This window comes from Salinibaculum salinum, assembly GCF_037645885.1.
In the GTDB taxonomy this organism is placed as follows: domain Archaea; phylum Halobacteriota; class Halobacteria; order Halobacteriales; family Haloarculaceae; genus Salinibaculum; species Salinibaculum salinum.
The window spans coordinates 1-56,048 of record NZ_JBBENW010000023.1; the positions used below are offsets into that span (position 1 = coordinate 1).

At 58.4% G+C, this 56,048-nt stretch carries 57 protein-coding genes and 2 pseudogenes (1 of these 59 running past the window's edge); 31 read left to right on the forward strand and 28 right to left on the reverse strand.

Annotated features, from left to right (window positions below):
- The first annotated feature begins 239 nt into the window (after positions 1-239).
- Complete coding sequence (locus tag WDJ60_RS16425) at positions 240-560, forward strand: DUF5783 family protein (RefSeq protein ID WP_340101782.1); 321 nt, start codon at positions 240-242, stop codon at positions 558-560.
- A gap of 168 nt (positions 561-728) precedes the next feature.
- Here WDJ60_RS16425 and WDJ60_RS18925 read toward each other — a convergent pair whose 3' ends face one another.
- From WDJ60_RS18925 to sufB, 5 genes are all read right to left on the reverse strand, one after another.
- A complete protein-coding gene (locus WDJ60_RS18925) occupies positions 729-1,148 on the reverse strand; it encodes a DUF7988 family protein (protein WP_465269247.1) in 420 nt (139 codons plus the stop codon).
- Between the two features lie 132 nt (positions 1,149-1,280).
- Complete coding sequence (locus WDJ60_RS16430) at positions 1,281-1,838, reverse strand: TATA-box-binding protein (protein WP_340101783.1); 558 nt, start codon at positions 1,836-1,838, stop codon at positions 1,281-1,283.
- 17 nt (positions 1,839-1,855) lie between these two features.
- Positions 1,856-2,719, reverse strand: coding sequence for a 2-oxoacid:ferredoxin oxidoreductase subunit beta (locus WDJ60_RS16435; RefSeq protein WP_340101784.1), 864 nt, complete (start codon positions 2,717-2,719; stop codon positions 1,856-1,858).
- A 506-nt stretch (positions 2,720-3,225) separates the two neighbouring features.
- Positions 3,226-3,564 (reverse strand): 4Fe-4S dicluster domain-containing protein, encoded by a 339-nt coding sequence (locus WDJ60_RS16440; RefSeq protein WP_340101785.1) that lies wholly within the window; start codon positions 3,562-3,564, stop codon positions 3,226-3,228.
- A 49-nt stretch (positions 3,565-3,613) separates the two neighbouring features.
- On the reverse strand, positions 3,614-5,044 hold the full coding sequence (gene sufB, locus WDJ60_RS16445) for a Fe-S cluster assembly protein SufB (protein ID WP_340101786.1): 1,431 nt from the start codon (positions 5,042-5,044) through the stop codon (positions 3,614-3,616).
- 328 nt (positions 5,045-5,372) lie between these two features.
- Here sufB and WDJ60_RS16450 point away from each other — a divergent pair, with 328 nt between their 5' ends.
- Both WDJ60_RS16450 and WDJ60_RS18930 read left to right on the forward strand, forming a co-directional pair.
- Positions 5,373-6,365: a transcription initiation factor IIB gene (locus tag WDJ60_RS16450; protein ID WP_340101787.1), complete on the forward strand. Its 993-nt coding sequence runs from the start codon at positions 5,373-5,375 to the stop codon at positions 6,363-6,365.
- Positions 6,362-6,544, forward strand: a complete 183-nt coding sequence (locus WDJ60_RS18930) for a DUF8106 domain-containing protein (protein WP_465269248.1) — start codon at positions 6,362-6,364, stop codon at positions 6,542-6,544. The genes WDJ60_RS16450 and WDJ60_RS18930 overlap by 4 nt, the downstream gene beginning before the upstream one ends.
- A 21-nt stretch (positions 6,545-6,565) precedes the next feature.
- Here WDJ60_RS18930 and WDJ60_RS16455 read toward each other — a convergent pair whose 3' ends face one another.
- Complete coding sequence (locus tag WDJ60_RS16455; RefSeq protein ID WP_340101788.1) at positions 6,566-6,994, reverse strand: Lrp/AsnC family transcriptional regulator; 429 nt, start codon at positions 6,992-6,994, stop codon at positions 6,566-6,568.
- 48 nt (positions 6,995-7,042) lie between these two features.
- The gene (locus tag WDJ60_RS16460) at positions 7,043-7,405 is read right to left on the reverse strand and encodes a HesB/IscA family protein (protein WP_340101789.1); all 363 of its coding nucleotides are present in this window, start codon (positions 7,403-7,405) and stop codon (positions 7,043-7,045) included.
- A gap of 352 nt (positions 7,406-7,757) precedes the next feature.
- Here WDJ60_RS16460 and WDJ60_RS16465 point away from each other — a divergent pair, with 352 nt between their 5' ends.
- The 3 genes from WDJ60_RS16465 to gcvPB all read left to right on the forward strand — a co-directional run bounded on the left by WDJ60_RS16465 (position 7,758) and on the right by gcvPB (position 12,468).
- On the forward strand, positions 7,758-9,419 hold the full coding sequence (locus WDJ60_RS16465; protein ID WP_417750472.1) for a transposase: 1,662 nt from the start codon (positions 7,758-7,760) through the stop codon (positions 9,417-9,419).
- Positions 9,420-9,715: 296 nt separating this feature from the next.
- Positions 9,716-11,050 (forward strand): aminomethyl-transferring glycine dehydrogenase subunit GcvPA, encoded by a 1,335-nt coding sequence (gene gcvPA, locus WDJ60_RS16470; RefSeq protein WP_340101791.1) that lies wholly within the window; start codon positions 9,716-9,718, stop codon positions 11,048-11,050.
- A complete protein-coding gene (gene gcvPB, locus WDJ60_RS16475; RefSeq protein ID WP_340101792.1) occupies positions 11,047-12,468 on the forward strand; it encodes an aminomethyl-transferring glycine dehydrogenase subunit GcvPB in 1,422 nt (473 codons plus the stop codon). The genes gcvPA and gcvPB overlap by 4 nt, the downstream gene beginning before the upstream one ends.
- Before the next feature lie 15 nt (positions 12,469-12,483).
- Here the strand turns inward: gcvPB and WDJ60_RS16480 are convergent, their stop codons facing one another.
- The gene (locus tag WDJ60_RS16480; RefSeq protein WP_340101793.1) at positions 12,484-12,861 is read right to left on the reverse strand and encodes a response regulator; all 378 of its coding nucleotides are present in this window, start codon (positions 12,859-12,861) and stop codon (positions 12,484-12,486) included.
- A gap of 6 nt (positions 12,862-12,867) precedes the next feature.
- Positions 12,868-13,035 (reverse strand): DUF7838 family putative zinc beta-ribbon protein, encoded by a 168-nt coding sequence (locus WDJ60_RS16485; protein ID WP_340101794.1) that lies wholly within the window; start codon positions 13,033-13,035, stop codon positions 12,868-12,870.
- A gap of 93 nt (positions 13,036-13,128) precedes the next feature.
- Here WDJ60_RS16485 and WDJ60_RS16490 point away from each other — a divergent pair, with 93 nt between their 5' ends.
- From WDJ60_RS16490 to WDJ60_RS16500, 3 genes are all read left to right on the forward strand, one after another.
- The gene (locus WDJ60_RS16490; protein ID WP_340101795.1) at positions 13,129-13,299 is read left to right on the forward strand and encodes a hypothetical protein; all 171 of its coding nucleotides are present in this window, start codon (positions 13,129-13,131) and stop codon (positions 13,297-13,299) included.
- A 78-nt stretch (positions 13,300-13,377) separates the two neighbouring features.
- Positions 13,378-14,559 (forward strand): bifunctional sugar-1-phosphate nucleotidylyltransferase/acetyltransferase, encoded by a 1,182-nt coding sequence (glmU, locus tag WDJ60_RS16495; RefSeq protein ID WP_340101796.1) that lies wholly within the window; start codon positions 13,378-13,380, stop codon positions 14,557-14,559.
- A gap of 103 nt (positions 14,560-14,662) precedes the next feature.
- Positions 14,663-14,851: a DUF7576 family protein gene (locus WDJ60_RS16500; RefSeq protein ID WP_340101797.1), complete on the forward strand. Its 189-nt coding sequence runs from the start codon at positions 14,663-14,665 to the stop codon at positions 14,849-14,851.
- Between the two features lie 83 nt (positions 14,852-14,934).
- Here the strand turns inward: WDJ60_RS16500 and WDJ60_RS16505 are convergent, their stop codons facing one another.
- Positions 14,935-16,263 (reverse strand): aryl-sulfate sulfotransferase, encoded by a 1,329-nt coding sequence (locus WDJ60_RS16505; protein WP_340101798.1) that lies wholly within the window; start codon positions 16,261-16,263, stop codon positions 14,935-14,937.
- A gap of 86 nt (positions 16,264-16,349) precedes the next feature.
- On the opposite strand from WDJ60_RS16505, the gene WDJ60_RS16510 reads away from it, so the two are divergent.
- On the forward strand, positions 16,350-16,610 hold the full coding sequence (locus WDJ60_RS16510; protein ID WP_340101799.1) for a DUF7996 family protein: 261 nt from the start codon (positions 16,350-16,352) through the stop codon (positions 16,608-16,610).
- Between the two features lies 1 nt (position 16,611).
- Here the strand turns inward: WDJ60_RS16510 and WDJ60_RS16515 are convergent, their stop codons facing one another.
- Both WDJ60_RS16515 and WDJ60_RS16520 read right to left on the reverse strand, forming a co-directional pair.
- Positions 16,612-17,385: a DUF7260 family protein gene (locus WDJ60_RS16515; protein WP_340101800.1), complete on the reverse strand. Its 774-nt coding sequence runs from the start codon at positions 17,383-17,385 to the stop codon at positions 16,612-16,614.
- Positions 17,382-17,687 carry a DUF7552 domain-containing protein gene (locus tag WDJ60_RS16520; RefSeq protein ID WP_340101801.1) on the reverse strand — a complete coding sequence of 102 codons (306 nt, stop codon included), beginning with the start codon at positions 17,685-17,687 and terminating at the stop codon, positions 17,382-17,384. The genes WDJ60_RS16515 and WDJ60_RS16520 overlap by 4 nt, the downstream gene beginning before the upstream one ends.
- Positions 17,688-17,799: 112 nt before the next feature.
- On the opposite strand from WDJ60_RS16520, the gene WDJ60_RS16525 reads away from it, so the two are divergent.
- Positions 17,800-18,030, forward strand: a complete 231-nt coding sequence (locus WDJ60_RS16525) for a DUF2249 domain-containing protein (protein WP_340101802.1) — start codon at positions 17,800-17,802, stop codon at positions 18,028-18,030.
- 14 nt (positions 18,031-18,044) lie between these two features.
- Here WDJ60_RS16525 and WDJ60_RS16530 read toward each other — a convergent pair whose 3' ends face one another.
- The 5 genes from WDJ60_RS16530 to WDJ60_RS16550 all read right to left on the reverse strand — a co-directional run bounded on the left by WDJ60_RS16530 (position 18,045) and on the right by WDJ60_RS16550 (position 22,557).
- Positions 18,045-18,791: a hypothetical protein gene (locus WDJ60_RS16530; RefSeq protein WP_340101803.1), complete on the reverse strand. Its 747-nt coding sequence runs from the start codon at positions 18,789-18,791 to the stop codon at positions 18,045-18,047.
- Between the two features lie 43 nt (positions 18,792-18,834).
- Positions 18,835-19,779 (reverse strand): GIDE domain-containing protein, encoded by a 945-nt coding sequence (locus tag WDJ60_RS16535; protein ID WP_340101804.1) that lies wholly within the window; start codon positions 19,777-19,779, stop codon positions 18,835-18,837.
- Between the two features lie 2 nt (positions 19,780-19,781).
- Positions 19,782-20,360: a LemA family protein gene (locus tag WDJ60_RS16540; RefSeq protein ID WP_340101805.1), complete on the reverse strand. Its 579-nt coding sequence runs from the start codon at positions 20,358-20,360 to the stop codon at positions 19,782-19,784.
- Positions 20,361-20,449: 89 nt separating this feature from the next.
- Complete coding sequence (locus tag WDJ60_RS16545) at positions 20,450-20,827, reverse strand: hypothetical protein (RefSeq protein ID WP_340101806.1); 378 nt, start codon at positions 20,825-20,827, stop codon at positions 20,450-20,452.
- A 95-nt stretch (positions 20,828-20,922) separates the two neighbouring features.
- The gene (locus WDJ60_RS16550) at positions 20,923-22,557 is read right to left on the reverse strand and encodes a potassium channel family protein (RefSeq protein WP_340101807.1); all 1,635 of its coding nucleotides are present in this window, start codon (positions 22,555-22,557) and stop codon (positions 20,923-20,925) included.
- A gap of 184 nt (positions 22,558-22,741) precedes the next feature.
- Here WDJ60_RS16550 and WDJ60_RS16555 point away from each other — a divergent pair, with 184 nt between their 5' ends.
- Both WDJ60_RS16555 and WDJ60_RS16560 read left to right on the forward strand, forming a co-directional pair.
- Positions 22,742-23,497 (forward strand): citryl-CoA lyase, encoded by a 756-nt coding sequence (locus tag WDJ60_RS16555; RefSeq protein WP_340101808.1) that lies wholly within the window; start codon positions 22,742-22,744, stop codon positions 23,495-23,497.
- Positions 23,498-23,970: 473 nt separating this feature from the next.
- Positions 23,971-25,044: an ATP-binding protein gene (locus WDJ60_RS16560; RefSeq protein WP_340101809.1), complete on the forward strand. Its 1,074-nt coding sequence runs from the start codon at positions 23,971-23,973 to the stop codon at positions 25,042-25,044.
- Positions 25,045-25,350: 306 nt separating this feature from the next.
- Here WDJ60_RS16560 and WDJ60_RS16565 read toward each other — a convergent pair whose 3' ends face one another.
- Positions 25,351-27,048, reverse strand: a complete 1,698-nt coding sequence (locus tag WDJ60_RS16565; protein WP_340101810.1) for an acyl-CoA mutase large subunit family protein — start codon at positions 27,046-27,048, stop codon at positions 25,351-25,353.
- A 72-nt stretch (positions 27,049-27,120) separates the two neighbouring features.
- The gene (locus WDJ60_RS16570) at positions 27,121-28,263 is read right to left on the reverse strand and encodes an acyl-CoA dehydrogenase (RefSeq protein WP_340101811.1); all 1,143 of its coding nucleotides are present in this window, start codon (positions 28,261-28,263) and stop codon (positions 27,121-27,123) included.
- 321 nt (positions 28,264-28,584) lie between these two features.
- Between WDJ60_RS16570 and WDJ60_RS16575 the strand changes: the two genes are divergently transcribed.
- Entirely contained in the window at positions 28,585-28,935 is a 351-nt protein-coding gene (locus tag WDJ60_RS16575; protein ID WP_340101812.1) for a DUF8109 family protein, read from the forward strand.
- A 205-nt stretch (positions 28,936-29,140) separates the two neighbouring features.
- Positions 29,141-29,902, forward strand: a complete 762-nt coding sequence (locus WDJ60_RS16580; RefSeq protein ID WP_340101813.1) for a DUF7537 family lipoprotein — start codon at positions 29,141-29,143, stop codon at positions 29,900-29,902.
- 138 nt (positions 29,903-30,040) lie between these two features.
- Here the strand turns inward: WDJ60_RS16580 and WDJ60_RS16585 are convergent, their stop codons facing one another.
- Positions 30,041-30,955 (reverse strand): DMT family transporter, encoded by a 915-nt coding sequence (locus WDJ60_RS16585; RefSeq protein ID WP_340101814.1) that lies wholly within the window; start codon positions 30,953-30,955, stop codon positions 30,041-30,043.
- Positions 30,956-31,553: 598 nt separating this feature from the next.
- A complete protein-coding gene (locus WDJ60_RS16590) occupies positions 31,554-32,345 on the reverse strand; it encodes an IclR family transcriptional regulator (protein WP_340101815.1) in 792 nt (263 codons plus the stop codon).
- Positions 32,346-32,895: 550 nt separating this feature from the next.
- Here WDJ60_RS16590 and WDJ60_RS16595 point away from each other — a divergent pair.
- From WDJ60_RS16595 to WDJ60_RS16605, 3 genes are all read left to right on the forward strand, one after another.
- Entirely contained in the window at positions 32,896-34,203 is a 1,308-nt protein-coding gene (locus WDJ60_RS16595) for an SAF domain-containing protein (RefSeq protein WP_340101816.1), read from the forward strand.
- Positions 34,204-34,482: 279 nt separating this feature from the next.
- Positions 34,483-35,925 (forward strand): aldehyde dehydrogenase, encoded by a 1,443-nt coding sequence (gene aldA, locus WDJ60_RS16600; protein WP_340101817.1) that lies wholly within the window; start codon positions 34,483-34,485, stop codon positions 35,923-35,925.
- Positions 35,926-36,055: 130 nt separating this feature from the next.
- Complete coding sequence (locus tag WDJ60_RS16605) at positions 36,056-37,180, forward strand: mandelate racemase/muconate lactonizing enzyme family protein (protein WP_340101818.1); 1,125 nt, start codon at positions 36,056-36,058, stop codon at positions 37,178-37,180.
- 5 nt (positions 37,181-37,185) lie between these two features.
- Here the strand turns inward: WDJ60_RS16605 and WDJ60_RS16610 are convergent, their stop codons facing one another.
- On the reverse strand, positions 37,186-38,238 hold the full coding sequence (locus WDJ60_RS16610) for a zinc-dependent alcohol dehydrogenase family protein (RefSeq protein WP_340101819.1): 1,053 nt from the start codon (positions 38,236-38,238) through the stop codon (positions 37,186-37,188).
- Positions 38,239-38,488: 250 nt separating this feature from the next.
- On the opposite strand from WDJ60_RS16610, the gene WDJ60_RS16615 reads away from it, so the two are divergent.
- The 5 genes from WDJ60_RS16615 (at position 38,489) to WDJ60_RS16635 (ending at position 45,738) form a co-directional block, all read left to right on the forward strand.
- On the forward strand, positions 38,489-40,153 hold the full coding sequence (locus tag WDJ60_RS16615) for an ABC transporter substrate-binding protein (protein WP_340101820.1): 1,665 nt from the start codon (positions 38,489-38,491) through the stop codon (positions 40,151-40,153).
- 21 nt (positions 40,154-40,174) lie between these two features.
- Positions 40,175-41,131, forward strand: a complete 957-nt coding sequence (locus tag WDJ60_RS16620; RefSeq protein WP_340101821.1) for an ABC transporter permease — start codon at positions 40,175-40,177, stop codon at positions 41,129-41,131.
- Positions 41,132-42,016: an ABC transporter permease gene (locus WDJ60_RS16625; RefSeq protein ID WP_340101822.1), complete on the forward strand. Its 885-nt coding sequence runs from the start codon at positions 41,132-41,134 to the stop codon at positions 42,014-42,016. It begins immediately after the preceding gene.
- Complete coding sequence (locus tag WDJ60_RS16630; protein ID WP_340101823.1) at positions 42,013-44,085, forward strand: ABC transporter ATP-binding protein; 2,073 nt, start codon at positions 42,013-42,015, stop codon at positions 44,083-44,085. The genes WDJ60_RS16625 and WDJ60_RS16630 overlap by 4 nt, the downstream gene beginning before the upstream one ends.
- Before the next feature lie 177 nt (positions 44,086-44,262).
- Positions 44,263-45,738: a CoA-acylating methylmalonate-semialdehyde dehydrogenase gene (locus WDJ60_RS16635; protein ID WP_340101824.1), complete on the forward strand. Its 1,476-nt coding sequence runs from the start codon at positions 44,263-44,265 to the stop codon at positions 45,736-45,738.
- Between the two features lie 103 nt (positions 45,739-45,841).
- Here WDJ60_RS16635 and WDJ60_RS16640 read toward each other — a convergent pair whose 3' ends face one another.
- Positions 45,842-46,960, reverse strand: coding sequence for a mandelate racemase/muconate lactonizing enzyme family protein (locus WDJ60_RS16640; RefSeq protein ID WP_340101825.1), 1,119 nt, complete (start codon positions 46,958-46,960; stop codon positions 45,842-45,844).
- A 141-nt stretch (positions 46,961-47,101) separates the two neighbouring features.
- Between WDJ60_RS16640 and WDJ60_RS16645 the strand changes: the two genes are divergently transcribed.
- From WDJ60_RS16645 to WDJ60_RS16660, 4 genes are all read left to right on the forward strand, one after another.
- Entirely contained in the window at positions 47,102-48,550 is a 1,449-nt protein-coding gene (locus WDJ60_RS16645) for an aldehyde dehydrogenase family protein (RefSeq protein ID WP_340101826.1), read from the forward strand.
- Between the two features lie 139 nt (positions 48,551-48,689).
- Complete coding sequence (locus WDJ60_RS16650; RefSeq protein WP_340101827.1) at positions 48,690-49,100, forward strand: nuclear transport factor 2 family protein; 411 nt, start codon at positions 48,690-48,692, stop codon at positions 49,098-49,100.
- Positions 49,097-50,224, forward strand: coding sequence for a zinc-binding dehydrogenase (locus WDJ60_RS16655; RefSeq protein WP_340101828.1), 1,128 nt, complete (start codon positions 49,097-49,099; stop codon positions 50,222-50,224). Before WDJ60_RS16650 ends, WDJ60_RS16655 begins: the two co-directional genes overlap by 4 nt.
- A 54-nt stretch (positions 50,225-50,278) precedes the next feature.
- Entirely contained in the window at positions 50,279-50,989 is a 711-nt protein-coding gene (locus WDJ60_RS16660; RefSeq protein WP_340101829.1) for a helix-turn-helix domain-containing protein, read from the forward strand.
- 343 nt (positions 50,990-51,332) lie between these two features.
- Here the strand turns inward: WDJ60_RS16660 and WDJ60_RS16665 are convergent, their stop codons facing one another.
- From WDJ60_RS16665 to WDJ60_RS16680, 4 genes and pseudogenes are all read right to left on the reverse strand, one after another.
- Positions 51,333-52,013: a plastocyanin/azurin family copper-binding protein gene (locus WDJ60_RS16665; RefSeq protein ID WP_340101830.1), complete on the reverse strand. Its 681-nt coding sequence runs from the start codon at positions 52,011-52,013 to the stop codon at positions 51,333-51,335.
- A gap of 63 nt (positions 52,014-52,076) precedes the next feature.
- A complete protein-coding gene (locus tag WDJ60_RS16670; RefSeq protein ID WP_340101831.1) occupies positions 52,077-52,511 on the reverse strand; it encodes a universal stress protein in 435 nt (144 codons plus the stop codon).
- 313 nt (positions 52,512-52,824) lie between these two features.
- Positions 52,825-53,485 (reverse strand): annotated as a pseudogene (locus WDJ60_RS16675) (trimeric intracellular cation channel family protein).
- 118 nt (positions 53,486-53,603) lie between these two features.
- Positions 53,604-54,338 (reverse strand): helix-turn-helix domain-containing protein, encoded by a 735-nt coding sequence (locus WDJ60_RS16680; protein ID WP_340101832.1) that lies wholly within the window; start codon positions 54,336-54,338, stop codon positions 53,604-53,606.
- 88 nt (positions 54,339-54,426) lie between these two features.
- Here WDJ60_RS16680 and WDJ60_RS16685 point away from each other — a divergent pair, with 88 nt between their 5' ends.
- The 4 genes and pseudogenes from WDJ60_RS16685 (at position 54,427) to WDJ60_RS16700 (ending at position 55,839) form a co-directional block, all read left to right on the forward strand.
- Entirely contained in the window at positions 54,427-54,624 is a 198-nt protein-coding gene (locus tag WDJ60_RS16685; protein ID WP_340101833.1) for a rhodanese-like domain-containing protein, read from the forward strand.
- A 9-nt stretch (positions 54,625-54,633) separates the two neighbouring features.
- Positions 54,634-55,050, forward strand: a pseudogene (locus WDJ60_RS16690) (PIN domain-containing protein).
- A gap of 418 nt (positions 55,051-55,468) precedes the next feature.
- Positions 55,469-55,681 carry a zinc ribbon domain-containing protein gene (locus WDJ60_RS16695; RefSeq protein WP_302082711.1) on the forward strand — a complete coding sequence of 71 codons (213 nt, stop codon included), beginning with the start codon at positions 55,469-55,471 and terminating at the stop codon, positions 55,679-55,681.
- Positions 55,681-55,839: a DUF8143 family protein gene (locus WDJ60_RS16700; protein ID WP_340101834.1), complete on the forward strand. Its 159-nt coding sequence runs from the start codon at positions 55,681-55,683 to the stop codon at positions 55,837-55,839. Before WDJ60_RS16695 ends, WDJ60_RS16700 begins: the two co-directional genes overlap by 1 nt.
- A gap of 60 nt (positions 55,840-55,899) precedes the next feature.
- On the opposite strand, the gene WDJ60_RS16705 is transcribed toward WDJ60_RS16700, so the two are convergent.
- Positions 55,900-56,048 carry the 3' end of a DUF7979 domain-containing protein gene (locus tag WDJ60_RS16705; protein WP_340101835.1) on the reverse strand. Its footprint extends 412 nt past the window's final position, so only the last 149 of its 561 coding nucleotides appear in the window; the start codon falls outside the window, past its right edge; its stop codon occupies positions 55,900-55,902.

Below are 56,048 nucleotides of genomic sequence, written 5' to 3' on the forward strand. Positions count from 1 at the left end.
TGATCAGAATTGAAGTACGGTGCGTCCGTTTTTCCTGTTGGCGGCCTTTGCTGAGAGTTGGAATTCGCAGCCATCAGGTCGCCATTACCGGCTTCACGCCGGTTTTAAATACTGGAAACGCGACAGATCATCAGCAGTATAATTGGTGCCCCGACTCTCGAGTGGCCGGGGGGAGGGGGTGTAGTCCCTGCCAGGTCCGGCCACTGAATCTTATATTTCTTCCGCCCGTCGATACAGTGATGACCGAATTCGATCCAGAAAAATTTGAAGAGAAATACGTGCATTATTTCAAGGAACTGGAGACGGCATACTCGAATGCGTATCAGCAACTCCACGGCCAGGCTAACTCAGAGGTGCTCCGCGCTATCGACCGGCAGGTGCTCAACGAGAGCGAACCGGTCTACGAGGGCGATGGACAATTTCGCGTTACTCTGCCCGACGATATTGAGGAACGGAGACAGACCTTGCCCGGCGACGAGGAAACCTTCGACGCCGTTCTCACGGAGTTCGTCGACCGGATCGAAAATGAATTGCGTCAGATCTTCGGATTTGAAGAGTGAACACGGTTCCTTGCCCTGATGAGTGGATTAAAAAATATTCACTACGAATACACCGGTACCGGTCTTGTAGCGCTATTATTTGTGTTTGAGTGTATTAATTTTATGTAGTAAAGTTATAATATCATTTCGGGACAGTTGAGAGCAGTCCCTTTCTATGACCGAGTCAAGTCACCCTTTGGGGCCAGCGAGCGTAATCTGAAGACACTCTTTGGGACAGGGATCACAGAAGCGATAACGTCGAGGCCGTGTTTTTATATCGAAGAGTTCGAATTCGATCACGAGACGGCGACCATCGGCCAACGTTCCGCGGCAGAGTGGGCCGCGACTAGTCACCACATAATATGGTGGCGCAGCAACCGGTGCTCCGCGGATCTCCTCGCCGAGCGTTGCAGCAGTTGTTTCGAGGGTCGCAAGCAATGGGGTCGGTAGTCCACGTTCTTGGAGTAGGTGGTCAAGCGGCACTCGGATGACCGTGCCATCTACGACCGGCCACTCTTCGATTGCAGTAGCAACTGCTGTTCCCGCGTTAACGACCTCCTTGATTGTGTCAGCATGTGCGGCGAGTAGTCGCCTGTGGAGACGCTCCACGACAGTTCACCTACTTGTACTCGCCGCACTCAAATAATTCCCATCGGGACCGGGGAAGGCTCGATACAGTTTCCCGACGTCTTTAATCGCTTTCTCGACACTACACATGAGTTTACCAATCAGGCGGTCTTCTTAGCTCAGTAGTCCGAGTGTATCCAGTTCCTTTTGGACGGTATCTAGCGCCCGATGAGCATCATCTGGGTCTTTGCCACCGGTGATGACGACTTTCCCCGACCCAAACAGGAGCAAGACGACATCGTCGTCCTCCAGACGGTAGACTAATCCAGGGAACTGTTCTGGTTCGTACTCGACGTGTTCAAGACCGAGTCCGATAGCTATTGCGTTGAGATTCAGCTTCGTGCCTAAATCGCCAGACGAGACGATATTTTGTACAGCAATATCTAGCTCATCGGGCATGTCGATGTCGAGGGTGCTGAACATACTGGAGACGATATTAATACTTTCGTGAGCAGCGTCTACACTGTCAGCGCCGGTGCAGACGATTTTTCCTGACCGGAAAATGAGTGCTGCTGCTTCGGGATCGTTCGTACGATAGATAACGCCCGGAAACTGTTCAGGATCGTAGTCGACACCATCCAGATCCAACGCAACACTGTTGAGGTTGAGTTCTCGTCCGATGCTGGTCGTGGCGACGACGTTCTCGATCGAGATTGATTGTTGTATGGACATTAAATAATCTCTAGTATTCAGTAGAATTCACGGACGAGATTCATCGCGTCGTCCGGGGCCCCATCGGGAATGTCGGCCATGTTCTCGGTGACTCCTTCGCGCTGTTCCCAGGGAGTGGAGTCCTCGTCTCGGTAAACGATGCCCTGATACTCTTTGTCGGCGTCGAGAATGGCGTCTTTTGCGTCGTCGTAGTCGGTGGGGTCGTGGTCACTTTCTTCCAGGTCGACGATGGAGTCTCTGAAGTAGTCGTAGGTGTCCACGTCGTTGAACGTGACACACGGTGAGTAGACGTTGACGAAGCCGAAGCCGTCGTGTTCGACCGCTTGCTGGACGATTTCGGTGTGGCGCTGTGAGTCCGACGAGAACGACTGGGCAATGAACGTTCCCCCAGCAGCCAGCGCGAGCGCGAGTGGGTTGACTGGCGGTTGGTTCGGCCCATCGGGCGTCGTCGACGTCTCGAAGTCCTCACGCGATGTCGGCGAGGCTTGGCCTTTCGTCAGCCCGTAGATGCGGTTATCCATCACGACGTAGCTCATATCGACGTTGCGGCGGACGGCGTGGACGAAGTGGCCCGCACCGATCGAGTACCCGTCACCGTCACCCCCGGCGACCATCACTTCGAGATCCGGGTTGGCCAGTTTCGCCCCGATACCGAGAGGAAGGGCGCGTCCGTGGACGCCGTGGAGCGCATAACTGTGCATGTAGGTACCAATCTTCCCCGAACAGCCGATACCGGCGACGACGAACGTGTTGTCCGGGTCATTACCCGTGTTCGCGAGCGCTTTCATCATTCCATTCATCGTCCCGAAATCACCGCAACCGGGACACCAGGTTGGCTGCTTGTCGGATTTGAAGTCGGTGAATCTGACGTCTGAGCTCATGTTGTTATGTTCTCCGCGTTGCGGTCTTGACAGCCGGATTCGCTGTCGTGTTGTTTCTCATTCCTGGTCACCAGTCGCTCAAATGAATTCTTATCATCACTTTTATTGTTTGGGTGTATTGGGATCTACCCGTTCAATTCCTGCGTCAGCGAGTTTGGTTTTCACTGCCGGGGGAAGCGTTTCGAGTGTCTCGTCTACTTGTGGAGCAACGGATATACCGTCGACTCTCAGTGCCACTAATTTTCCACGGTTGCCCTGTGCGGCGACCTCGAATTCGAACGGGCGATCCTGTTCGTCGAGCGCATACACCCAGACTTTCGAGAGGCCGTTTGCGCTCTCCCAGTGAGCGCTGTTGAGGACGCTGAGACTCCCTGCAGGGGGAACACACGGCGAGCCACACGCCTGGCATTGGCCTGGATGAGGCGAGGTGCCAACGTACTCGTAGTCGGCCCCGCACCGGTAACACTGTAATGTCAGGATCATCGCCAGCGCTCATCCACCCCGGTTCAGAGCCTCCCCGCTCGCCCTGGGTCAACGTCGATTGCATCGACAGGGCAGACATCGACACAGAGCATGCAGTCAATGCACTGGTCCTCGTAGGTGGGGTCGGCCTTGATTTCGGACTCGGGGTGACCAGGGGTATCGGTCCACTCGAACACGTCGACAGGGCAGTCTTCCAGACAAGCGCCATCGGCGATGCAGATCTCGAAATCCACTGCAACATGGGTTCCGTGGATGCCTTGTTTTTCTTCCGTTGGCTCCTCTCCATCTGCTGTCCACACTCGGTGATCCTCGTGCCGGTCGACTTCCTCATAGGTATCCTCGAAATTCGGATCAATAGCCATTGAAATATCTTCTAGTGCGTTGTTGTTTAGCCACCAGCCGAACCGGTCACTATCCGAGGCTCCCCTCCATCTCGAGTTCGATGAGCCGGTTCATTTCGACCGCGTATTCGATGGGCAGTTCCTCCGTGAGCGGCTCGATGAAGCCGGCAACGATCATCTGCTTTGCGTCGTCGTCGTCCAGGCCACGAGATTCGAGGTAGAACACGTCCTCGTCGCCGATCTTGCCGACGGTCGCCTCGTGGGCGACGTCGACTTTCTGCTCCTGAATCTCCATGTACGGCATCGTGTCCGACGTGGAGTCGTTGTCGAACATCAGCGCGTCACACTCGACCGATGTCGAAGCATTCTCCGCGCCATCTGCGATGTGGACGAGTCCACGGTAGTTCGTGCGGCCGCCGTCCTTGCTGATGGACTTGGACTCGATGGTCGACTTCGTGTCGGGCGCGTTGTGGTAGACCTTCGCGCCGGTATCGATGTTCTGTCCTTCGCCAGCCATGGCGATGGTGATGTGGTTGTCCGTCGCGCCCGGTCCCTTGAGGACCGTCGACGGGTACAGCATCGTGGCTTTCGAGCCCATTGACCCCGACACCCACTCCATGGTTCCTTCTTCCTCGGCGATGGCGCGCTTGGTGTTGAGGTTGTAGGTGTTTTTCGACCAGTTCTGCACCGTCGAATACTGGACGTGGGCGTTTTCCTTGACGAACACTTCGACGCCACCGCTGTGTAAATTGAACGCCGAGTACTTCGGGGCGGAACACCCCTCGATGTAGTGGACTTCGGAGTTCTCCTCGGCGATGATGAGCGTGTGCTCGAACTGGCCCATCCCCTCAGAGTTCATCCGGAAGTACGCCTGGACAGGCATATCGACACTTGTATCCTCGGGAACGTAGACGAAGGAACCACCCGACCAGATGGCACCGTGGAGCGCCGCGAACTTGTTGTCGCTTGGTGGGACGGCCTTCGTCATGAAGTATTCCTTGACGATGTCTTCGTGCTCTTGGACGGCCTTGTCCATGTCACAGAAGATGACGCCTTTCTCCTCCCATTGCTCCTGCATGTTCTGGTAGACGATCTCGGACTCGTACTGGGCGCCGACGCCCGAGAGGGCGTTCTTCTCGGCCTCGGGAATGCCCAGTTTGTCGAAGGTGTCCTGGATCTCTTCGGGGAGGTCCTCCCAGTTTTCGGCGCCGCCCCGTGTCTCGATGTCCGGGCGGATGTACGGGACGATTTCCTCGATCTCGACCTCGGAAAGGTCAGGAGCGCCGGGCCAACCGGTCGGCATCGGCATCTCCTGAAACTGTTCGAGCGCGCGCAGGCGTCGTTCGAGCATCCACTCGGGTTCGTCCTTGTCCTCGGAGATGACCCGGACAGTCTCCTCGGTCAGGCCCTTCTCCGTCTCGAACGCGGAGTTCTCCTCTTTCTTGAACTCGAAGCGTGCTTCGGTATCGGTGTCCTGAAGATGGTCTTGTTCCGAACTCATGAATTCACGTTGAGGCTCTGGCAACATAAGTTTGATTCATAACTATCTTTAATGGCTATCTAAGCAACTATTCTCTGAAACTTCTATATTGAGTATTGAAATACCCAATCAAAGTTTTCAATATAAAAACTTAGTATCGCACAGATGCAACAGGGTCGTATGGTATCATTGCTCACTGATTGTCATTCCAGGAAGCAGTCAGACAACCGATCTCCGCTCAGAGTCAGTATACCCAGCTCGTATGCTAGCTTCCGGAGTTGCCGGGATTGGGATATCCGCTTGTCCAGCCGGCTGCGCCGCTTCCGCCTTCCTACCGGGGTAGCTGAACGTGACTGAATCATTCACGACGTCAGGGATTCGGGAAGAAAGCCGCCCAGAGGAACACGGTGAGACGGGCGAAGAGGGCCGGAATGAACCATCGGTCAAAACGTGTCCCGAGTGCAGAGGACGCATCGTCCACAACGAGGCACAGGCCGAACTCCATTGTCGAGACTGTGGTCGCGTAATCGAATCAGACCAGATTGACCACGGGCCCGAATGGCGAGCGTATGGATCCAGAGAAAAGAAGGCCAAGTCACGGGTCGGAAGTACCCAAACCCAGCTATTACACGATCGTGGTCTGTCGACGGTTATCGACTGGCGAAACAAGGACACGTATGGACAGTCGCTCTCGTCTCGTCAACAAAAGAAAATGCGACGCCTCCGGAAATGGGACGAGCGGTTCCGGACAAAGAATAGTCAAGAACGGAACCTAAAGCACGCGCTGGGGGAAATTAACCGGATGGCGTCTGCGCTTGGGTGCCCCGATCCGATCAGGGAAACGACGAGTGTATTGTACCGGCAAGCACTGGAAAAGGACCTGATCCGGGGGCGTTCGATCGAAGGAGTGGCGACGGCAGCCCTCTATGCCGGGTCGCGTATGGAGAATACACCCCGTTCATTTGATGAGGTTGCTGCGGTGAGTCACGTTGATAAACTGGAGATAGAGCGTGCGTATCGCTATCTGGTAGATGAGTTGGAACTGGAAATGACTCCGCCGAATCCCGAAGCATACATTGCTCGGTTCGCTTCTCAATTGGGGTGTCCGGATGAAACGGAACGCCGAAGTCGGGAACTGATTCGATCCGCGATCGAAGCGGGTGTTCACAATGGTCGAAATCCTATCGGAATAGCCGCAGCAGCGCTGTATGCGGCTGCTAAACGTACAAATCAGGAAGTCACCCAAGGCGACCTAGCCGAAATTGCTAACGTGAGCAAACCAACGATTGCGAAACGGTACCCGGAGATTCTCCAAGCGGCAGATGAGGTGTCGAACGGGTGAACAACTCTAATCGGAAATCAGTCCTCTTTTGTCCGTCATGTGGATATCAGAGTTCTCTCGGTGGTGATTGGAACATGTCTTCTGCGAGTGACCAGTACCAACTTAGATGCCCGAACTGTGGATCTGTCGTCGTTACACAGTCGCAATATTGTACTGAATATTCTGAAATACAAAATTGAAGGAGTATGTCTCCTTCTCACTCATTTGAGCCGTTCTTGAAGCACAGCTGGGCAGGCGGTAGTCACCCCCTCAATGGAAAGAATCTGGTCGCTGACTATTTCATTTAGTTCGGTACTTCCTGTGGCCTCGAGTTCGGCCATCAACATATGGTCCCCGGTTGCGGTATACAACGCAGTCAGCGAGTCGATATCTCTGAGCTGACTTGTCGCCTCGGGGTACTGATCACTCTGGACATCGATTCCAACCATCGCAATACTCTGGTGGTTGACTTTCTTTGGGTCGATTTCGACAGTATAACCGACAATAGCACCTTCCTCCTCGAGTTTCTCGATATACTTTCGGGCGGTCGGTCTCGCAACGTCAGCCTGGTTGGCGATTTCCCCAAGGGAAGCTTTCGGATCTTCTTTGAGAATAGAAAGAAGACGATGCTCGAGTTTGTCAGTGTCCATTGTGTCTACGTTTATTTGCAGCGGTGATCATCGTGTTGGCAGTCGTGTTCAGGTGCGGAAAGATTCGCCGCAGCCACACTCCGAGACGACGTTGGGATTTTCAACATCAAAGCCTGCGCCTTGGAGACCCGTCTCATACTCAACAACACTCCCCGCAATATATTGGATACTCGCGGGATCAACGAACACTCGCAGGCCGTGGTGCTCGTAGACGATATCATCTTCGTCGGGACTCGTATCGAACCGCATACCATATGACAGCCCCGCGCATCCTCCTTGCTGGACGAACAGTCGAAGTCCTGCCGTGTCAGTGTCCAAGCTTTCTTCGTCTAAGAGAGCGAGAGCCTTCTTCGAGGCAGCTTCTGAAACTTCGATTTCAGGTTGTTCACTCTCCTCGGCCGTCGTACTCATATGTTGAGTTGATTGGGCCAGGGTGTTAACCATGACGCTCAAAATTGTGACGCTGCGTTAAGGCTCGAAATTGTCGAGAGACAGCTATACGCGTGGCCTCAGAGCGGTAGATTCCGCTGAAGACTGCCATCGCCGGACATCATAGAAACCGATCGTCGGACCGAGTTGACCGGATCATGGTCCGTGAGGCGTCAAGCCACCCTATTTCAGCGTTGATACCCGGCACATCGAATCGGGGGACGAACACAGACACAGAGGGGATGCCTGTAATAGTCTTCTTCAGAATCTCATGTCGATGTGGACGAATTCTTGAGCACGCGTTGCTCAGTATCTCGCAGTGGGTTCGACTCCTATGTCTCGCCGAACTGTCTTTCGACGCATCGCCCAACGACAATACGGTGAGTGGCCGGCGTATAATTCGACACCACTGTACGATCGAACGTCGCTCGCCGGACTGGAATCCGATATCCGGACAGTCTCAGAGACGTGGTTCGATCACGAAAGCCACGACTCGGTCAAGGAGTTCGTCTGTTTACTCCCTCTAGCCTACTTCCGGTTCAGTGCCCACGACCGGTATGCGGGGCCGACCCGCTACCAGATGGACACCCTCTTTCGGGCGTTTGTATTGAAAGAACTCCACGGGTGGGAACACGAAACAGCACTCGTCGACTACCTCGGGACCCGTCCTGAACTCTGCGAGCAACTGGGTTTCGAGACGATCCCAGACCAGTCGACACTGTGGCGAAGCTGGCACGAGCGGTTCACCCCTGATCTCCGAGAGACAGTGGAGACAGCCGCTCGAACGATCCTCATCAAAGCCCAGAATGCGGGTGCTGGGATTCCACGTGAGCCTAAGCGGAAACTCTGTTATCAGAGCAGCGACGGCAAGGATTCGACACCTGACGAGCAAAGCGTCTTGGAGCAGGCAGAGATAATCACCGATCATGTCAGTCGGGTCGTCTTCCCGGCGTTCTCGCTGGACCGTTGCAAAGGCTGTGAGATCCACGAGAACGCCTACTGGGGCTTACAGACCTATCTCGGGCTCCGTGAGAATCTGGCCGCCAACGAGGGTGCTCGCAGCTTCGTCTACGAGTCAACCCGGGACCGGACACCACTCGGACACGCTCACCGCGACCACATTCGCGAACTCTCGATCGAACAGATTCGCAAGATGTACCCACAGGCCGTTAACAGGCTCCTGAACAAGGTCGCGGAGACGAAGCAGTTCTTTCGGGCTGGTATTGTCGCCATTGATATCACCGAAGCCAATCCCTTCACCGGCGACAGGACCGGGCACGAGGACGAGATCATCGGGACGAAAGAGAAGACCGATGAGTACGCTTACCAGTGGGCCACCGTCCAGTTAGTAGGGAATGCAGTACCCATTGTTCTAGACGCACGGCCAGTTCGGAAGGGTGAGTCCCGTTTAGAAATTGTCGAAGACCTCTTGGATTCAGCCGAGGAGACGGTTCACGTCGATAACGTGCTAATGGACCGGGAGTTTGACAGCCAGCACGTCTTGGAGATGCTTAGCCAGCGTGAGCTTTCATACGTCGTCCCCAAACGAATGCAAACCAGCGAGAAAGCCCAAGCGAAGCGATTGCTCCAGCGCGATCAAGACCGGTACGAGACTGACCGCAAGCTCCATCTCGGGAAGAACGAGTGGCACGAGACGACGCTGATCTATCGGCGGAAAGAAGACTCAGAGCACGACGATCACCGGCAGTACTCGGTGTTCATGACGAATCAGGGGAGCGGACACCTCATGGAGTACGGCTACCGGTGGGAAATCGAGAGTGGCTACAGATCGATCAAGCGGTTCATGGCGGCGACGATGTCGAAGCATTTCGGACTACGGTTCTTCTACTTCGCGTTCGCGTGTCTGCTGTACTCGATCTGGCGAGCCGTGGATCTACTCGTCCAGGTTGAGTTGACTGGTGAGTACGAGCACGCGCCGACGGTGACGGCAGATAATACACTAACGCTGCTGAAGAAGGAAACCGGAATCGGATAGCGAGGATCTCTACCCGTGGTAGCGCAACGTCTGAGTGGCTACACTACCCGCGATCGTGGGAAACACTCCAGATTTGTTGGAAATTAAATAATAACCTCCGGTCAGAAAGCGATCTGCATCAGTTTCTGCTCATCGATTCGGCTGAAGCCACGCATCACAGCCCCGCTAAGCCCACTGTAGTCTCAACTTCCAGGGAAAACAATCTGCTGCTGGGATTCTGTGAATCGGACGCGCTCACTGGCGAGTGATTGACCCGAAAACGTTGTGTAGCGGCCTGTCTAAAGACGGCCAAGAGTATGAGCGGAGACAAGCGGGGGAGTCCGTACGCCCCTCACACCGCGACAGAGCGGGCGGCGATGCTCGATGCCGTCGGCGTCGACAGCGAGCGCGACCTGTTCGACATCCCCGACAGTGTTGCATTCGAGGGTTCGTTCGGTATCGACGCTCGGAGCGAGCAGACCGTCCGCCGAGAGGTAGGGGCGGCGCTCGGACGTAACGCCGACCTGGTAGAGTTTCTCGGGCGGGGACACTACGACCACTACGTCCCGTCGCTCGTGGACCACCTGGCCGACCGCCAGGAGTTTTTGACCTCCTACACCCAGTACCAGCCAGAGATAGCGCAGGGATTCCTGCAGGCACTCTTCGAGTACCAGTCGATGCTGGTCGAGTTGACCGGTCTCGGGGTCGCGAACTGCTCCGTCTACGACGCGGCGACGGCACTGGGGGAGGCAGCGACACTCGCTGCACGCGTTCGCGACGTGGACGGGTCGCGCGTTCTCGTCCCCGAACACGTCCGCGAGGAGAAACGCTCGGTGCTTACAAACTACGCCGACGGCGTCGGCCTAACTGTCGACAGTTATCCGATGGACGACGGGTGCGTCGACGTCGACGCACTCGCTGACCTCGCCAACGAGGAGACGCTGCTGGTCTACGCGGAGACGCCGACGGTCCGGGGCGTCGTCGAGGAACATCTCGAAACTATCGGTGAGATTGCCGACGACGCCGACGCGCTGTTCTGTCTCGGCACCGACCCCGTTGCGCTCGCGTTGCTCGAACGCCCGGCCGATGTCGGCGCGGACGTCGTGGTCGGCGACGCCGCGACGCTGGGTCTCGGGACGGCTTACGGGATGGGACTTGGACTGTTCGTCACGCGCGAAGAGTACCTCCGGCAGGTTCCCGGTCGCCTCGTCGGCGCTGGCGAGGACAGCACGGAGCGGCGTGCGTACACGCTCACACTGCAGACGCGCGAACAACACATCCGCCGGGAGCGAGCCACGAGCAACATCTGCACGAACCAGGCGTGGGTCGCGCTTCGCACCGCGATGCACGTCGCCACGCTCGGTCCCGATGGATTGGTCGAACTCGCAGAGGATTCGGTTCGGCGGGCCCGCGACACCGCCATGCGACTGGACGAGATCGTCGGTATCGAGGCACCGGTCCACGACCGACACCACTTCCGGGAGTTCGTCGCTCGAACTGACCAGCCTGCACCCGCCATCACGGCCGACCTCGCAGCCGAGGGCTACGCGGTCCACGCTATCGACGACCACCTTGTGCAAGTCTGTGTGACCGAGACGAACGAACACGCCGTGGATGGACTGGTCGCCGCCGTCGAGGAGGTGGCACGATGAGCTACGAACAGGCCCGCTGGTTCGAGGACGACCGCTACGAACCGCTCCTCTCCGAGAAGGACACGACGGCGGCCGAGGTGGGCGACGACGGGCCGCTCCCAGACGACCTGACTCGCGACTCGGTCGAACTCCCCTCGCTCGAGGAACCGGAACTGGCACGGCACTACACGCGACTGTCACAGATGAACTACGGCGTCGAGAGCGGTCCCTTCCCGCTGGGATCGTGTACGATGAAGTACAACCCGAAGTTCACCGAGGACCTCGCTGCCCTGCCCGGTGCTGCGGTTCACCCGGACCGGGACGAGCAGACGGTCCAGGGGCTCCTCGGCGTCATGGAGGGACTACAGGACTACCTGGCGCGCATCGGCGGGATGGACGCGGTGACGCTCCAGCCACCTGCGGGCGCTGCCGGCGAGTTCACGGGCGTGCTCGTCGCCAAAGCCTACCACGACCACAACGGCGAGGACCGCTCGGAAATCGTCGTTCCGGACAGCGCTCACGGAACCAACTTCGCGAGCGCGGCGATGGCTGGCTTCGACGTGGTCGAGTTGCCCAGTGCCGAGGACGGCCGCGTCGACCTGGATGCACTCGATGCGGCAGTAACCGAGGACACTGCCGCGCTGATGCTCACCAATCCCAACACGCTGGGACTCTTCGAGCGCGACATCGAGGCGATTGCAGACCTGGTCCACGACGCCGGTGGACTCCTCTACTACGACGGAGCGAATCTCAACGCGCTGCTCGGCCAGGCCCGACCCGGCGACATGGGATTCGACATCATGCACTACAACGTCCACAAGACCTTTGCGACGCCGCACGGCGGCGGTGGACCCGGTGCCGGCCCGGTAGGGGTCGCCGAGAAACTCGCCCCATTCCTGCCAGCGCCTCGCGTCCGGGAAACACCGAGCGGGACGTACGAACGCTTCGACCCAGACCACACTATCGGCAAGGTTCACGGCTTCGAGGGTAACTGGCTGGTCCTCCTGAAAACCTACGCCTACATCGCCCGGTTGGGTGATTCGGGGCTGGCTGACGCCAGTGCGAAAGCCGTGTTGAACGCCAACTACCTCGCCGAGCAAATCGAGTACGACGTTCCGTTCCGCCCCTTCCACCACGAATTCGTCGCGAGTGCGGGCGACCAGGACGCTGCCGACGTGGCAAAGCGGATGCTCGACTACGGCGTCCACCCGCCGACGACGAAGTGGCCCGAAATCGTTCCGGAGGCGCTGATGACAGAACCGACCGAAATCGAGAGTAAGCGGACCCTCGACCAGCTGGCGTCAGCCTTCAACGCTGTCGCTGGCGAAGACGACGCGACGCTCGAAGCCGCACCAGAGGCGACCGCAGCGCGCCGGATCGACCAGGTGGCCGCTGCGCGAACGCCGCAACTCTCCTGGCAGGCGCTCGACGGGGAGTAAGGTCGGTGTCGAGGCCTAGACGGCGTCGACGATCCGGTCCGCGAGGTCAGTGTAGTGGTCGGTTCCCGCTCCTTTCTGAATGAATCCGGTGACGCCCGCGCTCTCGGCGCGGTCGAGCGTCTTCTCGTCGGCCGCGGCCGTCAACAGGAAGAACGGCAGGTCACCGTCACGTTCGCGGACGGCCTCGAACAGCTCCAGGCCATCCATCTCGGGCATCCGGTAGTCACTGACGACGCAGTCGATATCGCCGTCTGTCACCCGGTCGACAGCGGCGCTTGCCCTCGGCTCTGTCAGCACCGACAGCGCATCCGCTTCCCGTTCGAGAAACGTCTCGGTCAACTCGAGTACGTCTTCGTCCTCGTCGACGACGAGTACCCGGATGTCCGCTCCCATGTCCGGTCAGGCGGTGCTCGTGTCTACCGCACCGTCGATCTGCACGAAGCCGTAGTCACACTCGGGACAGTCCCACTTGACCTTCCGGCCGAGGTGGAGTTCCGTACTTGCTATCTTCCAGAACGAACGCGTCTCGCCGCAGTTCGGACACTCGTGTTCCATTTCGAGGCTCATAGTGGTGTCTTCGAGCCCGTCTCAATTTAAATTATAGGGTGTCAGTTTCCCTGTCGGCCGCACAGTTAAGCACACTGCGGTCAAAATAGTGGTATGAGTCGACGTATCACCCGGTGTAACGAGTGTGGCTATCGCGTCCACTGGAACCCGGAGACGAGGGAGGGACCGACCGTCTTCTTCGAGAAGGGACTGTGCCCGAGCTGTGGATCCTCTTTCGAGGACCGGGCGCCCGTTTCGGCTCGACGCGGCCGCAAACGTCGGTAGGCCTGGAGAGGCGTCTCTTCGGATGCGCACGGTGCCGCTTGCGGTAGCCATTAGTGCCAGCCAACCGACCTGCGTCGTATGCAGACTGTCATCCTCGCGGCGGGACAGGGAACCCGGATGCGTCCGCTGACTGACGGCACACCCAAACCGATGCTGCCAGTCGCGGACCGGCCGCTCGCAGCCCACACCGCCGATGCCGCTGTCGACGCCGGGACAGGTGAACTCGTCTTCATCGTCGGATACGAGGCCGACGCCGTCAGGGACTTCTTCGGAGCGGAGTACCGCGGCGTGCCAGTCACCTACGCCGTCCAGGAACGCCAGCGTGGGACCGCCGACGCCGTGCGTGCCGCCCGCGACGCACTCGACGGTGACTTTGTAGTTCTCAACGGCGACAACCTCTACGACCCCGAAAGCGTCGCGGCGCTGTTCGAGGCCGGGCCGGCCATCGCCGCACAGGAAGTGTCGGACCCCACGAACTACGGTGTCCTCTCGACCGACGGCGACCGAGTGACCGACATCGTCGAGAAGCCGCCAGATCCGCCGTCGAACCTGGCAAACGCCGGCGCGTACGTCTTCCCGGCAGTAGCCCGCGAGTGGCTAGACGTGGCCGAATCCGAACGGGGCGAACACGAACTGACTGATGTCGTCGGGCGCGTCGTCGACGAGTTCGACGTGACGGCAGTCGAACTGGCACGCTGGCTGGACGTGGGTCGACCATGGGAACTGCTCGAAGCCAACGAGTGGAAACTCGGTGAACTGGACCGCGACATTCGCGGGGACGTGGCCGACAATGCCGACCTCCGGGGGGACGTCGTCGTCGAAAACGGTGCGACAGTCGAACCGGGTGTCGTCATCGAAGGGCCGGCGCTGGTCCAGTCGGGCGCGTCGGTCGGTCCCAACGCGTACATCCGCGGTGCAACCTTGCTCGGCGAGAACGTCCACGTCGGCCAGAGCGTCGAACTGAAGAATACGGTCGTGCGGGCGGGAACGAACGTCCCCCACCTCTCCTACGTCGGTGACAGCGTGCTCGGCCAGGACGTGAACTTCGGTGCTGGAACGACGGTCGCGAATCTCCGTCACGACGACGAAGCGGTGCGGCTGACGGTCAAAGGAGAGCGCGTTTCGACGGGTCGCCGGAAGTTCGGCGTGGTCGTCGGCGACGGTGCGAAGACGGGAATCGACACGAACCTCAACGCTGGCGTCGTCCTGTCGTCGGGTGCGACTACGACACCCGGCGAGACGGTGGTCCGGGATCGGTGACTGAACCGACTGCCGTCCTGCGGTAGTATTTGCATAAGACAATCGTGAAGGTCACCACTCGATATATGGGATTAAGTAGGGGCATCCCGAGACTCAAACTAACATGGTTGACCCCACTTCGGACCTCGGCGAGAATATCTCCGAGGAGGATGCCCCCGCGTGTGCCACCTGTGGCGCGACGATTCTTGACAGCCCACGCCACCGCGTCATCACGTGGATCGATGACGGTCAGGTACAGAGTGCACACTTCTGTGACGACAACTGTCGGATGGACTGGGACGGCGACGCCTGAATCTGTCGGACACGGTTCGAGAATTTCGTTATTCGGTAGCGACTCTCCTTCTCAAAACACGCCGGCCAGTACGACTTGGCGGGTCAGGTTCCTTCTTTCTCGCGGGTTCGGAACCACTGTATCGGAGCGCCGACGACGAGTAGCGTCGAGACGAGCGTTCCCAGTACCTGCATTTCCTGGAACCAGTAGGGGAGTGCCGGGACGACCGAGTGGGCAGCCACAGTCAGCGTCGACAGTAGCGGCATCCCACCCTTGGCGGAACTGTCGACGGAACTGTTCTCGCGGGAGACCTCCCGGATTCCCGTGTCATTCTCGATGACGCGGTCGGCTTCGTAGGGGATTCGTTCGGTTTCGACGCTCCAGATGAGGCTTCCCTCTTCGTCGACCTCGACGAGGCGCTGGTTTCGCGTGTCCGTGATGAGTGTGTTACCGTTGGGAAGTCTGTCGGCGTCCCGGGGCCAGCTAAAATCGATGTTCTGGGCTTCCGAGACCGTCCAGACCGGTTCCCAGCGGCCGTCTTCGGTGCGGTGGAGTTCGACCACGCGGTCGTTGTCGCTGTCGGCGACCAGCACTGCGCCGTCGCCGAGCCACTGTGGGTTGTGCTGGTGGTCCATCACGTCGGGATTGCCACACCGAACATCGCCGTCATCGTCGTAGTCATCCAACTGTCCGCCTCTCATGCACGAGTCGTCGTCTTCGTCCGAGCGGTCCTCGTTGATGACTTCGATGACCCCCTCGCCGCGCTCGATGACGAGAATCTGGTTTGCGTTGCGCACCGAAAGCAAGAAGCGGTCGTCGCCGATGTAGTCGACGTCGTTGATGTGAAGCCAGTCGGTTCGCGTAGGGTCGTCGGGCGCGTCGTAGAAGGAACTGGCCCGCCACTCCCAGGTAATCGAGCCGTTCTCGACGACGAACAGCCGTTCCTGGTCCATGTCGGAGACGGCGACGCCGCCGTCGGGAAGCGGCTTCGCCGCGTGGGACTCGCTGTTGGTAATCGACCGGACGGGGAAACTGTACTCGCTGACGATCGTCGGTTCGGGGTCGGGATCGACGATGCGGTAGCCGGTGTGCGTACAGGGCGATTCGTAGGGGCCGCAGTCGGTGTAACCGCCCTCCGCGAAGCCGACCATGACGCTCCCGTTGTCGAGGCGGGTAACTTCGAAATTACTGTCGGCACTGTCCTCTTTCCACGCCACGTCAGTGTCGTTCAGCAGGTAGACGCTCCCGTCTTCGTGATACCCTGGACCGCCACCGTGTGATCCGACGAGCGTCTGGCGCGTCTCGTTGTCCGTGACGCCGTCTGTTACACCTTCCTGAATCGGCGGGGCAAGCACGGCGCTCGCCCCCACTGTCACGACTAGCAGGCCGATACCGGCGAGGAGGAACCACGACCAGGGGACCGTCGGGCGCATGGTGATATATGCTTCCCAGACGATATATGAGCGCTACGGTCGTCACGACACGAAAGACAAACACCCCTCGAAACCCAACGGTGGGTATGGCACTGAGTTCGCGCGCGCTGTTCGCGCTGGTGTTGCTCGTCGGCGTCGCGGGAACTGGAATTACCGTGCGACTCGCGAATATAGCTGGCTACGGCACCCTCGGGTCACTCATCTGGTTCCTGGGGTACGGCACGACGATTTTCCTGCTGTGGTACGGTTGGCTCCGCAAAATGGAGATTACCGGCCAGACGGATCCCGACGAGGTTGCCGAGGCGACGGAGGCCGGTGAAACCGGTACCGAGACGACGGACTCCTGATTCAGACCCGTCGGACGAGGTGGTCGCGAACCGCTCGCTGGGCGTCGTCGCATGCGTCGAGCAACCGGGTCGTCGTCGCCAGTACCGGATAGTCGACGGGAAAGTTCTCGTAGAGTGATCCGACCAGGCCGCGGTGGGAGACGCCGACCTGTCCACCCTCGCTCGTCGTCGCGGCCAGCAGTTCCTGTCTGGCTACTATTCGCTCGCTACACGTCTGCCGAAACTCGCCGAGTTTCTCGTGGCGCGTCCGTAGTGCATCGAAATTCAGCTCCGATAGCGGTGTCTCGTCGTTCTCGACGAGCCAGGTGACGACGCTGTCGACCGTTTCGAGGTGCGTCTCGATGGAGTCCAGTTCGCGTCGCAGCGCTGAATCCGTCACCGCGAGTTCTTGTTCGCGTGCAGTAACCTGTGTGAGCAGTTGTCGCCGGAGTTGTGGCGTAAACGACGCGTTCGTCGTCGGTGCGAGTGCGAGGGCGACGTCCTCACTGAGTTCCTGCTGGAGCGATACCAGCACCGAGTCAGCGTCGATCTGCTGCCCGACAGTTTCGGCGAACGCCGACCGAACCCGCTCGCGCTGGTCAGGCCCGCGAGTGACGCTCCTGGCAGCGATGCCACCGGCAACGGCCTGTCCCGACTGTTCGACGTTCGGCCCGCCTGCGGAGAGGTCTTTGACGCGCTCGGTAAACGAGTCGAATCCCTCCTGCTTGCCGGCCACGACGGCCCGTTCGCTCTCTACGCGCTTGCGCGCGCGGTGGAGGTGCGTCTCGACGGTCATGCGTCTCCCTCCCGCCGTTGTCCCGCCGATTCTGCTGTCACTGGAGTGCCCGCCAACCGGTCTTCGACCTGCTGGCAGACCACGAAGTCGTGAACCGGCGTTCGCTGGTCGTACTCGCGCAGGGCAGCCCGGTACGCTGTCGCCGTCTGTGCGGCTTCGGCCGCCGTCTCCCGATCCGGGAACCACGTTCCATCGATAGGAACCGGCTGCTGTCCCGTCTGGCCACAGACGATATAATAATCCCCTGTCGGCGTCGCCAGCGACTCGATGCGGTCGCGTATCGCACAGAGCGTCTCGTCCATTTTAGGCAACCCTAAACAACACCGCAGGTTATATCTTTTGGTTGTCCTAAACCGGTGGGTGCCGCACACGTTCGGGACAACGTGCACGCGGATATCGGGCCAACTGGGAGGTATGGCAGCGAAGTCACCCCAGCAGACGCTGGATGTGCGTCAGATAGAGGGCGAGCCGTTCGGTGACATCATGGCGGCACTGGACGAACTCGACCCCGATGAATCGCTCGTCGTTGTCAACAGTTTCGAGCCGGAGCCGCTGTACGCCGTCCTCACAGAGCGGGGATACACGTACGAAACCGATCAGGTCGACAGCGACGAGTGGCACGTCGAAATCAGTCACGCTGAGTAGGTCTCCCATCGGTATCAGGCGAGCGGCCGTGCCCTGTGGCGCGTCCAGAGATACGCGAGTACCGTCAGGACGTTTAGGCCCGGTAGCGCGGCGAGGAGTGCCCAGAACGCCGGCCCCTGTCCCCAGTCGGTCCGGGTCCGGAGATACCAGGCGTCCAGATACGTCACAATTGGGAGTCCGACGGTGGAAACGAGCAGCCACGCGGCGATGACTGGCAGTGACAGCAGGTTGCCAAGGCCCAGGATGGCGACTGTCCCAACGAGCAGATTGAACGCCAGTCCCACAAGGATACCATAGACGCCGCGCGAATCGCCGCGGGGAAACTCCGCAGGGACGACCGGGAGAAAGTAGCCGTCCTCGATAACGAGCAGAATCCACTCACCGTGGAGGTCACCGAAGCGGTCCGTCGGGATGCTGTGGACGGCGAGCAGGCGCGCAAGTCTGTCATCGGCCACCGACTCGTCGAATTCGAAGTACGTGGTCACCGTCGTGCCGTCGCGACCGTCGAGTTCGAGCGTGAGCGCGAGTGCCTCGGACGTTCCAATCGTGACAGGGTACGCTTCGGGAACCGTCTCGGCGGGCACCCGCGCTACGTCGACTGCCTGCCCGCGCACCTGTTCTCCTGCGGAGGCGCGGAGTTCGGACTCGACAGAGAGAAACGACTCTGCAGCGGTGTCGACCGACCGCTCCGTATCGGGACCCGTCTGCCCTCGCTCTCGCTGGTGGTCTGCAGATGCCGTTTTCTCGCGTTCGTCGGTCACACAGACGCTGTTTGCCGGCCCACCAACTAAGTATATCGCCGGTTCAGACTGGGAACAGGAACATCGACAGCAGAAAGTACAGCGCGACGGCGCTGAGGACGAGACCACCGACGGTCTTTATCGGCCCCCATTTCGAGTAACTGTTCTGTAACTTGTCCTCACTGACGTCCGCGACGAGGAACTCTCCGGTCCCGGAGTCCCGCCGGATTTCGAGCAAGTCCGCCTCGCTGGTGGCCATCCGTCCGCCCTCTCGTGGCTCCGCGCTACCGTACAGATAGATTTCCGTCCCTAGCGGGAGGATTGTCTGGCTGTATCGTCGTCGCTTACTCGTGTTGCTCAGCGGGTCGTTCGCGTCGAGCATGTCAGTCGCGAAGTCGATTGCACGGTCGAACAGGCCGCCACCCTCGCTCCTCTCGGTTGTCTTCTCACTCCGTCGTGACTCTTTCGTCCGCTGTCGGAACTCCCGGATGAAGTCGGTGACTTCGGACGGGGGTCGCTCACCCTGGTAGAAGGTGTCTGTCGTGCTGTGGCCGGCATCGCGGATGTCGAACTCCGGCCTGTCGAGGTCCGCGCGGACGAGCACGCGCCCGGTATCGTCTTCGAGGTCGAACCAGAGCGCCTCCGTCCCGTCGGCGACGGTTTCCCAGGTGTAGTGGACATCCCCATCCTCGTCGGTGTGGCGTTCCCGTCGCTCGGCATCCCAGCTGATGTAGACACATGGCTCGTCCGTGTGGGGAACGTCGATGGTCCCATCGTGTTCGCGGACGACCCCCTCCAGTTCCGTTCTCCCGACGGCCATCGACCGCACTTTCGCAGTTGGCGTGTCCTGAATCAGCCGGGCGAGTTGCCAGGTGGTAAAGCCGTCGTAGATGAGATACAGCCCGCCGAAGAAGCCGACCAGGAGGATAACGAGCAAATCGAACGTATCATCGCCCGACTGGAGTACTGCAAGCGCCGTCACCGACGCGTCGAATCCAAGACCGACCATCGTCAGGCGTCGTCGAACGCGGCACCGACGTCCACGTCCGCTTTCTCCGCGGCGGTTGCCTCGAACAGTTCACGCTCCTCGAATCCGAACTGGTTGGCGAGGATGACGTAGGGGAACTGGTCGATGCGCGTATTGAGCTGGGTGACCGCCTCGTTGTATAGCTCTCTGCGGTCGGCAATCTGTGACTCGATGTCGGAAATCCGCTTTTGAAACTGCATCATATTCTCCTGAGAGCGCAGTTCGGGGTACGCCTCGGCGCGCGCCTCGAAGTTCATCATCGCCTGTCGAATCTGCTGGTCGGCCTGGGCCTGCTCAGCCGGCGAATCGGCCCGTTCTGCCTGCTCGCGCGCCTCTGTCAGTTGTGTCAGCACTCGTTCTTCCTGTTCCATGAACTCCTTGGCCGCGTCGATGAGTTTCGTCAGTTCGTCCTGACGCTGTTTCAACAACACGTCGATGTTCTGCTTGGCCTGGTCGACCCGCTCGCGAAGACTCACCAATTGATTGTAGATGTTGACGACGTACGCGACGAACAGCACCAGCAGCACCAGCACGACGAACCCGGCGACGATTTCCACCACCATGCTTTGCTACACCATCAAAACTGACTGGGAAAATCATTTCGATATGACGAAATTCACACAATTCGGTACAGGACGGTCCTATCGAGGAATTACCGTGTGTCCGTGCACTCGCTGGCTACCTCGACGCTCTCGTCGGTCACGCTGACGGTTCCATCGAAGAGCGCGCACGTGCCGGCGTTCCATGCGAGTTGTCCTCGCCAGTCTTCACCCGTGACGGTCACTTCGTGGCGACCCTCAGCGCCGACTGTAACCTCGAAAGCGCGAGCGACGCCACTGTCTATCTGGTCTGACTCGTCTTCGTAGGTCGTTCCTTCGTCGTCGACCACCACCACCTGAACGGTGACCGGATCCGCGCGTTCGTTCTGAACGGTGAGGGAAAGTTGGCTACTTTCCCCGTTGGCGCCCAGTCCGGAACACCCGGCGAGGGAAGCAGTCGCCGCGACGGTGAGTAATTGACGCCGATTCATACGCCATCCACGACTAGACCACATATCAACGTTCCTGGAAGTGTGTTCCGAGATATCCCCACGCTCGGAGTCGGCAATTTCCCAGGCTCTGCCGTTCACCCGAGCAGTTCTCTGAACCGTTTCGTTCCCTCGTCACTGCCGGCGATGACGAGCTGGTCACCGGTCTGGATGTGGAAGTCCGGTCCAACGTCGGTGCGTACCTTTCCGTCCCGCTCGACGGCGATGACCGTACACCCTGTTCGCGTTCGCACGTCGGCTTCGGCGAGCGTCTGTCCGACCATCCCCGGCGCCTCGGTCCGTCGGATGTTGACCTGGGTATCCATCGAAATCACGGTCTCGTCGTCCAGCACCGCGGAGGCCGTCATCTGGCCGGTCACTCGCGCGAGCGAGAGGACGTAGTTTGCTCCCGCGCGGTACATCTTCTGGACTGCTTCCTCTTCTTCTGTCCGGGCTGCGATGTCGAGGTCCCTGTTCAAATCACGCATCACGAGCGTCGAGAACTCGGTTTCCGTGTCGTCCGGGATGGCGAGAATCACCGACCGTGCGTCTTCGATACCGGCCGCACGGAGGGCGCTCTCGTCGCTGGCTTCTCCGACCACGTCCACGCCCGGCGCGTCGTTGCGATTCAGGACGGTGTAGGGTTGGTTATTCGCCGCGAGCGCCGACGTGATAGCCTGTCCGACGTGTCCGTGGCCGACGATGACTGTCTCGCCGCGTTCGAACTCACGGACGGCCGATTTGGGAAGGCGTTCGAGCCGCTCGAGTTGATTTTCCCTGCCGCTGACGAGCAGGACAGTGCCGGCTTCAAGCGTCTTTTCCGGGTCGACGGGGGTCTGAAACTCGCCCCGGAACCACGCGCCGATGACGTTGATTCCGGTTCGCTCTCGCAGCCCCGAGGCAGCCAGTTTCGTCTCCGCGAGTGGGCTTCCGTGGTGGACCAGCAACTCCGCGATTTCGAAGTCCTCGCCGAGTTTGATGCCGTCGCCCAACTCCGTGGTTACGCCTGTCGAGATGACTTCTGCGAGGCGCTCCCCCAGCAGCGGGCGAGGTGACAGCACGGCATCTGCACCGGCGAGTTCGTGATATCGGGTGCTGTCAGGGTCCTCGACGACGCTGACGACGCGGACGTCCTCGGAGATTTCCCGGGCCGTGAGGACGATGCTGGTGTCGACCTGGTCAGACACATCGGCGACGACGGCGCGCGCGTCGGCGACGTTTGCCCCTCTCAACCGGTCGACTGAGTCCGGTTCGGTGTTGATGACATTGTAGCCGTTCTCCTGCAGAGTTATCGCCTGTTCGCGGTCCGGTTCGACGAGGACGTAATCCACACCGCGGTCTTCGAGTTCGGAGATGAGCGTATCCGCCCTGGCCGAGAACGTGGCGATGACGACGTGATCGGAGAGGCCGTTTTCGACCGATGTCGGGACTGTCGTCGAGAGGATATCTTGCATCGCGGGAAACAGGAAAACGGGGAGTGCGAGGAAAATCATCACCGTTCCCACGGTGTCCATCGCGATGATGAGGACGTTCATAAACGTCGTTTCCCAGGGGGCGTCCGAGCCAAACCCCGTCGTCGTGAACGTCTCGACGACGATCTGTAGCGACCGAAGGAACCCCCGGGGTCGGTTCTCGAAGGTAGCCATTCCGTACTGGTAGGCGAACGTGAACGCGATGATGAGCGCCGTCAGCACGACGAGATAATAGCCCGTCCGGCGCTGCCACCTGTCCATACACTCCGCAGTCGTGCCTCTGATTAAAACCCACTGTGTCCGTGGCGAGGAACCCCCCCTACTGACCCCTGTCAGAAGAGCTGATTCTGGGTACCGAAAGACACGCTCTGCCCGCAGCAACTCTCGTCCCTGTCACGGCGACGACCGGGATGGACTTTTGTCTTTGTCCGGCGACAATTGTACCATGGACAACCAGTTCGAGTCCGCACTCTCGTCGCACGACGAGCGGTCGATTTCCGTCCGTGAGAAGGACCTCGCCGATGAGGTGATGGACGAAATGGACGTTGCGGCGGCGTTGTATTACCTCTGGACCGGCGTGGAACCAACTGACGGACAGCGCCGTCTGGTCGACGCGATGCTCACGTCGCTGATGGTCCACGGAAAGACACCGTCCGCGATTGCCGGGCGTCTCACACAGATGTCTGCCTCCGAGGCACCACAGGCAGCGATTGCCAGCGGTATTCTCGGAGTCGGTGACCGATTCATCGGGTCGATGTTAGAGTGTGCCGAACAACTCGACGAACTGGTCGCCGCTGACGATACCGAGGCGGCGGTTGCGACACTCGTTGCAGACTCACGCGCCACCGAGACGGCCTTTCCCGGCCTCGGCCATCCTCACTTGCAACCGGTCGATCCCCGGGCGGAACGCCTGTTCGACATTGCAGCCGAGGAGGACATTGTCGGCGAACACACCGAGATGCTCCGAGTAGTCCAGTCGGCGTTCGAGGACGAAGTCGGGTCGTCGCTCCCGATCAACGTGACCGGTGCTATCGCCGCACTCACTGCCGACATCGGCCTTTCTCCGACCGCCGCTCGTGGGTTGGCAGTCATCAGCCGCGCAATCGGCGTCACCGGAGAAGTTCTCGAGGAACAGGAGACTCCGATTGGACCGGACATCTGGGCCGCAGTCGACGAGCAGACGACCTCTCCCGACAGCTGAACGAAAAATTGACATAATTATGGAATTTATATCTTACTATGAGATATTTTACTTTTCTTCACTCTCCACTTTTGAAAGGCACTGCTCTGTGAAAGAGCGGAATAAGAGGTATATATCTTTCATCTGCCGTATCTGATCGGATTCTGCGACTCATCGCTGACTGTTTGTCTCACTCAGCATCACGGCCATATTGTATGGGTGAATGTACAAAAATAGTATGATAAAAACGGCGAATTGCAAAAGAGTGGGGGATATAGGGAAAATATAATTATAATAGTCAAATTAGTCTTCATTCTAGCTATTTACACCTTCAGCTGCTACGAGTTACGACTATTAAAAATATAGGAATAATATATTATATTGAAAATTGCCAGTAATGCCTTCAACTCGAGTTTCGATTGACGTATCAGAGCGTGACTGGTCGCCGACCGTCACACGAAGATTCAAATACGACGAAGCAACCATCCCGTCGTGTGACATTCGTACTCGGTCGCGAGGGTGGAATCTCCGCCGGACCCGTCGGACACCTTGGTGCCTATCGTGCACTCGACGGGAGCGAAGGTGCACCGCTGTACGTCGACGTGGACGGTCCCCACGCGGGGCTGGTCGTCGGAAAACGCGGCTACGGCAAATCTTACACTCTTGGCGTACTGGCCGAGGGGCTCGCCCGGATCCGTGGGGTGGCACCCGTTGTCATCGACCCGATGGGTGTATTCGACGGGCTCGCGGCGGGCGTGACCGACGAGGCAGCTGACCCGGTTCCTGCTCGGGTCGTCTCAGAGCCGACAGTAGCGCCGTCGACACTCGACCCGCGTTCGTGGTGTGATCTGCTCGGACTCGACCCCGAGAGCGGTGCTGGTGGACTCGTCTGGCAGGCAGCGCAGCGTGCATCGACGTTATCGGAAATGTGTACAAGCGTCCGCGAAACTGACGCGCCAACTCGTGACAGCCGTGCGGCACTCAATCACCTCTCGCTCGCCAAATCGTGGGGTGTGTTCGACGCCGGTGGGCTCTCGGCCGCCGCGTTGGCCGGAGAGGAACTGATAGTCGTCGATGTCTCGGGACTTGACTCAGCACCGATGAACGCTCTCGTCCGTGGTATCGGTGAAACCCTCTACCGGGCACGCGTCGAGGAAGAAATACAACGGTTGCCGTGGTTGCTCGTCGACGAGGCACATGCCTTCTTCGACGGCGTCGCACAGACTGCACTCCGGCGTATCCTCACACGAGGGCGTGCACCCGGCGTCAGTCTCGTGCTAGCCACCCAGCGACCGAGTGCCGTCCCAGATGTCTGTATCTCCCAATCAGATATTCTCGTCTCTCATCGACTCACCTCGCAGACAGACCTCGACGCATTGACGAAGGTTCAACCGACTTATATGACCACGTCACTGGAAGAGCGGATACCGACGACACCGGGTGACGTGGTCGTCGTCGACGATGCAACCGAGACAGTCCACACCGCCCGGGTTCGGAAGCGACAGACGCCACACGGTGGGGACAGTCCCCGTGCCAGTGATTTACCCGTTAGAATCGGAGTCGATTAAACTACACCAGCATTTAATATTGTCGTTCTTTTTTATAATCTTGTAGATTAGTCACGAGTGATCTTCTCACATTGTTTCTCTATTCGGGTGGACTGTAGGATATTCTGCCATCCTATACGACAAGTACTTGAAAATCTATCTATTCAACCGTGTGATCGCATGATGTCGGGAGCAATAAACTTTAATTCTGTTTCTAATCCGGCTGTCGACCGTCCCTTTTCTCATTACATATATACCGCTGTAATCGCGGTTCCCGCTACGGGCCTCTCGATGACGGCCTGTTCTCGGAGTAACTGCATGGTGCTTCTACGCTGGCGTCACTTCTTCCTGGTAGGACCCGTGGTGGTCCTCGAAGACCTGCATGATTTCCCCCATCGTGGCGTAGACTTTGACCGCGTCGACGATATAGGGCATCACGTTTTCGCCCTCGCCGATGGCCTCCGAGAGTGCATCGAGTGTCTCTTCGACGGCGTCGTCGTCCCGGTCGGCTTTGACCTGTTCTAATCGCTCGAGTTGCTTTTCACGGGTTCCCTCGTCGATTTTCAGGATGTCAGGGCTGGTATCTTCCTCGATAGTGTACTTGTTGACGCCGACGACGACTTCTTCACCCTCTTCGACTCGTTGTTGGTACTCGTAACTGGCGTCCTGAATCTCGCGGTGAAAGTAGCCCTGGTCGATGCCGTCGAGCACGCCGTCTCTGACCGAACCATCGCCCATCTCCTTGATTTCCTCGATGTAGGCCATGATTTTGGTCTCCATCTCGTTGGTCAACTTCTCGATGGCGAAGGAGCCACCCAGCGGGTCGACGATGTCGGCCGCGCCCGACTCGTCAGCGATAATCTGCTGGGTGCGGAGCGCGACTCGGACCGCTTTCTCACTCGGTAGCGCGAGTGCCTCGTCGAAACTGTTCGTGTGTAGCGACTGGGTTCCGCCGAACACGCCGGCGAGTGCCTGAATCGTCACCCGGACGATGTTGTTCAGTGGCTGTTGAGCGGTCAGTGACTGTCCCGCGGTCTGGGTGTGGAACTTCAATCGCTTCGATTCGGGTGATTCGGCGTCGTACCACTCGTCCATCACGCGCGCGTAGATGCGCCGGGATGCGCGGAACTTCGCAACCTCCTCGAAGATAGAGTTGTGGGAGTTGAAAAAGAAGGACAGAAGCGGTGCGACGTCATCGATACCCAGTCCGCGGTCGAGACAGTCCTCGACGTACGCGAAGCCGTCGGCGAGGGTAAAAGCGGCTTCCTGTGCAGCAGTCGACCCCGCCTCCCGGATGTGATAGCCCGAGACAGACACCGGGTAGAATTTCGGCGTCTCCTCGACGGCATACTCGATGGTATCTGTCACGACCGACAGCGCGGGCCGCGGCGGGATGACCCACTCTTTCTGTGCGATGTACTCTTTGAGCATGTCGTTCTGGAGCGTCCCGCGGATCTCCTCGCGGGGCACGCCCTGGTCGTCGGCGAGCGCGATGTACATCGCGTAGATGACTGCTGCAGACGGATTGATGGTAAACGATGTCGAGACGTCGCTGATGTCGATTCCGTCGAACAGAACTTCCATATCGCGGAGCGTGTCGACGGCGACGCCCTCCTTCCCGACTTCACCGAGACTCATCGGGTCGTCCGAATCAAGTCCCATCAGCGAGGGCATGTCGAAGGCCGTCGAGAGGCCGGTTTGCCCCTCGTCGATGAGGTAGTGGAAGCGCTCGTTGGTCTCCTCTGCGGTCCCAAACCCGGCGAACTGGCGCATCGTCCAGGTTCGTCCCCGATACATCGTCGGATACGGGCCTCGCGTGTACGGTTCCTCGCCCGGGAAGCCGATATCCTCCCCGAACTCGATGTCGGCGATATCCGCTGGCGTGTACACTCTGTCGACTTCGTGGTTTGACACCGTTGCGAATCTGTCCTTTCGCTCCCCGCGTTCGAGAGATGGTTCGAGCGTTTCTGTCTCCCACTCCGCCTTTTGCTCAGATATCTTCGCAAGTTCGTGTTGGTCAAACATTGGCATGGATTTGGCTGGCCACTGTGTAAAATCTTTGCCAGCGAAAAGAGTGCGCCAGGTATCGAGACTCCCTCAGTCCAGCAACTGGTCGGCGATGGTGTTCCGGAGGATTTCGCTGGTCCCCTCGTAGATCTCGTTGAGCTTGGCATCGCGGTAGAACCGTTCGGCGGGGAAGTCTTTGACGTAGCCGTACCCGCCGTGGACCTGGATGCCTTCGTTGGCAACCTCACGGGAGACTTCCGAGGAGTAGAGTTTGGCCTGTGCGGCTTCTTTCACGTAGCGTTCGCCGCGCATCTTCTTGTCGGCGGCACGGTGCATGAGCATCCGGGCTGCGGACGTCTTCGTGTCCATATCCGCGAGTTTGTGCTGGATTGCCTGGAAGTCCGAGATTGGTTGATCGAACTGTTCGCGGTCCTGTGCGTACTCCAGCGCCTGGTCGAGAGCGGCCTGTGCGATGCCGACGCCGCGAGCGGCAATGGAGATGCGGCCGCCGTTGAGCGTTTTCAGAGCCTGCTTGAGCCCGTCACCCTCCTCACCGATGAGGCGGTCCTTCGGAATCCGCATGTTGTCGAAGCGCAACTCTGCGGTCGGACAGCCCTTGTCACCGAGCTTGTGCTCCGTTCCCTCGACGATGAAGCCGTCGTCTTCCTCGGGGCGAACGATGAACGAGGAGATGCCTTTCCCACCAGCGTCGGGGTCGGTCTTCGCAAACAGTGTGACCGTGTCGGCGAGGCTTCCGTTGGAAATCCAGAGCTTCCCGCCGTTGATGACGTACTCGCCACCGTCTTTCTCTGCGGTCGTCTCCATTGCGGGGACGTCACTGCCAGCACCGGGCTCCGAGAGTGCGAACGCGCCGATCTCACTGCCCTTGGCCAGCGGCGTCAGATACTCTGACTTTTGTGCCTCGTTGCCGAAGTCGTACACCATGTTACAGGCCAGCGAGATGTGGGCCGCGACAATAGTACCGAGACCGCCACTGCCCCGAGAAATCTCTTCGAGAGCCATGGCGTAGCTGTGATAATCGAGCCCGGCACCGCCGTACTCTTCGGGAATCGGCATTCCCATCAGCCCCAGCTTCGCCATTTCGTCGATGATATCTTGCGGGAACTCGTCGGTTTCGTCGATATCGCTGGCGCGGGGAACGACCTCGTCGTCGACGAACTCTGCGACCATCTCTCGAATCTGTTTTTGCTCCTGTGACGGGCTGAAATCCATATCCGGGACTATCGATGCGATAGTAATTATACTACCGACTTTCGAAGAGGAGTAGGGCCGCCAAAGTGTGTGGGGTCTGAAACGTAAGGCTATCGGATGGGACTGCAGGCCGTGGAGACGTAGGATAACTCCAGACGACTGCCGTGATCTGTGCTAATTAACATTGTCTTTTCCAGTCACCGGCGCTGGAAAACTAAGTAATAAATTGTACTGGTCATCGTGGTTTCTGTCTCCTGTCTCGAATCGGCGCCTCCCAGATTCTAAACTTATGGCTTTACCAAAGCAAAACGCTTATGTAAACAAGCAATAAACGTTGTGATAATGCGTTATAACACATTGCTCGAACAGCAGATCGATGAATGGGACGACGGATACGGTGTCGTCCAGATCGTGAATCCGGAGTCGTCCGATGAGAACGAGCTTCGATTCTGTTATTACAAGGACGGCGAGTTCGTCAACCGACCGCCGACGGTCGCGCCAACTCCTGAGGTTGCAGAGCGGACAGAAGAGGCAGTTACGACGATGGCAAGCCTCGCCCGAACGTTTACTCCCGACGAGATCGAGGCGCTGGTTGACGAACTCGGCGAGGAGAAAGTATTAGAGCTGTCGGTCCTCATCGAGGAACTCGGCAAAAGTCGGCTCACGGAGATACTCGATTCCGAAACAGGTTGACTGGTCGACCGTCCCGAATCTCCAGTACTGATTCTCTGTTTGCGCGCTGGTTTACTACTGACCTGGCAACGTGAGGACAACTGGCCGGAGAATTGAACCCGATAGCGTACTCATTTCGGCCGATGTGAATCGTGTTCTCCACTAGTAGAGGGCACTCAGACATCAGTACTGCTATCTATATATACTCAGCCGGCATGTAATTCTCATGCAATCACAGTTCGTCTCGACGGTGTCCGTTGTCCTCTTCGTGATGCTCGCTGGGTGTGTCGGCGGTAACGGTACTTCCGAGACGGGTACTGGACCAGACGGGAACCCAGACGGAGACGTCACGATTGTCGAAAATCGAACGGCTGCGCTGCTGGCTGCCGGCGGATACACGTCCGTCTGGGAAATGACCGTTACCAGTGAGACTGACGGAGTGAGTGCAACGTCGTACACGCACGCCGTCGACTACGAGAACGAACGGTCCAGTTTCGGGATGCTGGTGACGAGTCGCGACGAGGTGCACACTGCGTACGAGAATTTCTACGCAGACGGCACGTCGTACACGCGGTACGGTGAGGGTGAGGAAGCGACCTACCAGGTCGCCGACGGCGTGTTCGCACCAGAGAACACCCTGTTTTCGGTCGAGAGTTTTGTCACGAGCGGGAGCGACCTTGCGACGTTCTCGGCTGCCGGGACTGAGACGTACGATGGTGTCACTGTCACGCGCTACGAGCGAACCGACCAGCCAGCCTGGATTGCGGCGCAAGGTACCGACGGCGAGTTTACCTGGACATCGTTCAAGTACGTTGTTCTGGTCGATGCCGATGGTCTCATCCGGTACGAGAGTTGGAGTGGTGACGGTGTCGACGAAGCGGGCGTCGAAACAACGATGACGTTCAGTTATTCGCTCACCGATGTCGGCTCGACCGTCGTCGAAGAACCCGGCTGGTTCACGGCGGCCGACGAACAGACGAACCGGTAAACTCACCAGTCCGAACTCGGTGAGCGAGTGAGTAACAGCGTGTTTCTGTTCTACCGAATCGGGTCGTCTAGTACAGCGATTGTGCCGACAGCTGTGACGATATCGACAGTTGCGGGCGTCTCCCGCATGTCCGAGTCGCTAGTTGGTGGACAGTTTACGCAGTTCCAGACGTAACTCTCTACGCTTGATGAGTGCAAATCCCGTAAAGATAATCAGGAAACCGATGATGCTCGTGGGGCTAAGCGTCTCATCGAGAATCAGCCATCCCAGTATTGCGGTGAATATCGGAGCGGCGTAGGAGACCAGGTTAATTTCGACCGCTCCGAGTTCGTCCAACAGCACAAAGTAGAGGATAGCGCTGACGCCGCTTCCGATAACTGCCAGGTAGAGCAATGCGCCGAGAGCGGTCATCGATACCTCGATCTGCGCGAATGATTCCGTTGGCAGGCCGAAACTGATGCCATGGAGAAACAGCGCGCCGAGAACGTTCGACCAGGCGACGAAACTTTCGGTAGACAAGTCACTGCCCGCGCGTTCGACGAGTACACTGCCAAAGGCGAGACAGGCAGTGGAGAGGAGTACGAGAAGGGAACCGAGAGACTCGCTCTGAAACGGTGCCGAGAGATCTGGGCGAGCGACGAGTGCCACGCCGACGAACCCGAGGAACAGACCGACGATACCAGGGAGTGCGAGACGGCGCTGTGAAATCAATAGCCAGGCAAAGAATGCCGCGAGAATTGGATTCATTGCGACTAGAATCGCAGCCATCCCACCGGTGATTCCCTGCTGACCGATGAACAGCAACCCGTTGTACAGGCCGACAAAGAACACAGCACCGAGGGCCACGAGCCACCAGTCCTCGCGACTTCGCGGCACCCACTGCGCCGAGACGGAGGCTGCATAGCCGAGTGTGATAACGGCTGCGAGGTCGTGGCGGAGTGCGGCGAACAGCACAGGAGGGATATACGGGAGACCGATCTCGATGAAAATAAACAGCGACCCCCAGATTAGCGCTAGCAGGACGAACAGTACTGAGACTGTCCGCGGTTTCACTGACCGTCCCCCCGAACAGTGAAACGTCTTGTGAGGCCCGCGCTAGTTTCATAAGCAATCCTCTCTTCCTGACGTACCATATCTGAAATACGCCTACTTCCGGTGGTATTTTATACCTTTTGATTAGTTCTCGGATTCGTGTACAGCACGGGGTCGAAAACGGGTTCTCTACTGGAGAAACTCACAAAAGTCAAAATGTCACCCGGAACTGGGTTAGACATGGCAATTATCAGAGCGTCTCTGGAGTGAACATGTACTCACTTTAAATACTGAAGGACAGCCACGCCGCCCACGGAAAACACTACTGTACGCAGGTTGGGACCTGATCGTTGTGGCCTCTCAACATCTGTGGCGTGATATTCGGTTCTAGAATTCTGTTATCGGTCCGGCGGCTTGTGCCGGACGATTGACGGTGGCGAAAGTCCGTAACCACCACGGTTGTTTTGCGCTACGTCGGTCACGATCTGGATGGTGGCGCCCTGCCGTGTTGTTTTCCCATCTGGACATTACATACATATCAGCGTAATCAATTTCTTTCTGTATATCTATCTAACAAAATAGGCCACCACTGGTTCCGGTGCCACGAGATCGACGACGCTTAGCGGTCGACCGCGGACGCGCCGTTGTATTTTATTCGGATTATATCTGCGACTTCTTTCACTTTCTTCGGCAATTCTTCCTGGAAATATCCGTCCTTTATCCGACTTGCGGGGCCGGAAACGGACACCGCACCAATAACGCCGTCCAGCCCCTCGACAGGAGCTGCGACACCACGGATACCAATTGCTGCCTCTTCTTTGTCTCTGGCATATCCCTGCTCGCGAACGGTTTCCAGTTCTGCTTCGAGTTCTTCTCGGTCGGTAATCGTGTTTGGTGTCATCGATTTGAGCCCGTGTGCATCCAACACCACGTCGAGTTGTGCGTCGTCCATATCTGCAAGAACCACCTTCCCACTCGCGGTCGCGTTCAGGTGCCACCGACTGCCCATCGTGTACGCGCCACTTTCGACGGCGTCTTCCCCGCCGGTTTTATAGAGATAGTAACCGCGTCCTTGCTCTGTGACCATGAGCCAGACGAACTCCCCGGTTTCGGCAGCCAGCGTATCCGCTGGCTCCGTTCCGTGGACGTAGAGTGGATAGTTTGATTTGATATTGTTCCCGAACTCGTAGTATCTCAACCCAGGACGATAGTTATCGTTTTCTTTGACAACGAACCCTCGCTGCCGGAGTGTTCGGAGATGGGCCAGAACGTTGCTCGGAGAGCGCTCCAGACGCTCTGCTAGTTCCGTGAGAGTCACCGGACCAGCGTACGTAAGCTCCTCTACGATATTGAGTGAGGCCTCCACCGATTTGATCGTTGGTTGCTCGTCGTCTGTTGGTGCCCTGGTCATGTTCATACTCTATTTGTCTGGGGTAATTAGCATGTCGACGAACACGTCTCGGCGTCGCTCTCCTGGGAACTGTCTGCCGCTTCCATAGTTACGAGCCGCTGTGACTGACAATTCTCTCCTGAATAATCGTTTAATACCACCGCAATCGTATGGAATCAGACTGCTTGAGCGGTCTAATTCCAGATCCAGTAATTCTCTAGAGGAGAACTCTATCTGTCTGCCGATCGTATCAAAATCCAGTGGTAGACGAATATCGACTGGTCACAATGTGGTGACTTTGGCTCCGCTAGCTGCCGAACAACAGACTGTTCAGCCTTTGTCTGTCTGGCTACGCTTCTCAGCTCTGACTTCGAAACTCACGGTTCTCTCTGGGAGAATATTATACTTCCCTGGCACTTTCTCGCTGCTGATTTTTCTCGCTCTCATCGCTGAAACCCACGTCTTGGTCCGTGAACGCGCTTTCTATTCCCTTCTGCTGTAAATACCTCCCATCTATACTATTTTATCTGACAAAATTTTTAATTACCCCCTCAGTCAGTACTAACTACGGATGAACGTACTAGCCGACCTAGAGGCACGAGTAGATAATCCGCTCTCGGTGGCCCTGATTGGTCCCGGAGTGTACGGCTCCCATCTCGCGTACCAGATTGAGGAGACGCCAGGCGTCGAGCCGACAGTCCTCGCCGACCTCGTACTCGAGAAGACGACAGAGACGTATCGCAAAGCCGGGGTACCGGACGAAGACGTTACCGTCGAAGACTCCGCTACCGGAATTCAGGAAGCCCTCGCTGCGGGACAACGCGTGGCAACGACTGGTGGTGCCGCAGCGGCGGGAGCGCCGGTCGATGTCGTCATCGAGACTACTGGGGACGCGGCGGCAGCCGCAATCCACGCGTGGGAGGCCATCGACGCGGGCAACGATGTCGTCATGGTCAGCGTCGAGGTGGACGTGACCATCGGTCCGCTCCTCGCGCAGTTCGCCGAACACCGTGGCGTTACCTACTCGATGGCGTACGGCGACGAACCCGCCCAGGTCGTCGAACTCTGCGACTGGGCGGGCGCCCAGGGGCTCGACATCGTCGCGGCCGGGCAGGGAACCGAACTCACGTTCCAACCGCACGCGACTCACGAGGACTCGTTGCAACGATACGATCTGCCGGACTCGTTTATCGAAAACAGCAAACCGAACGCGCGGATGTACAACACGTTCCTCGATGGGACGAAAGTCGCCGTGGAACTCTGTGCGGCCGCAAACGCACTGGGATACTCGATCGACACGGACGGCGTCCACATGCCCGAGACCGACAAAGATGGGCTGCTGGAGACACTTCGACCGACCGAGGACGGTGGTGTCCTTGACCAGAAGGGCGTCATCGACTCCGTGACGCCGACGGACAAGAACCCGAGCGCTTTCGTCGTGACGGAGGCGACAAACGAGGCGACACAGGAGTATCTGAGCCAGCGGTACAACATCAACACAGTCAACGACGGCAAGTACCAACTCTTCCATCGGCCGTACCATCTGCCCCAGGAGACCATCGTCAGCGTCGCGATGGCAGGGTTGCACGACCAGCCGACGGGCGTCGTGACCCAACAGACCACGGAGGTCGTCGCCGCGGCGAAACGCGACCTGGAACCCGGCGAAACTATCGTCGGCGGTGGCGGCGACACGATATACGGACAGCTACAGGACGCGACCGTTGCCGAGGAGGCAGACCTGGTCCCCTTCGAGCTGCTCGCCGGTGCCGAAGTGACACAGCCCGTGAGCACTGACCAGCCGATCACAGCGGCTGACGTGAGCCTCGACACAGAGTCTCCGCTCTACCATCTCCGTCAATTGCAAGATGCCTTCTTCTAACTGGCTGTGAGTCTCTAACGTCTACCGACCGGTCACGTCACTCGGGTGTCGCAGTTGCCCGGTCGATTACCGCTCGATCGGTGGTTCCATGCGATACCGGTCTATTATAAAAGCTGAGCTATGTTCAATTTCGACTTTGAATGTGGGGGATGCACATGTTCGCCCCTCTCTGTTTCGACTGATCTTTGACAACTCATCCGATAGCGTTGGGGCCCGTCCGTCACGATCGGTGTACTCGTTTTCCCGAAGAATTATACAGATCCTCATGGAAAGGTGTGTATGGTGGAGACACCCAAGGCTAGTCACTACATCGATGGGGCGTGGCGGACAGGCACGCCAGCGGTCGATGTACTGAATCCGGCAACCGAGGAATCACTCACGAAGATCCCAAGCGCTGACGAGGAACTCGTCGAGGAAGCGCTCACAGCCGCCCAGACGGCACAGGCAGAGTGGGGGGCGACTCCGGGGGTCGAACGCGCCGAAACCATCCGCGCTATCGGCTCAGTCATCGAGGACAACGTCAGCGACATCGGTGACATTCTCATGGCGGAACAGGGTAAACCGAAGTCCGCTGCCGATGGCGAAGTGACCGGCACGCTCACGCTGGCGGATTACGCCGCTGGTTGGGGGCGACGTATCGAGGGCGATATCGTCCCGAGCGACAATCGCGAGGAACAGATTCAGCTTCAGCGCCACCCCATGGGTGTCATCGCAGCGATCATCCCCTGGAACTACCCGATTGCGGTGCTGATGCGAAAAATACTCCCGGCGCTCATTGCGGGTAACGCCGTCGTCGTCAAACCGAGTTCGACGACGCCGCTGTCGACAGTGCGCGTCTTCGAACTGCTGGACGAGGAACTCGACCTGCCCGACGGACTGCTCAATCTCGTTCTCGGTGGGAGCGATGTCGGGGACGCACTGGTCACCTCACCACACACAGACATGGTGACGATGACCGGGTCCACGCGCGTGGGAAAGGAGATAATGGAGGCTGCCGCACAGAATCTCACGCCCGTTTCGCTCGAACTCGGTGGGAAAGCGCCCGCGATCGTCGCTGCCGACGCCGATATCGACGCCGCCGTCGAAGACATCCTCACCGCGCGCATCACCAACGCCGGACAGGTCTGTACCTGCGCCGAGCGAGTCTTCGTCCACGAAGATGTCGCCGAGGAGTTCACCGAAAAATACGTCGCTGCGACGGACGCGCTCGAACTCGGACCGCCCGAAAGCGACCCCGATATGGGGCCACAGGTCACCCAGGGTGAACTCGACTGGACACACTCCTCGGTGGAATCCGCCGTCGAGAGTGGCGCCACTGTCCTCTCCGGTGGCGAGCCACTGGGCGGCAGTGATTTCGAGACCGGATTCTGGTACGCGCCGACCGTTCTCGGTGACGTCGACCCGGCAATGGATGTCGTCGAGGAGGAGGTGTTCGGTCCGGTAACACCTATCGTCACTGTCGAGTCCGTCGATCAGGCCGTCGAATACGCGAATCGGTCCCGCTACGGTCTCTCTTCGTACGTCTTTACCGAAGACTATCAGACCGCCATGAAGACCGTCGACGCGCTCGATTACGGTGAAACCTACGTCAACCGGACGCTCGGCGAGGCGTGGCAAGGCCACCACATCGGCTGGAACGAGTCTGGCATGGGCGGCGACGACGGAAAGTACGGCGTGCTAAAATACACCCAGATAAAGAGCGTCTACCACGATTACAGCTAAGACTACCGTCTGACTCTCTTTTCATCTATTCGCGACTCCGAGGCCGCGGAAATTTTCACAGCCGCACAGCCGGCAGTATGAAGTACCCCTGATTCGTGAGTCCGATTTGTTGGAAGCACCAACTGATAGGATGGAGATTACAGATATCAATTCGTACCACATCGACTACGAGATGGACGCGCCGTTCGAACCGTCGTGGTATCCGGGTTTCGAGCAACACGTTCACAAGGTACAACTGTACGAAATCGAGACCGACGCGGGTATCAGCGGCATTACGTCCGTCACCGGCGACGCTTCGCGTGCCGACTCGCTCGACCTCGCCCGGGAGTACCTGGTTGGGAAAGACCCCAGACATATCGAGCAGCGACTGGATGACCTGGCTTCGCTGAACTCCTACGGACCGCGACCCTGGCACTTCGAAATCGCCTTCTGGGACATCAAGGGCAAGGAAGTCGGCAAACCGATTCACGAACTGCTCGGCGGCGACAGTGACCCGATTCCGGCCTACGCATCGAGTGGCGAACTTCGCCCTCCCGAAGAGCGCCTGGCGTACGTCGACGACCGCGTCGAGGAGGGATTCGAGGCTGTCAAACTTCGCTTCCACTCGGACGACATGGAAGACGACCTCGAGGTGGCCCGCGCGGTCAGAGAGGAGTACCCCGACCTGACGCTGATGGTCGATCTGAACATGGGCTGGAGCGTCTCCCATCCCGGTGGCGGTACCTGGACGTTCGACGACGCGCTCTCGGTCGCCCGCGAGTTAGAAGCGATCGGCAATATCGGCTGGCTCGAAGAGCCGTTCGACCAGTTGAACTACGACGCGCTCGCGCGTCTGCGGCAGCAGACCGACATCCCCCTCGCCGGTGGCGAGTTCAACAACGGCGTCCACCATTTCCGCGAGTTCGTCGACCGCGATGCACTCGACGTCCTCCAGCCCGACGTGATGCTCAGTGCCGGCATTCTCAAGACGAAACTCATCGCCGGGCTCGCGGACATGCACGGCTTGCAGTTTGCTCCCCACACCTGGAACGACGGTATCGGCTTCGCCGCGAACGTCCAGGTGCTCGCCTGTACGAACCCCAGCTGGTGTGAGTACCCGATAGAACCGCCGGGATGGTCGCTTCAGACGCGAGATTTCCTGCTCGAAGAGCCGCTCACCGCAGCGGACGGCGCAGTCGCACCGCCGACGGAGCCGGGACTCGGTATCGAACTCGATTGGGATCTGGTCCACGAACTGGCCGACGAAACAGCGTAACTCGATTAGAATTCCGTGACGACTTCCATCCCGAGCGTGTCGTAATCGTCCATCGACGCGAGTCGGTCGGAGACGTCTCCCAGGCTGACTTCGCTCGTGACGAGTTCTGCGGGCGTGAGCTTGTCGCCCGCGATCATCCGGAACAGCTCCGGGTAGCGACTCGGGGGCATTCCCTTCACGCCGACGAACTCCAGTTCCGAGCCCACCATGTTGTCGACGGGGAGCGGGATCTCGCCGTCCTCGTCGTCGGTCGTCATTCCGACCTGAACGTGCTGGCCCTGCGGTGCGAGGCAATCGATGGAGTTGCGGCACGTCTCGGCGATACCGAGCGCATCGACGGAGATGTCGGCCCCGCCGTTCGTAATGTCGCTCACTGCTTTCGGGACATCTGTCTCGCCGGCGGTGACCGTGGCCGTCGCACCGACCTGCGCTGCCAGGTCGAGTGCGTCTTCGTCGAGGTCGACGGCGACGACGTTCGCACCGAGTGCGGCTCCGATGTTGACCGCCGAGAGGCCGATCCCGCCACAGCCGTGAACGGCTAACCAGTCACCCGCGTGCACGTCAGCCTTGTGTGCGAGCCCGTGGAACGCGGTGGCGAACCGACAGCCGAGCCCTGCCATCTCGACAGCGGTCATTCCGTCCGGAAGGTGGACCGCATTGAAGTCCGCGTGTGGAATCGCGAATTCGGAGGCGAACGCGCCGGGCAGCTCACCGGTGAATCCGAGACTGAGTCCATCGGAACAGAGATGTGAGTCACCCGACCAGCAGTTGTCACAGTGGCCGCAAGCGACGTTGAATGGGATCCCGACCTCGTCGCCAACTGAGAACTCCTCGACATCGTCGCCCACCGACGTGACCGTGCCAGCCGGTTCGTGGCCGAGAATGTGGTTGTCCGTGGGAACTGACGGCCAGTGTCCCTTCCAGGCGTGCCAGTCACTGCGACAGATTCCACAGGCGTCGGTTTCGACGACGATTCCGTTCGCGCTCGGAGTCACGGAATCGAGTTCTGTCACCTCGAGCGGTTCATCGTACTCTGAGAGAACTGCTGCAGTTCGCATCGTGTGTGACGACCACAGGGTCACGTATTAAACTTTCCCGGGATATCTGCGGAAGCTATATGGTATCTATCATCACTCCCTCACTCGAACAGTACCCTCTGCACTCTCGTTGTACCATTCTCAGCGGCTTCAGCCGTTATCGATTGCCCGCTTGATGAGTGAGCCACTGTCGAACATAAACTTGGTATTTAATAATGGGACTATATTCACCAAAGGTTTTATTACACCTGATTCCATGGGTGATTATCGTATGCCATCGGTAGACTCTAACACGACGATAGGGACGGACAGGCGCTCGATCCTCAAAGCTGGCGCGACGCTCGGTGCACTCGGTGTGGCTGGCCTCTCTGGGTGTCTCGGTCTGGGCGGCGGCGATTCGGGTGACGACACCACGATTCAGGACAACGACGACGTAGTGCAAGACTACGACTCGCTTCCGACAGGTGGTAAATTTACCATTGGTGCCAAGCAGGGTATTGAAACCATGGAGCCATTCCAGGGTTTCCTTGCTGATTACCTCGTCGCAGAAATGATGTACGACAGATTGACGCGCGTTGATCAGGAATTCGAGGTTCAACCAAACCTTGCGAAAGACTGGGAAATCAACGATGATTATACTGAATTCACATTCATGCTCGTTGAGGATGCGACGTACTCAAACATGGATGGTGAAACCGTCACTGCGGAAGACGTGAAGGCAACCTACGAGTACCTGACTTCAGACGAGTTCGCAGGATCAGCCTCCAGTATTAGCGGCGTGGACGAAGTCGAAGTAATCGATGAGACGACGGTCGAAATACGGCTCGAAGAACCGGATTACAATTTCACGAAACGAATCTCTGAGACTGGCGGGGCTTTCCATATCGTCCCGAAATCGATTCTGGACGATGATCCCTCACAACTCGAAGATACGGACTACGGAAGCGGGCCGCTCGAACTAACCGAGTGGAACCAGCAAAACAACATTACGTTTACTGCTGCATCGGATTATCACATCGATGGCGTCAATGGTAATCCACTCCCATATGTTGACGAGATTGAGTGGAACATTCTCTCAGATGAGATCCAGCGGGCCAATTCACTTTCAGATGGAGATGTCGATGCAGTAAGTCGACTAACTCGGAACGTCGCCGACCGCGTCCAGGGTAACGCCCAACTGGTCAAGCAGACATCCGGGCTCCAGTACCCGATTGTCCTCAACACGACTGTCGAGCCGCTTGACGACCCCAAGGTTCGCAAAGCGATCAAGTACGCGCTCGACCGTGAGCAAATCCTTGAGGCAGTGACCCCTGACGGGGTTCTGGGGCACCACTCCGGTATTACGCCAGTTCACACATACTACGATGAAGAACTAGATGTGGGCGATACCTTTGGTACAACAGCGGATACAGAGATGGCCCAGCAACTGCTGGACGAGGCCGGCTACAGTGATGGTATCGAAATGAAAGAGTTCCATTACGATGATGGCGTTCCAGCAAAAGAGGTCATCGCCCAATTGTTCCAGCAGCAAATGCAGGAAATCGGCATCGAGTTCGAGATCAACCGGCTGACTGAGGAAACGTGGTTAGCTGATTACTGGAACCAGGATGATGTCTGGTATGTCGGAAACTACTCTACGCGCGTGCTTAGCAGCACTGTTCCACAACTGGCTTTGCGCTCGGAAGGAGAGTGGAACGAGGCCCGTTGGAGTAACGATAACTATGATGAGGCCTTTCAGCGGGCGATGTCTGCCACTGACGAGGAAACGATAGCAGAAGCGCTGAAGGAGTGCCAGGAGATCAATCATCGAGAAGGAGCCTGGGTCGGGACGTTCCATCCGCAGATTTACGGTGGCTATCAGGACTACGTGAAAAATTACAACCTCTACCCGACGTACATCAAAGACTTCGTCAGTCGATGCGCAGTCGATAAGTAACTACTCTACGAGGGAAAGGATATGAACTATCTCTATCTGGTGAAACGAACGGCGATTGCGCTGCTCTCAGTGTTCATCGTTGCGTCGGTCGTCTTCGGGGTGACGACCCTGCTTCCCGGTAGCGCAGCCAATATCGTTCTCGGAACAGAGGCAACCGAGGAGGCGATACAGCAGGTCAACGAAGATCTCGGCCTTGATCGACCGCTGACGGTTCAGTACGTCGATTTCGTCGCTGGCGTCTTCACCGGTGACTTCGGAGAGAGCCTCATCTCGGGGCAGCCGGTGATGGAAATGCTCTGGCCGCGGTTGCTCCGAACGCTCCAGCTCGCGGCCGTCGCGTCACTGATCTCTATCGTCACGGCCATTCCGCTGGGGATTCTGGCGGCGGCAAAGCGCGATACTATCTTCGACCATATAACCACGAGTGGGTCGTACATCGGTCTGAGTATCCCGTCGTTCGTCAGTGCTACCCTGCTGTTGTTGTTTCTGACGACACCCCCGCTGGCGCTGTTTCCCAAGGGTGGATTCGTTCCACTGAGTGAGGGGGTGGTCCCGTGGCTTCACCACCTCCTCTTACCGGCGTTAGCGATGAATACTATCATCCTCGCGTACGTGTTGCGACAGACGCGGTCGTCGATGGTGGATACGCTGGAGTCCGACTACATCCGAACGGCGCGACTCAAGGGCGTCGCAGAGCGAAACGTCCTGTTCAAGCACGGTCTTCGCAACGGGCTGTTGCCCACTGTGACCGTCCTGGCACTCAACTTCGGATGGATGATGGGGAGTGTCGTCATCATCGAACAGATATTCGCGTTCCCGGGCATGGGTGAACTCATCGTGCAGGCAATCGACAATCGGGACCTGCCGGTCATCCAGGCGGGAATCCTGGTGCCGACCATCGCGTTCATCTTCGCGAACTTCGCAGCAGACATCATCTACACCATGCTCGACCCGCGCATCAGCCTGGGTGAAGAATAAATGGCGACAGACAACACAACACAGAACGAATCAGGCGGCGTCAGCGTTCCCCCGATAGTCTGGAAACTCCTGGGCAATCGGCGTATCCTCATTGGACTGTCGCTGTTGCTCCCGATTATACTGGTCGCCATCCTCGGCGAGACAATTGCACCCTACGACCCGACGGCGACACACGTTGTCGACCGATATGCCGGACCGGGCGGGAAGTTCATTCTTGGAACCGACCATCTTGGGCGTGATTTGCTCTCGCGTATCATCCTCGGTGGGCGAACCAGCCTCCTGCTGGGCTTTGGGGCCACTGCGCTGGCGCTCGTCCTCGGTGTGCCGGTCGGGCTGACCGCCGGCTACGCCAAGGGCCGCGTCGACGAGGTGCTGATGCGTATCATGGACATCATTATGAGCGTGCCGACGCTGCTGCTTGGCCTGCTCATCCTCGTTGTCCTTCCGTCGAACATCCTCAACGTCGTGATGGCTATCGGTGTCGTCTACGCACCGCGAATCGCTCGAGTGACGCGCTCTGCGACGCTGTCGGTCAGCGAAGAGGAGTACGTGATGGCCGCGAAGGCTCGCGGTGAGTCGCGTCCGTACATCCTCTTTCGCGAGATTCTGCCAAACGTCACCGGACCCATCGTCGTCGAGGGGTCCGTCCGCGTCGGCTACGCAATCATGATCGGAACCTCCCTGTCGTTCCTCGGACTCGGAACGGGACCGCCGAACCCCGACTGGGGATTCATGATCTCGACGGCACGAGAGCACATCTACCAGACGCCGTGGTTCCTCATCTGGCCCAGTCTCGCACTGTTGCTTACGGTGATGGCAACGAACCTCATCGGCGACGGCCTGCGGGACGTTCTCGACCCGCGTGAAACGGGTGATCACGAATGAGCACGCAAAAACAGACCCAGCGAAGTGAACAGGAACCCCTGTTGAGTGTCGACTCCCTCGACGTCAAATTCGAGGTTGCAAACGGAAATATCCACGCGCTCCGCGACGTCTCGCTGGACGTTCAGAAAGGCGAGACCGTCGGCTTGGCCGGCGAGAGCGGGAGCGGAAAAAGCACGCTCGCTCTTGCGATCGTGCGATATCTCGACTCCAACGGGTGGGTCGACGACGGGTCGATCACCTTCGAGGGCGAAGACTTGCTCTCGGCCTCGAAAAGCGACCTCCGTTCGATACGGGGGAACCGCATCGCTCACGTCGCACAGAACCCCGGACGGTCGCTGAATCCCAGTATGACCATCGGCGCGCAGGTCCGCGAGACGATCGAACTCCACCAGGATACCCAGAGCAAGAGCGAAACCACCGAGCGCGTTCACGAGGTGCTGGACCAGGTCAACCTCCCGGATCCCGAGTCGATAGCCGAGCGCTATCCGCACGAACTCTCCGGCGGCCAACAACAGCGAGCGCTGCTGGCTATCGGCCTCTCCTGTAACCCCGACCTGCTCATCCTCGACGAGCCGACAACTGGGCTGGACGTGACGACCCAGGCGAAGTTCCTCGACCTCGTCGAAGACCTCAAAGCGGAGTACGATGCGGGAATCTTGCTCATCACGCACAACCTCGGTGTCATCTCCGAGATCGCTGACCGGGTGAACATTCTCTACGCCGGCGAAATGCTCGAAAAAGGACCGGTCGACGACGTGTTCACCGAACCGGCCAATCCGTACACGCAGGCACTTCTGGCGACGACTCCGGAGATCGCCGCGAACAAAGAAGTCAAACCCATTCCGGGACGGATTCCGGAACTTGACCAGATTCCGGACGGCTGTATCTTCGCCGACCGGTGTGAGTTCGCCACCGAGGAGTGTCGCTCGGGCGAGATTAGCATGGAGACCGTCGACAGTGACCGCGGCCATGGGTCGCGGTGTCTCCACTGGGAAGACGTACTCGACAATCCTATCGAGGTGCCTGAAAAAACGGCATCACAGCGCTCTGCCGGAGAGCCGATACTCACTATCGACAACCTGAGCAAGTACTACGACGAGGGTGGCTTCATCAAGAATCTCATCGGTGACCACCAACCGGTCAAAGCCGTCCAGGACGTCACGTTGGACATCCACGAATCAGAAGCCGTGGGTCTCGTCGGCGAGAGCGGTTGTGGGAAGAGTACGCTCGGACGAACACTGCTGAAACTCCACGAAGTTACCAACGGAAGCATCGCGTACGACGGGATCGATATCGACGCGATGTCGAAACAGGAACTCAACGAGTTCCAGTCGGAGTGCCAGATTATCTTCCAAGATCCCGAGTCGAGTCTGAACCCCAACCGGACGGTGAGAGAGATTCTCGAACGGCCGCTGAAGCTGTTCACCGACAAACCTGCCGACGAACGACGCACCAGAGCTGTGGAGTTGTTGACCCAGGTCAATCTCGGCAGCGACATCATCGACAAGAAACCACACGAACTCTCTGGCGGACAACAACAGCGCATCGCAATCGCTCGCGCCTTCGCGGCCGATCCGTCGCTCATCGTCCTCGACGAGCCTGTCTCGTCACTGGACGTGAGTGTTCAGGCGAGTATCCTCAACCTGCTCGAAGACCTCTGTGAGGAATACGGAACCTCGTATCTGCTCATCAGCCACGACCTGAGCGTCATCGAGGCGATCTGTGACCGCGTCGCCGTGATGTACCTGGGTGAAATCATCGAGACGGGCTCGACCGAGCAGATATTCGAGCCGCCGTACCACCCCTACACGCGAGCGCTCCTGTCGAGCATCCCGACGCTCGACCCGCACGACGAAAAGAATCGCATCAGACTGGAGGGAGACGTTCCGAACGCGCGGAATCCGCCGAGTGGCTGTTCGTTCCACACTCGCTGTCCACAGAAAATCGGCGACGTCTGCGAGACTGACGACCCTGAACTCGAAGACACTGGCGGCGACCACTGCATCAGTTGCCACCTCAGTGACGACGAGATGAGCGACCCGCTCGATACCGACATCAACCAGTCCTGATCACCTCCATCCCCGAAGTCACCGGACTTCGCGGGAGTTGTGCCCCGGCGTGAGTGGATACTGTCCACATAAAAACCAATAAATGTGCTAAAGTTGGACAGATAATAACCATAAAACAAAAATAATCGGGCAATAACCAAAAATTTATATGGTGTGGTACGGTCGTTCCGACTACACGTGAGACCTGAAACGCTGAGCGACGACCGCGAGGTACAGAACTACGTCGACGGGTCGTGGCACACACCGTCGAGTGCAGATGGACAACCTGTCGAGAACCCGGCGACCGGTGAGGAACTCGCCTATCTTCCGTTCAGCGACGACGACGATCTCGATGAAGCAGTCGCGGCGGGTAACGATGCCTTCGAGGAGTGGCGTCACACTGCCGTCGAGGACCGCATCCAGCCGCTCTTTCGACTGAAAGAACTGCTCGACGAGAACATCGACGAGATGGCAGAGTTACTCGTCACCGAGCACGGCAAGACGCTGGCGGAGGCACGCGGCGAGATTCGGCGAGGGATTCAGAACGTCGAAGTCGCCTGTGGCATCCCGAGCATGATGCAGGCGGGGAATCTCCCGAACGCGGCACCGGAGATAGACGAGACGGCAGTCAGGGAACCGCTCGGGACCTTCGTCGGGATTACGCCGTTTAATTTCCCGGCGATGATTTCGCTGTGGTTCCTGCCACACGCCGTCGCGACCGGCAACAGCTTCATTCTCAAGCCGAGCGAGCAAGACCCCCTCATCACCCAGCGTATCTTCGAGCTGGTCGACCAGGCTGGCTTCCCCGACGGCGTCGTCCAGCTCGTTCACGGTGGGCCCGACACGGTCAACGCGATGCTCGAACACGACGGCATCGAGGGTATTTCCTTCGTGGGAAGCACCCCGATTGCCCGTCACATCTACGAGACTGCAGCGGCCAACGGCAAGCGTGTCCAGGCACAGGGCGGCGCGAAAAACCACATCATCGTCACCGAAAGCGCGGATATCGACTACGCCGCAGAGAAGACCGTCTCCTCCGCGTGTGCCTGTGCCGGCGAGCGCTGCCTCTCGAACGACGTCATGGTCGTCGAAGAGTCGGTTTACGACGAATTCGCCGAGGCACTGGCAGAGAAGACACGCGAACAGACCGTCGGCTACGGTCTCGACGACGGCGTCGATATCGGTGCAATCATCAGCGACGACCATCTCGAAACGGTCCGTAGCTACATCGAATCCGGCGTCGAAGAGGGTGCAGAGTTGCTCGTCGACGGTCGCAACGTCACTGTCGACGACTACGACGGGACCTTCATCGGTCCGACGCTGTTCGGCGAGGTCACTCCGGATATGACCATCGCGCGCGAGGAACACTTCGGCCCCATCATGGGCCTAACTCGCGCCGAGGACTTCGACGAGGCTGTCGACATCGTCAACCAGAGCGAGTTCGGCAACGCGGCGAGTCTCTTCACCGACAGCGGCCACAAGGCCAACCGCTTCAAACACGAGGTCGAAGCCGGGAATCTCGGCGTCAATCTCGGTACTGCCGCGCCGATGGCGTTTTTCTCCTTCGGCGGCCGGAAAGACTCCTTCTTCGGCGACCTGCACGCACAGGGTCAGGACATGATTAACTTCTACACCGACAAAATGAGTTACATCGAGCGGTGGCCAAACCAGTAGGCTGCCACACTCCTGAGTGAGTCACTGTTCGTCCCATACTTGTCGACGGAGACGATCTCTTCGGGGCCCGTCTCCGAAGACGACTTCTCTCAGAGAAGCGATGTCAGGACTCGTCCAGTTCGTGAACGAGGTCCCAGTCTAGCTCGACACCCAGCCCAGGTTTATCAGGTGGCGAGACCGCTCCGTTTTCTGCAGTCACCGGCGCTTCGAGCAGGAAGTCCCGCGATTCGGGCGTCCAGCCCGGCGGGTCGAGCGGGTATTCACACCAGTTTGCGTTCGTTGCCGCGAGCACGTGGAGATTTGCGACGAAGCCGAGCCCGTCGTTCCAGGTGTGCGGTGCAAACTCCAGGCCGTGTGTGTCGGCCATGGCGGCGACCTTCTTCGCGCCGCTGATTCCGGTTGCTAACACGGCGTCCGGCTGGAGGACATCGAGTGACCCCTGGCTGATGAACTCACGGAAGTGATGAACGCCGTTGTTGAACTCGCCGCCGGCGATGGGAACGTCGGTTTTCTCGCGCAGGCGCGCGAGTCCGGCGTAGTTGCGTCGGTCGAGTGGTTCTTCGAGCCAACCGATGTTTCCGATCTCTTCTAACTCGCGGGCGACCGAGAGTGCATCGTCGAACGACCACGGCTCTACTTCGACCATCGGAACGCTCCAGCCCATGTTGGCGTCCATCGTCAGCGTCAGGTCGGGGTACTTCTCGCGAATGCGTCGCATCACTTCGATATCCGGCGACGGGTCGTCACCGTGACAGCGGAGTTTGACAGCCTCGAACCCCTCCTCGACGCGGTCGTCGACGTACGCCAGTCGCTCGTCGGGACCCTGCCGTTCCCCGGTGGAGGCGTACGCGGGAATCGGCTCGGAGCTCCCCCCGAGCAGCTCGTAGACTGGCTTGCCGGCGTCTTTGCCGACGATGTCCCACAGCGCGACTTCGAAATGCCACGGTCGGGGACCCCAGAGGTTCAGTGGGTCCATCTTCTCGACGAGTGACTCGATTTCCCGTGGGTCTTCGCCGACGAGGAACATCTCGGCGAGTTCGAGATAGTCCATCCGGCCGGCGAAGCCCGAGGCCGTCGCCACGCCCGAGATGTCGGTGTCCGTTTCGAGTTCGAACAGGAGTACTTCGTGTTCTGTTTGCTCGAACCCCGGCTTCCACGCTGGCCTGAAGCTGTCGGCCATGTCGTATCGCAGGTGGTACTGATTGATGCCCGTTATTTCCATGCTTGTTCCTGTTTGCACAGTCCGCTTTGTTAAGCGTTCACCTACACATGTCCAGGGTGGGATCTGTCGATAGCGACCGGTATGAATGCCTGAATATGTTCAGCAGAACCACAATACGGCACGGAGACCGAACTGTACTCCATGGCGACACAGACTGACCTCAGTACGTACGATCTTTTCATCGACGGTGAAATGGTCTCCGCCGAGGCTGACGAGCGATTCGAGACGGTCAACCCGGCGACTGAAGAGGCGTTCGCGACAGTTTCGCGCGCCCGCAAAGAGGACGTAGACCGCGCCGTCGCTGCGGCGAACGACGCACTGGACGACTGGCGTTCCATGCCGCCCCAGGAACGCGGTCGCTTGCTGAACGCGCTTGCCGAGAAGATTCGCGACCAGCAGGAGAGTCTCGCGCTGCTGGAGACTCGTGACAACGGGAAACCGCTCTCGCACGCTCGTGCCGACGTTGAAACGTGTGCTCGCTACTTCGAATACTACGCCGGCGTGGCCGACAAGGTCCACGGCGACTCGATTCCGCTCACTGACGAGTACGTCGACTACACGGTCCGGGAACCACTCGGCGTGACCGCACAGATTATCCCGTGGAATCTCCCGACGAACATATTCGGCCGGAGCGTCGCTCCGGCGTTGGCGACGGGCAACACCGCCGTCGTCAAGCCGGCCGAACAGACGCCGCTCACTGCCGTCGAAATCGGCCGACTCGCCGCAGAGGTCGGCATTCCCGACGGCGTGCTCAACGTCGTTCCCGGGTTCGGCGCGGAAGCCGGTGCACCGCTCTCCGAGCATCCCGACGTGGACGGCGTCAGTTTCACCGGCTCGGTTCCGACCGGCATCGAAGTCGGGAAATCCGCGATCGAGAACGTCACCAACGTCCACCTCGAACTCGGTGGCAAGAGCCCGAACGTCGTCTGGCCGGACGCGGATATCGATTCGGCTGTCGATAGCACGATGACGGGTATCTTCGCCAATGCAGGCCAGGTTTGCTCGGCCGGCTCTCGCCTCCTCATCCACGAAGATATCAAAGCGGAGTTCCTCGACGAACTGACCAGCAGAATCGAAGAGATGGACATCGATTCCGGAGAGGTCGACCCGGACATGGGACCGCTCGTCTCCGAGGGCCACTTCGAGAAGGTTACCAACTACCTCGAAATCGGAAAGTCGGAGGCTGGCGAGCCGCTCGTCGGCGGCGACGCACTCGACCGCGACGGCTACTTCGTCGAGCCGACGGTGTTCACCGATGTCGACAACGACATGCGCATCGCCCAGGAGGAGATCTTCGGTCCGGTGCTCTCGGTCATCGAGTTCAGCACCGAAGCAGAGGCGATGGGGATCGCGAACGATGTCAACTACGGTCTCGTCGCGGGAATTCACACGCAGAACATGGGCCGGGCCCACCGTTTCGCCCGCGACGTGCGCGCCGGGCAGGTCTACATCAACGAGTGGTTTGCGGGCGGCGAAGAGACGCCCTTTGGCGGGTTCAAAGAGAGCGGCTTCGGTCGCGAGAAAGGGCTGGCTGCGGTCGATGCGTACACGCAGGTCAAAAACGTCTGCGCTGACATCAGTCCGAACTAAGTGACGGCTACGACATCGTCGGTGTCGTTCGTTTTTCGCGTTTTCTGTCCCGCTCAGACGGAGTTAGAAGGGGTGTATAAAAAGGCGGAACTATGTTTGCCTCAAAGGGTATGAGAGATGGTTGCATTGGTGATTGTAGATGAGCGTTGAAGTTGCCAAACGGTACTTTGAGTTAATGGATAGTGCAGATGCCGGAACTGACGATGTCCTCGAGCTGTACGGGGACGACCCGGTTGTCCACTCGTCACGCGCCGGCGTCGTCCGTGGTCTCGACGACATTCGGCAGTTCTACGAGGACAACTCCGAATTCTTCACAGGCGGAGGGCACCACATGACCAACTTCCATCAGGACGGGAATACGGTCGTCTGTGAGGGATACCTCGACGGCGAGACTGCTGTGGGTCGTGAGGCCAACGGCGTCCCGCTCTGTGACGTGATGGAGTTCAACGACGACGGCGAAATCGTGGCTTTCCGTGCCTATCTCGACTACCGGGGTTACGTCGACGAAGTCCCCGAGGACGTTCCAAACGTTCGAGCGGAGGCAGAATGAGTAGTGAATCTGCAGTAGCGGACGAAGAGACGGAGACGGGCCACCTCGTCTATCTGAACGGCCCGAAAGACCTCGAATTCCGTGAATACGAGGTTCCGGATCCTGACCCCAAAGCCGTCGTGACGGAAGTCGTCCGGTCGAACGTCTGTGGATCAGAACTGCACGTCTGGAAGGGCGACCACCCGCTGCAAGACTGCGTGCTCGGTCACGAAGCGCTCTGTCGAATCACCGACCTCGGCGAGAAAGTTGACACAGACAGCGCGGGCAATCCCGTTTCGGAAGGCGACCTCGTCGCACCGGTGTACTTCCAGACCTGCCAATCATGTGATTTCTGTCGGCGTGGTGAGTTCTACGCCTGTGACAACGACTACGAACACACAGGGAAATCACCGGAGATATGGCCGCACTTTCACGCACCCTGGGGGACACACTACTACATTTATCCGGACAACCACTTCTACAAGATTCCCTCCGAACTCGAAGACCACCTGAACGTCGCTGCGGCAGCGAACTGTGCGCTCTCGCAGGTCCTGTTCGGCATCGAAGAAGTGGGAATCGACTACAACGACACGGTCGTCATCCAGGGCGCGGGTGGACTCGGTCTCAACGCGACGGTCGTGGCAAACGAATACGGTGCAGAGACTATTGTCATCGACGGCGTGGACAACCGTCTCGACCAGGCCGAAGCGTTCGGTGCCGACCACACCATCGACTTTCGCGAACTCGACACCGTTGCTGCCCGAAAGGAACGCGTCGACGACATCACGGACGGCGTCGGTGCCGATGTCGGTATCGAAGTCGCCGGCGTTCCCGAGGCGTTCGTCGAAGGGATCGAACTACTTCGGAAGGGTGGCCGCTATCTGGAGATGGGGAACGTCAGACCCGGTCACGAAGTCGACTTCGACCCTGGAAAACTCACACGCAAGTCCATCGACATCACGACGGCTGTCGAATACGACCCCTGGGTTCTGTACGATGCACTCCAGTTCCTCGCCAATACCGTCGACAAGTACCCCTACGACCGACTCATCGACGCTGAGTATCCCCTCGAAGATATCGAGGACGCACTGGAGGCGTCGGAAAGTCGCGACCTGACGCGCGCCACGCTCATTCCTTCGCAGTAACATGACCTGACGCCCGATGATTAATTTACGTCGGGCATATTGGTGTACACACTCATGTTAACTGCAAAATTAAGCGTCCAGTACGAGGACGATTGGACCAGCAGTCTCGTCAACTACGACGTCTCCGGTGAGTTTCTCGCTTCTACGTTCCGCGGCCGGCGGTACTTCGGTTTGCTCGCCTTGGAGGTCGCCGAGTCCGACTACGACGACGTCATCGAGATTATCCGCGAGCACGACTCCACGGAGTCGATCGATATCGTCGAAAAGTACTCTATTGGCGGCGTCGACCGGCTCTCTGCGACACTACTCATCCGAAGTCAACACTTCGAATACACGCCGCTTCAGGTGCTCCTCCACGAAGGATTTATTCCGCTCGGTGGCTTCGGCGAATTACATAATGGAAACGAAAGCTTCGACTTACTATTGACAAGTAGAGAAGATCTCTCGGAAGCAGTCGAATTGCTCGAACGGTTCGGTCCGGTCAAAATCGAGTACGTCTCGTCCGAGTTTCAGCGGCAAACGACGCCAAGCGTGACCGAATGGACCGAACTGTTCGAGACGGTAACGCCGCGCCGTCGGAGGGTTCTCAACAAGGCACTGGAGGCGGGATACTTCGATATCCCCCGTGGAAGCACACTCCAGGAGATCGCAGACGACCTCGGTATTGCGAAGACTACTGCATCACAACATCTACGCAAGGCTGAACAGAATATTATGCAGTTTTTCATCCAATATGTGAATATTTCTGCTAATAAAGGAGAATAATCGGATTTTATATGATACCCCACTATTATATCTCACGGTTATAGTCTGAAGGCCGAGGAAAATATACTGCTAAATAATAAGACATCTATGATAGTAAAAAATACTATGTTTTTGTTTCTGTACCGGATACTATCGAATAATTGCTTCGTCTAACCGGCCCGTGGTTCCGGTGCCCACTCCGGTCACTTGCAACGAAGACCGGGTCGCAAGTCGGCAGAGTCCCCTTGACGGTTGGGAACTGACGACGGCGGCGGTTTATAACGCATACCGCCGGCTGTACGTTCGTACCAACTCTCGTGTCTCCAGCGTCGCGAATAGCTTGAAACAGGTAGAACCGACAGTATCAATTTTCACCGTAGTCGCCGCCGTACTTCAGGAAGAACCACGAGAGGCTGACGACGGCGACGATAGTCGCGAGTGCGACGACACCGAGAAACACGGCAGAACCGGGCAATGGTCCCGGTCCTTCGTCTTCACCGTCGCCGTCGCCTCCAGTGTCCGTCGAGACGGTCAGTGAAGCCACCATCCCCGTCGCTTCGTGCGGAACACAAAAATACTCGTACTCTCCCTCGACGGTGAACGTGTGTTCGTAGGACTCACCGCCGACGACGTCACCGGCGTCTGGGTCGCCGGCGGAGTATGACTGCCGAGCGGCCTGCTCGGCGTCGAACCCACCGGAAGCGAAGTATTCGGCGTCGGCGGGTATCTGGTCCTCGTAGGCGGTGACGGAGTGGCCGATGGTGCCGACGTTCTCCCAGATGACTGTCGTCCCTGGAGCGATGGTCGTGTCGTCGGGATCGAACACGAGGTCGTCGGTCATGTCGATAACGAATTCGCCGGCAGGTGTGACTGTCACGTCAGCCCCGTCCGTCGTTTCGTCTGTCGTTGTCCCGGTATCAGTCGCCGGTGTGTCAGTCGGCTCGGGTTGTGCAGACGCTGTGTCTGCAGTCGCCGCGAGGGTTCCTGCGCCGACGACGCTGCTGACGAACTCGCGTCGTGAAACTGGGGCGTCTGAAGTACCCATACGAAGACGTCTATCGGAATCGGGAAACGTGTTGACACGGACTGTATCGGTTGCGTCGCGTCGTTAACGGACGACCATTACCGGGATCGGCGCGCGCCGGATGACTGTCTCCGAAACGCCCCCAAGGAAGATTCGCTCCGGGAGCGACCGGCCGTGGCTCCCCATAATTATCAGGTCGAAATCGCCCTCGTTGACGTACTTTAGAATGCGGCTTGCGTCCTCACCGACGACGATATCTGTCTCGATGTCGGTATCGTACTCGGTGGCCAGTTCTTCGGCGTCGTCCATCAGTTCCTTGGCGTGTTCGCGTGCGTCGGCCAGCCACTCGTCGAACTCTCCGGGGGAGTCGCCCCATCCTCCCGGTCCGAGGTCACTCGTTCGGAAGTCGATGACGTGCAGGACGGTAAACTCGGCGTCTGGGTGGAGTGATAGGGCCGTTCTCAGTGCTTTTTTCGATAGTTCCGAGTAATCTATCGGAATGAGAATCTGAACTGTCATATCGTTACCGTGTGTCGAGACGCCGATAAGCACACTACGCCACTAATCCGGCCATCGCTTGCGGTGAATCGTGGTCTCTCCACCCGGAAGACGCCGACTAATTCCCGTCAACCCTTGTCTCCCGAAGACGATCAGCCCGGCGTCTTGCGTCTGCGTGTTTACAAATCTGGATCGCGGGTTTGCCTTCGATCAATGTCGTGCCGTGTGGATTAGAATTGAATATCCGGTCTGCCATCGACGGTGGTCTGTGCCAGGGGGTATCGCATTCACAATCGCAGATGAGGGACATATGAAAACGCAGTACTGGACGACCTTACCAGCGCTCTATGGATTGTAAATTTTGTACGGTTGGGATATACCAGTCGTGTGTAACTGCAACTAACCGGACCGTGACAGTCACCGTTGCACACACTATCGCAGCACCACCGCCGATTACGCCGACACTGTCGACGACCCAGTATGAGAATCCACCCAACACCGCACAGGTTGCATAAAAATCATCGAACAGGATGAACGGAGAGCGGTCTAGGAGGATATCCGCAAACGCACCGCCACCGACTGCGTTGATGGTCGCAATGGCGATGACCCCGAAAGCCGAGATTCCCGCCTCGGTCGCGACGATCGCACCCGTGGTGGCAAACGCAGCGAGGCCGATGGCATCGGAGACAACCGTGAGTAAGTGTTTATCCGGGGCGCTTAAACTGACGCTGAGCACGACTGCCAAACTCACTCCGAGCAGCCCTAGGCTGATTTCGATCGGCGACTGCAGGGCGAGTGGAACCCTATCTACGAGGAGGTCACGCGTAAGGCCACCGACAAACGCCGTTGCCAGTCCGACAACTGCAACCCCCAAACAGGTCGAACTCTTCGCGGACCGCTTTGGCCGAGCCCACGAGTGCAAATGCGACCAACCCGATCGTATTCATCACCGCAAATGCATCGCCAAATAGGACCGAAACGAGATTCTGCGTCATCGTTTCCGGATACGCCAATTGCCGTCTTGAGTGAATTGTATCAGCAGTTCATGACTTTCGGTCCAGCCGGCCCAGGCGACGTCTGCGTGTGCGTTTTGGAGGCGCTCTATGGCTCTGTTCAATCGGCGGGCTGGTTCCCTTGCTGTGTCTGGTCAATCTGGAGCGGATCTGCTGACGAAGTTGCGGTCACCAATCGGAGGAACTGCCCGGCATTCGTCAGCAGTTTGTTTTCTGCTTTCCGGAGATGCTCTTCGTAGGTCGAGCGCGCGACTGCAGTCTGCTCGGCCAGCTCCCGGAGTGATGTCTTCCGTGGCTGCTCGTAGTACCCGCGTTCGAGAGCGAGCCGAAGGGCCGCCAGCTGCCGGTCGGTCACGTCCTCGAATAACTGATCGACCGGAGCTAACATACTGTGTGGAATGTGTTGTTCCGTGATTGCCGTTTTCGAGAGGACTTCGATATCCCGGTCGGCCTCTAAATCCTGTAGCAGGGCCCGCACATCACTTTCGTCGAACGCGATGACCGTGTAGTGTTCCCACCCTTGGCGGTGAATCGTCGGCGGCTGATACAGACAATTGTACTCCTCGAACCGTTCGATAATCGAATCTTCCAGCGAACAGAGACAGGACTGTGTGACGACGTGGAGCCCCGACTCGTCGACCGACTCGTGGAGAATCTTTCCCAACTGATCTATCTGTTCGAGTAGCGCGTCTGTCGGCGCTTCCGGCGAAGTAAGCTCGATTACCTGGCAGTCGCTCAGATACCACTCTCGGATTGTGAGGTCCGGGTAACGCTCCGAAATCTCTCGGTAGGGACACTCGTGTTTGACCCGGAAAGAGGCCTCGTAGAGACTCATACTGTATCATACGTCGTAACAAAATTAAGGGTGCCGGTCATGTCTGGTAGGGACTATACGCCTATACTTTGTTTATGGCTGCACACTGATGACAGAGATCGAACCCGACCGACTCAGTGAACGGTTACAGGCCGACGACGAGGGCGTGGTCGTCCTCGATGTTCGGTACGAAGCGGACTTCGAGGAGTGGCATATTCCGGACAGCGTCAACATCGATGTCTACGATAAACTCACTACCAAAATCAACGAAAGTGGGCGCAAGCACGTTGATGAGGAATCTGCTTAGACTGAACGAATGACGTTGGTCATAGACGCTAACGTCGTCATCTCCGTACTCATCGCTGATTCGAAGACGCGTGAACTCATCGTCACGCTCGAACCCGATCTTTTGACACCCGCATTCGTCCATGACGAAATAGAGAACTACAAGGATCTAGTCGTGGAGAAATCCGGGATGGAGCCAGACCGAGTAACATAGTTCATTGACCTGCTGTTCCGGTACATCGAGGTGGTCTCTGCCGACGATTTCTATCCGTCTATCGACAGGGCAGACGACGCAATTGGCGATCCTGATCCCGACGATGTGCTCTATCTGGCCTGTGCAATCGCCAGTGATGCGGCCATCTGGAGTGACCACTCCGATTTCGACGGACAGGGGCTGGTCGCGACGCATTCAACAAGCGACGTAATCGACCCGTTTGACACACTCTGACTCAATGTGCGATTGGTTTTCTCTGGTGAGGGGGTTCTAGAACAGTTCGCATACCACGCCAGTCGTCATAGAGTGAATCGTTCGATACAGTGGAGAGGTTCATTGGTTGACAAAATCTGTTACCAGGATATCCGTACGCCGCGTATGGCTCTCTTTGAGTTTCTCCTCTTTTGGGGACCTATCGGGTTTGCACCGTTGGTTGGAGCGTCTTACCTCGGAACAAAACTCGTCTTCCGCTCGTACTTTGACGACGAAGACCCTCCGTCGAGCCCCGTCGCTATCGAAGATGAGGATACTGGCCGATAGGGTCAGGCGAACAACGTAACACGGCAGGCGGGGTTTGAGCCATCAGCTGTAAGACTCAAACCTATATTATACCTACCCTGACATTTAATACGGTACCACTGCAAGCGATCCCATGGTCCCCGACACTGACAGCGGCTGTCCGAAGTGCGGTCACACGGAGACGGACGTTGGCGAGATCTCGACGACTGGCGGTGGCCTGTCGAAAATGTTCGATATCCAGACTAACTCGTTCAAAGTCGTCTCGTGTCTAAACTGTGGCTACTCTGAACTGTACCGGGATACGACGAGCGGTACAAGCGATATCGTTGACATCTTCCTCGGGTAATGGTTGAGTCGTTCGTCCTCGTGTTCGTCCTGATCGTCGGCCTTGCGGGCCCACTCGTGCTGTATCTGCTTGTTCGGGGGGAACACGACAAGCGCGATCGGATGGATCGAGACACGGCGGAACAGGCAGCCCGTCGTGATACGCGCAACCGAAAATAAGCCCGACGTCATCCTGAACAACGCTGTATCGGCAGAATGACCGACATGAAATGGGAGTCGTTAGCGACCAAGACGTTTCCGGAGTGATTTTCGGTTCCACCAGAGAAGGGCTCCACCACCGAGCCCGGTCAGACCCGCGCCAGCAACCACTGTAATTCCAAAAACGAGCTGATCGACGGCCCGGCTTGTTTCGACATTATGTACTTTCA

What these genes read in the sequence shown, in the direction of transcription:
- WDJ60_RS16425 (WP_340101782.1), top strand. Translation starts at nt 240, where the DNA reads ATGACCGAATTCGATCCAGAAAAATTTGAAGAGAAATACGTGCATTAT.
- WDJ60_RS16430 (WP_340101783.1), bottom strand. Translation starts at nt 1,838, where the DNA reads ATGTCCATACAACAATCAATCTCGATCGAGAACGTCGTCGCCACGACC.
- WDJ60_RS16435 (WP_340101784.1), bottom strand. Translation starts at nt 2,719, where the DNA reads ATGAGCTCAGACGTCAGATTCACCGACTTCAAATCCGACAAGCAGCCA.
- WDJ60_RS16440 (WP_340101785.1), bottom strand. Translation starts at nt 3,564, where the DNA reads ATGGCTATTGATCCGAATTTCGAGGATACCTATGAGGAAGTCGACCGG.
- sufB (WP_340101786.1), bottom strand. Translation starts at nt 5,044, where the DNA reads ATGAGTTCGGAACAAGACCATCTTCAGGACACCGATACCGAAGCACGC.
- WDJ60_RS16455 (WP_340101788.1), bottom strand. Translation starts at nt 6,994, where the DNA reads ATGGACACTGACAAACTCGAGCATCGTCTTCTTTCTATTCTCAAAGAA.
- WDJ60_RS16460 (WP_340101789.1), bottom strand. Translation starts at nt 7,405, where the DNA reads ATGAGTACGACGGCCGAGGAGAGTGAACAACCTGAAATCGAAGTTTCA.
- WDJ60_RS16465 (WP_417750472.1), top strand. Translation starts at nt 7,758, where the DNA reads ATGTCTCGCCGAACTGTCTTTCGACGCATCGCCCAACGACAATACGGT.
- gcvPA (WP_340101791.1), top strand. Translation starts at nt 9,716, where the DNA reads ATGAGCGGAGACAAGCGGGGGAGTCCGTACGCCCCTCACACCGCGACA.
- gcvPB (WP_340101792.1), top strand. Translation starts at nt 11,047, where the DNA reads ATGAGCTACGAACAGGCCCGCTGGTTCGAGGACGACCGCTACGAACCG.
- WDJ60_RS16480 (WP_340101793.1), bottom strand. Translation starts at nt 12,861, where the DNA reads ATGGGAGCGGACATCCGGGTACTCGTCGTCGACGAGGACGAAGACGTA.
- WDJ60_RS16485 (WP_340101794.1), bottom strand. Translation starts at nt 13,035, where the DNA reads ATGAGCCTCGAAATGGAACACGAGTGTCCGAACTGCGGCGAGACGCGT.
- WDJ60_RS16490 (WP_340101795.1), top strand. Translation starts at nt 13,129, where the DNA reads ATGAGTCGACGTATCACCCGGTGTAACGAGTGTGGCTATCGCGTCCAC.
- glmU (WP_340101796.1), top strand. Translation starts at nt 13,378, where the DNA reads ATGCAGACTGTCATCCTCGCGGCGGGACAGGGAACCCGGATGCGTCCG.
- WDJ60_RS16500 (WP_340101797.1), top strand. Translation starts at nt 14,663, where the DNA reads ATGGTTGACCCCACTTCGGACCTCGGCGAGAATATCTCCGAGGAGGAT.
- WDJ60_RS16505 (WP_340101798.1), bottom strand. Translation starts at nt 16,263, where the DNA reads ATGCGCCCGACGGTCCCCTGGTCGTGGTTCCTCCTCGCCGGTATCGGC.
- WDJ60_RS16510 (WP_340101799.1), top strand. Translation starts at nt 16,350, where the DNA reads ATGGCACTGAGTTCGCGCGCGCTGTTCGCGCTGGTGTTGCTCGTCGGC.
- WDJ60_RS16515 (WP_340101800.1), bottom strand. Translation starts at nt 17,385, where the DNA reads ATGACCGTCGAGACGCACCTCCACCGCGCGCGCAAGCGCGTAGAGAGC.
- WDJ60_RS16520 (WP_340101801.1), bottom strand. Translation starts at nt 17,687, where the DNA reads ATGGACGAGACGCTCTGTGCGATACGCGACCGCATCGAGTCGCTGGCG.
- WDJ60_RS16525 (WP_340101802.1), top strand. Translation starts at nt 17,800, where the DNA reads ATGGCAGCGAAGTCACCCCAGCAGACGCTGGATGTGCGTCAGATAGAG.
- WDJ60_RS16535 (WP_340101804.1), bottom strand. Translation starts at nt 19,779, where the DNA reads ATGGTCGGTCTTGGATTCGACGCGTCGGTGACGGCGCTTGCAGTACTC.
- WDJ60_RS16540 (WP_340101805.1), bottom strand. Translation starts at nt 20,360, where the DNA reads ATGGTGGTGGAAATCGTCGCCGGGTTCGTCGTGCTGGTGCTGCTGGTG.
- WDJ60_RS16545 (WP_340101806.1), bottom strand. Translation starts at nt 20,827, where the DNA reads ATGAATCGGCGTCAATTACTCACCGTCGCGGCGACTGCTTCCCTCGCC.
- WDJ60_RS16550 (WP_340101807.1), bottom strand. Translation starts at nt 22,557, where the DNA reads ATGGACAGGTGGCAGCGCCGGACGGGCTATTATCTCGTCGTGCTGACG.
- WDJ60_RS16555 (WP_340101808.1), top strand. Translation starts at nt 22,742, where the DNA reads ATGGACAACCAGTTCGAGTCCGCACTCTCGTCGCACGACGAGCGGTCG.
- WDJ60_RS16565 (WP_340101810.1), bottom strand. Translation starts at nt 27,048, where the DNA reads ATGTTTGACCAACACGAACTTGCGAAGATATCTGAGCAAAAGGCGGAG.
- WDJ60_RS16570 (WP_340101811.1), bottom strand. Translation starts at nt 28,263, where the DNA reads ATGGATTTCAGCCCGTCACAGGAGCAAAAACAGATTCGAGAGATGGTC.
- WDJ60_RS16575 (WP_340101812.1), top strand. Translation starts at nt 28,585, where the DNA reads ATGCGTTATAACACATTGCTCGAACAGCAGATCGATGAATGGGACGAC.
- WDJ60_RS16580 (WP_340101813.1), top strand. Translation starts at nt 29,141, where the DNA reads ATGCAATCACAGTTCGTCTCGACGGTGTCCGTTGTCCTCTTCGTGATG.
- WDJ60_RS16590 (WP_340101815.1), bottom strand. Translation starts at nt 32,345, where the DNA reads ATGACCAGGGCACCAACAGACGACGAGCAACCAACGATCAAATCGGTG.
- WDJ60_RS16595 (WP_340101816.1), top strand. Translation starts at nt 32,896, where the DNA reads ATGAACGTACTAGCCGACCTAGAGGCACGAGTAGATAATCCGCTCTCG.
- aldA (WP_340101817.1), top strand. Translation starts at nt 34,483, where the DNA reads ATGGTGGAGACACCCAAGGCTAGTCACTACATCGATGGGGCGTGGCGG.
- WDJ60_RS16605 (WP_340101818.1), top strand. Translation starts at nt 36,056, where the DNA reads ATGGAGATTACAGATATCAATTCGTACCACATCGACTACGAGATGGAC.
- WDJ60_RS16610 (WP_340101819.1), bottom strand. Translation starts at nt 38,238, where the DNA reads ATGCGAACTGCAGCAGTTCTCTCAGAGTACGATGAACCGCTCGAGGTG.
- WDJ60_RS16615 (WP_340101820.1), top strand. Translation starts at nt 38,489, where the DNA reads ATGCCATCGGTAGACTCTAACACGACGATAGGGACGGACAGGCGCTCG.
- WDJ60_RS16620 (WP_340101821.1), top strand. Translation starts at nt 40,175, where the DNA reads ATGAACTATCTCTATCTGGTGAAACGAACGGCGATTGCGCTGCTCTCA.
- WDJ60_RS16625 (WP_340101822.1), top strand. Translation starts at nt 41,132, where the DNA reads ATGGCGACAGACAACACAACACAGAACGAATCAGGCGGCGTCAGCGTT.
- WDJ60_RS16630 (WP_340101823.1), top strand. Translation starts at nt 42,013, where the DNA reads ATGAGCACGCAAAAACAGACCCAGCGAAGTGAACAGGAACCCCTGTTG.
- WDJ60_RS16640 (WP_340101825.1), bottom strand. Translation starts at nt 46,960, where the DNA reads ATGGAAATAACGGGCATCAATCAGTACCACCTGCGATACGACATGGCC.
- WDJ60_RS16645 (WP_340101826.1), top strand. Translation starts at nt 47,102, where the DNA reads ATGGCGACACAGACTGACCTCAGTACGTACGATCTTTTCATCGACGGT.
- WDJ60_RS16650 (WP_340101827.1), top strand. Translation starts at nt 48,690, where the DNA reads ATGAGCGTTGAAGTTGCCAAACGGTACTTTGAGTTAATGGATAGTGCA.
- WDJ60_RS16655 (WP_340101828.1), top strand. Translation starts at nt 49,097, where the DNA reads ATGAGTAGTGAATCTGCAGTAGCGGACGAAGAGACGGAGACGGGCCAC.
- WDJ60_RS16660 (WP_340101829.1), top strand. Translation starts at nt 50,279, where the DNA reads ATGTTAACTGCAAAATTAAGCGTCCAGTACGAGGACGATTGGACCAGC.
- WDJ60_RS16665 (WP_340101830.1), bottom strand. Translation starts at nt 52,013, where the DNA reads ATGGGTACTTCAGACGCCCCAGTTTCACGACGCGAGTTCGTCAGCAGC.
- WDJ60_RS16670 (WP_340101831.1), bottom strand. Translation starts at nt 52,511, where the DNA reads ATGACAGTTCAGATTCTCATTCCGATAGATTACTCGGAACTATCGAAA.
- WDJ60_RS16680 (WP_340101832.1), bottom strand. Translation starts at nt 54,338, where the DNA reads ATGAGTCTCTACGAGGCCTCTTTCCGGGTCAAACACGAGTGTCCCTAC.
- WDJ60_RS16685 (WP_340101833.1), top strand. Translation starts at nt 54,427, where the DNA reads ATGACAGAGATCGAACCCGACCGACTCAGTGAACGGTTACAGGCCGAC.
- WDJ60_RS16695 (WP_302082711.1), top strand. Translation starts at nt 55,469, where the DNA reads ATGGTCCCCGACACTGACAGCGGCTGTCCGAAGTGCGGTCACACGGAG.
- WDJ60_RS16700 (WP_340101834.1), top strand. Translation starts at nt 55,681, where the DNA reads ATGGTTGAGTCGTTCGTCCTCGTGTTCGTCCTGATCGTCGGCCTTGCG.